This is a genomic window from Corynebacterium sp. NPDC104732 (assembly GCF_055583565.1).
The window spans coordinates 1-46,185 of the sequence record NZ_JBVJNS010000019.1; the positions used below are offsets into that span (position 1 = coordinate 1).

The following is a 46,185-nucleotide window of genomic DNA, read 5'->3' on the forward strand; positions in this document are numbered from 1 at the left end:
TTCGATATCGGGGCGTCCAACGGGCCGGTCGAGGCCATCAACGGCAGGCTCGAGCACCTACGGGGGATCGCCCTGGGATTCCGAAACCTCAACCATTACATCTTGCGGTGCCTGATCCACTCCGGACAACTACAGGACAAGATCAACGCACTCTAAAACCGGAAGAGCCAGTTAACACTCCGCGGTGTGATCATTGGTGGCATCATCACGTTGGTGTTCACCGCCGCGAATGTTTACCTCGGGCTTAAAGTCGGCCTTACCTTCGCAACTTCCATCCCAGCTGCCGTGATTTCCATGGCTGTCCTGCGTAAGTTCGCTGGACACACCATCCAGGAAAACAACATCGTGCAGACGATCGCGTCGGCAGCCGGTACGTTGTCCGCAATCATTTTCGTGCTTCCGGGCCTAGTGATGGTCGGCTGGTGGCAAGGCTTCGACTACTTCACCACCGCCTCAGTGTGCGCCATCGGCGGCATCTTGGGCGTCACCTATTCCATCCCGCTGCGTCGCGCACTGGTGACGGGCTCGGACTTGCCCTACCCGGAGGGTGTTGCCGCGGCCGAGGTGCTGCGAGTAGGAGATGACAACGGTTCCGCCGAGGAAAATAAGCGTGGGTTGCGAGTGATCACCCTCGGCGCCCTGGCGTCGGCGGGCTACTCACTGCTCACCGCACTGAAAGCCACTGCAGGTGGCTTATCGACGGCCTTCCGCGTCGGATCCGGTGGCACCATGGTGGGCACCTCGTTGTCCCTCGCACTGATCGGCGTTGGTCACCTCGTGGGCGTCGGCGTCGGTATCGCAATGATCGTCGGCCTGTTGATTTCCTATGGCGTCCTGCTACCGGTATTCACGTCCGGCCAAGTCCCAGCCATGGGAGACATTTCTGATGTGGTCGCCAGTACGTTCTCTTCCGAGGTCCGTTTCGTTGGCGCTGGCACCATGGCTGTCGCCGCGGTGTGGACGCTACTGAAGATCATCGGCCCTATCTTCTCTGGCATTAAGAGCTCCTTGGCTTCCGCTCGGAACCGTCGCGCTGGCGAAACCGTGGACATCACTGAGCGTGATATTCCGTTTCCGATCGTGGCTGGCGTGACGCTGGCGTCGATGATTCCGGTGGGGTTGCTGCTGTGGTTGTTCACCAAGGACACCGCTATCGCACACCACACCGCTGGTCTGGTGACGCTGTCCATCGTGTATGTCCTGGCAGTTGGTCTGCTGGTGGCTGCGATCTGTGGTTACATGGCCGGCTTGATCGGCGCATCCAACAGCCCGATTTCCGGTGTTGGCATCATCGTGGTGATCTCCGCAGCATTGCTGATTAAGACGATCGCCGGTGGTGAGGATCCAACGTCCCTCGTTGCTTACACACTCTTCACGGCCGCGGTAGTCTTTGGTATCGCGACTATTTCCAATGACAACCTGCAGGATCTGAAGACTGGTCAGCTGGTGGGAGCTACCCCATGGAAGCAGCAGTTTGCTCTGATTCTGGGTGTCTTGTTCGGCTCTGCGGTCATCCCACCAGTCCTGCAGCTCATGCTCACGGGCTTTGGTTTCCAGGGTGCTCCTGGTGCCGGCGATAATGCGCTCGCTGCACCACAGGCCGCGCTGCTGTCCTCCGTGGCACAGGGTATTTTTGGTGACTCTCTCGACTGGTCCCTGATCGGCCTGGGCGCTGCGATCGGTGTGGGCATCATCATCGTCGATGAGGTTCTTGGTCGCACTACCAAGAACTTGCACCTGCCACCGCTGGCTGTTGGTATGGGCATGTACCTTCCGATCAGCCTGACTCTCATCATTCCGATCGGCGCGTTCATCGGCCGGGCGTTCAATAAGTGGGCGGAGCACAATGGTGGCGAACCAGTCAAGCGCCTTGGCGTACTGCTGGCCACAGGTTTGATCGTTGGTGAATCCCTGTTCGGTGTGCTCTTGGCCGGAATCATTGGCGCTACTGGCTCCGACGAACCGCTGGCCATCATGGGTGAATCCTTCGAATCTCCAGCGAAGTACCTCGGTTTGGTGATTTTCGTTGCACTGGTCGGTGGCATGTACTCCTGGCTGAAGAAGAACAAGGTGTCGCAGTAGTACCGTGGAGAGCATGTTCTCTCCACACAAACTAGTCATTGTCGGCCTGGGCCACGTGGGTTCCTACGTCCTGGCCGACGCCATGAAAACCCAGCTTTTCGGCAGCATCGTCACGATTGATGCTGATGCGGGGGTGGCACATGGTGAGGCTCTGGATCAGCACCAGGCAACGGCGTTGCACTCTATGGCGTCGGTAAGCGTGCGTGCCGGTGACTACGCCGACTGCGCCGACGCTGACATCATCATTGTGGCGGCCGGGCCGTCCATGATTGCCGAGCCGGGGAATTCGAAGCCGGACCGGGCGGCGCTCGCCCCGCACAATGCCGGCGTGATTCGCGAGGTGATGGCCGGTATCACTGCCCACACCCGCGACGCTATCATCATCATGATCACCAATCCGCTGGACACCATGGTGTACATCGCGGAAAACGAGTTCGATTATCCGAAGGGGCGGATTTTCGGCACAGGAACAATGCTCGATTCTGCGCGGTTGCGTCGTATCGTCGCTGACCGGCTGGAGGTATCCCCACTGTCCGTGTCTGGCTACATGATGGGCGAGCACGGCCTCTCCGCCTTCCCTGTCCTTTCTCACCTGTCGGTGGCCGGTATTCCCGCGGCGGAGTTGGAACATCACTTCGGGGTCTCGCTCGACCCGGACGAACTCGCGCTCGCGGTGGTGGACGCCGCTTACGACGTGTTTAATGCAAAAGGCTGGACCAACGCGGGCGTCGCGCAGTCGGCGATAGCTATGGCCAGGGCTGTCCTCCTCGACGAGCGCGCCATCTTCCCCGCTTGCACCACCCTGCGTGGCGAATACGGCCTCAGCAACATCGCGCTTTCCGTACCGACGCTCATCGGCGCCGCGGGCGCGCTCCGTCGCTTCGAAATCCCACTGTCCGAGTGGGAAGTGCAGGCATTACGACGCTCCGCTGCCGACATTCGGGCCGCAATGGACAGCGCCAATTGCTCTTGATCAGCGTTGCTGATTTGTTGCAATTCCCCAATCTAAACGCAACCTATTGCCATTTTGTGCTCGATAGCATGAGTCTCAAGTCCACCCCGAAAGGAGACCTCATGTTCTCGGCTAAAGTTCAACGCCGCGTTCTCACCGCTGTTGGCGCTGCCACATTCGCTGTCGCCTCCAGCGCATCCGCTTCTGCTGTTGACCCCATGGCTTCCCTCCCACCGCTGTCTTCCCTTCCCCCAGCAGTGGATCCTGGCCCAATCGAAGCGGACCGTGATGTTTACCGCGACACCTGGGACGGCACCGGATTCGAGTTCTTCACCCCCGGTGGCAACTATTGCTACATCTCCCCAGAACACACCACCGTGCCGGGAGACGATCGGCAATTCATCATGTGTTCCTTCGAAGATGGCGAATTCAACGCCGTGGGAGTAAAAGCTGGTGAACCAGCTGGTCCTCGTGTTGCCAACGGCGTGATCCTCGCTCCCCGCACCGAAGGCTACCACCTGGATCCCGGCTACAAGCTCACCCTTGGCGATGCGAGCTGTCGCGTAGAAGTCGACGAATCGACAATCTGCGGTATCGGAGACAACTCCTTCACGCTTTAGGCTTACTTCCCTGGGTAATCCGCCCCACGTTAGCAAACTCGATACCGCAAACTCCCAGGTCGCTGGGATCTAGGTTTTCCTAACGTGGGGCAAATTTTGGGTTAAGGGGCAAAATGTGTGTCTGAATTCCACGGTGAAGCCAGGTCAGGGTTTGTAAACAGGTGCTGCTTATTGTTTCTGCTAGCAGGCGCGGCTGCCTTACTCCGGTGACCAAAACCCAACCCGATACCCCGTCTGCCTGGGACAAAAGCAAAAACAACGACACCACCAAAACCAGAGCTGAACACACGCGACGACCTTTTCGGGCCTTCCATGCTTGTGCTGTCAGCTCAACCGCAATGACCGATGCTGCAGGCTCGTGAGGTATCTCCCGATGGAGTCTGAACCGCAGGTTCGCACCCTTGTGTTACGTAACCCCGCAAAACCCGGGAAGCGTTCCCCGGGCTTCGGTGATTTTTTAGGCTTCACACCTGCTATTTCACTGTTTTGGGCCCAAGATCCGGGAAATGCTTCCCGGGTTTTAGTAAGAAACTTCAGGGGGCCGTGATCAAAGCCCCAGGGGTAAAGTAACAACACGCCGGCCAGGCACGCATTTTGTCCCTTAACCCGCAGACACCAAGAAAGGGCCCGGATGCGGGCCCTTTCTTGCGTATGAAAACTTACGCGAACTTCTTCTCTACGCGAGACGTTGCTTCCTTGGCAACCATTTCCTGGATGCCCATGTCGAGCTCAGAGGTGAAGCCGACGCAGGAGCAGTTGATTTCGCCGAGCACGTAGGTGTCTTCGCCGTTCTCGCCGTCGGCAAGCATGAAGTCTGCGGTCCAGATCAGCGGGATGTTGTCGCCACCGAGCTTTTCTGCGATCACAGGGCGGGCTTCAGCGAACATGTCGATGAGCTCTTGCCATGCTTCTGGCTTGTCGTAGGTGTACTTTGCGCCGGAGAACAGGGTTGCGGAGAAGTTGTCGCCACCTGCAGCTGGCTTCTTGTGGACCACGAAGACTGGGTGTGGGCCAACGAGCAGAATACGGATTTCACCTTCGACGATGCGTGGCATGAAGCGCATGTCCACGAGCATGCCGTTGTCGCCGATGATGTATTGGTCGCAGAAGTCCATGAACTCGCCGAGTTCGCGGATTTCGGTGTGGTTGTCCACTGCCTCGGTGCAGCGCAGCTTGGTGTCCAGTGGCAGTGCGGTGCCTGGGGTGACCTCGAGGGACTTGTCCTCGAGTTGGACGCGCCAGATACCTTCGCCGGTAGAACCGCGGTTCTGCTTGAGGACGCGCTCGCCGTAGGAGATGGAGGTTGGGAAGGTGTTGTGGAAGGTCTCCACATCGTAGTAGGCAGCGGTGTCTGCTGGAACGAGGGAAGTGTCGTTTAGCTTGACCAGGGCGTCCTTAGCTCCGTATGCCATCATTTCGTATGGGGTGGACATGCCGACGAGGCCGGCCTCGGAAAGCCTGGTGAGCAGGTCGAAGTAGCCCTTTTCGCCACCTGGAATGTTGCCTGGGTTAACGCGGGAGATGTAAGCGTCGAAGTTCTCGGAGACGTAATCGAAGAGCTTCTCGGACCACTCTGGGCGGTAGTACACAACCTCTGACTTCCAGCCGAGTCCCTGGATAGCCTCAACGATTGGCATGGTGTCCTTGCGGTGGCCGTTAATCTGCTTGTCAGATCCGCCCTCTACTTCGAATACGACGATTGCTTTCTTCATACGATTCTCCTCAAAGAATGTGTGGTGGTATCCGCAGGCTGGTTAGTGTCCCAACCTGATTAAGAAAAATCTTATCTTTATGCTTGGCCCTACGCAGTCGCAATCGCCATTTGGTGCGCAAGACCACAACACCAATGGTGTCACTAGCGACACATTAACGCCGATCTTGTGATTACCGCGGGAAATGCGCGCTAAGGTGGGGTCTTAAGAATTCGCGCTAACAATGTGAAAGGGTGCCTCCATGGCTGTGCCTCTAGACCCGAACCCCAAGTTTTCCGATTACGCCCATCCTGAGCGGTTAGTCTCGCCCCAGTGGTTATCCGCTCAGCTTGGCTCCAAAGGTCTCAAGGTGGTGGAGTCTGACGAAGATGCTCTGCTATACAACATTGGCCACATTCCGGGCGCGGTTCGGATTGACTGGCATAAGGACCTCAATGATCCCCTCACCCGCGATTTCATTTCGCCAGAAGCTTTCGCGGCATTAATGGACGAAAAGGGCATTGCCCACGATGACACAGTCGTGATTTACGGCGACAAACACAATTGGTGGGCCGCGTACACTTTCTGGATCTTTGAGATGTACGGGCACCCAGATGTTCGCTTACTTGACGGCGGCCGTGACGCGTGGATGTCGGAAGAACGCGACACGTCCTATGACGTGCCGAACTACCCCGCCAGCCGCTACCCTGTCCCCACCGCTTCCGAAAGCGCCCTGCGTGCATTTGTGGGCGACGTGCAGGCGGCCGTCGATAAGGGCGCGCTTATCGACGCCCGTACCCCCGCAGAGTACCGCGGTGAGGAATCGTGGCTGTCCCACGCCGCTATTCGGCTCGGCCATATTCCTTCAGCGCTGAACATCCCGTGCGACGGCAACGTGATGGCGAATAACTTTTTCCGTTCCCGAAAGGAATTGGACGCCATGTACTCGGACTTAGATCCGAGCGCTCAGACGATCGTGTACTGCCATGAGGGGGAGCGTTCCTCCCACAGCTGGTTCACGCTGAAGTACTTGCTCGGTTTTGAGAACGTGTTGAACTACGACGGTGCATGGGTGGAATGGGGCAATATGGTTAGAATGCCGATCGCGAAGGACAGCTAACACCGAAATTGAACGCTGTATAGGGCTTTTTTACTCCCGCTTGGGGGTGCAATCCCACATTGGTTTACTCGAATCCGTTCGATTTTGTGACATGTTGTGTAACAATAAGTGTCACGCGCAGCACCCCCAACCCACTGTGGGGTGAGGCACAAACTAATGTCATGCGTGAATAGTTCAATGCAAAAAATTTTCTCCAGGAGGGGTTAGACGTGACCGTCGAGACCAAGAAGATCACCAAGGTTCTGATCGCGAACCGTGGTGAGATTGCCATCCGCGTTATCCGTGCAGCACGCGATGCAGGTATCAAGAGCGTCGCTGTTTACGCAGAGCCAGATGCGGATGCACCTTTCGTATCGATGGCCGATGAGGCTTTCGCACTGGGCGGCCAGAACTCCGCCGAGTCCTACCTCGTCTTCGACAAGATTCTCGACGCTGCCAAGAAGTCCGGCGCAGATGCCATCCACCCTGGCTACGGCTTCCTCTCTGAAAACGGCGACTTCGCAGAAGCAGTCATCAACGCCGGCCTGACCTGGATCGGCCCATCCCCACAGTCCATCCGCGACCTGGGCGACAAGGTCACCGCTCGCCACATCGCCCTGAAGGCTAACGCACCAATGGCACCTGGCACCAAGGAGCCAGTCAAGGACGCTGCCGAGGTTGTTGCCTTCGCTGAGGAACACGGCCTGCCAATCGCTATTAAGGCAGCTTTCGGTGGCGGTGGCCGCGGCATGAAGGTTGCTTACAAGATGGAAGAGGTCGCTGACCTCTACGAGTCCGCTACCCGTGAGGCAGTTGCTGCCTTCGGCCGTGGCGAATGCTTCGTGGAGCGCTACCTGGACAAGGCACGTCACGTGGAGTGCCAGGTTATCGCTGACCAGCACGGCAACGTTGTTGTCGCTGGTACCCGTGACTGCTCCCTGCAGCGCCGCTTCCAGAAGCTCGTTGAAGAAGCACCAGCTCCATTCCTCACCGACGAGCAGCGCACCCGCCTGCACGAGTCCGCCAAGGCTATCTGTAAGGAAGCTGGCTACTACGGCGCAGGTACCGTCGAGTACCTGGTAGGTTCCGACGGACTGATCTCCTTCCTCGAGGTCAACACCCGTCTGCAGGTGGAGCACCCAGTCACCGAGGTCACCACCGGCCTCGACCTGGTCCGCGAGCAGTTCCGCATCGCCGAGGGCAAGGAACTCCACATCAAGGAAGACCCAACCCCACGCGGCCACGCTTTCGAGTTCCGTATCAACGGCGAAGACGCTGGCAACAACTTCATGCCTGCCCCAGGCAAGATCACCAAGTATGTTGAGCCTTCCGGACCAGGTGTCCGCATGGACTCCGGCATCGTCGAGGGCTCCGTCATCGGTGGCCAGTTCGACTCCATGCTCGCTAAGCTGATCGTCTTCGGTGAGACCCGTGACGAGGCTCTGCAGCGCGCTGCTCGCGCACTGGACGAGTACGTCGTCGAAGGCATGCCAACCGTTCTCCCATTCCACCGCCACATCGTCGAAAACCCTGCTTTCGTGGGCGACGGCGAGAAGTTCGACGTCTACACCAAGTGGATCGAAGAAGCATGGGACAACCCAATCCCTGCCTACGTTGACCCAGCCGACGCCGAGGAAGCTGAAGAAGCAACCCCAGCTCAGAAGGTCATCGTTGAGATCGACGGTCGTCGCGTAGAGATCGCCCTCCCAGGTGACCTCGCAATCGGCGGTGGCGCAGCAGGCGGTGCAAAGAAGAAGGCCAAGAAGCGTCGCGCAGGTGGCGCCAAGGCTGCCATCTCCGGCGACGCCGTTGCCGCTCCAATGCAGGGCACCGTCATCAAGGTCAACGTGGAAGAAGGCCAGGAAGTTGCCGAAGGCGACACCGTGATCGTCCTCGAAGCCATGAAGATGGAAAACCCAGTGAAGGCCCACAAGTCCGGCGTTGTCACCGGCCTGGCAGCAGTCGCAGGCGAGGGCGTCACCAAGGGTGCCGTCCTGATGGAGATCAAGTAACAACCCTTGCCGGATTTGGTAAAGCAAAACGACTAAACAGCTAGTAAAAAGTCACTCTGCATTACCAAATCCGGCCCCATCATCTACAGACCCGCATCCCTGTACTCTCGGGGGTGCGGGTTTTTAGATACCCCCTGGTCGGATTTGGTAATGCAAACGATACGAAAACACACAAAACCGTCACTTTGCATTACCAAATCCGACACGGCACCTCTCTAGATCGGACAAAGAATGGAACCTATGGATGTCAATGGCGGCCGTTTTTACGCCCGCCCGCTGAGAAATGACGACGAGATCGCGCTGCCGCAAGCGGAAGGCAGCTCTGTGGCGTCGATAAGCGCTGCGCGCGAAGAGTGGCTGAATGACACGGCCTATTCCTGGGCAATTTGCGAGCAGACCAACGTCAACGCCGTCGCTATCGCGCGCTATGACATGAAGGAACTGGAAGTTGTGCCGGTGGGCGATCCGGAGCGTGATCTGCCGAATGATCCGATGTTGGAGCCGAAGAAGGCGAGGGACGGCGTCGCTGAGGGGCGGGCTGCAATTCAACGCTGGATCGACGGTTACCTGCGCCCGTAAACTAGCCACATGGCACCACGTCTCCCCCACAAGCGCACGATCGTCGCCGCGATTGACCAAGGCACGACGTCGACACGCTGCATGCTTTTCGACGACCACGGCCACGCCCTCGCTACCTCCCAGCTGGAGCACAAGCAGATTTTTCCACGCCCCGGCTGGGTGGAGCACGATCCGATGGAGATTTGGGCAAACACTCGTCGCGTGATGGCGGACGTGCTGGCGCGCAGCGAGTACACCAACGACGACATCGCTGCGGTGGGGATCACTAATCAGCGGGAAACCACGGTGGTGTGGGATAAACACACGGGTAAGCCGGTGTACAACGCGATCGTGTGGCAAGATACCCGGACTGCGGAGATCTGTGGCGAACTAGAACCGGAGCAGTTTGAACGAACTGGGCTCCCGGTATCCACGTATTTTTCCGGCCCGAAGATCCGGTGGATCCTGGACAACGTGCCCGGGACACGCGAACGCGCAGAGGCCGGGGATTTGCTCTTCGGCACCATTGAATCTTGGCTGATCTGGAACCTGACCAAAGGAACCCACGTCAGCGACGTGACCAACGCGTCCCGCACCATGCTCATGGACCTAGCCACCGGGCAATGGGACCATGAGCTTTGCGAGGTCCTTGGTATCCCGACTGCCATACTGCCGAAGATTGTGTCTAATTCGGAAGTGAATGGGAAGATTCGCAAAGTCGGCAACCTCGATGGTGTCCCCATCGCCGGTGTGTTGGGTGATCAGCAGGCGGCTACCTTTGGCCAGGCTTGCCTTGAACCAGGTGAAGTGAAGAACACCTACGGAACCGGCAACTTCCTGCTCATGAACACCGGCACCACCATCCGCAGCTCAGAGCACGGGCTCATCTCCACCGTCTGTTACAAACTGGGCAAGGAACCCACGGTCTTCGCTCTCGAAGGCTCCATAGCCGTCACCGGATCACTCATTCAGTGGCTGCGCGATAACTTGGGCCTGATTGCTAAGGCAGCGGACGTCGAAAAGCTAGCAGCGTCGGTGCCCGACAACGGCGGCTGCTACATCGTACCCGCCTTCTCCGGGCTCCTCGCCCCGCACTGGCGGCCCAACGCCCGCGGCATCATCACGGGGCTCACGCGGTTTCACACCAAAGCCCACTTCGCGCGAGCCGCCCTGGAAGCGGTGGCCTATCAAACGCGCGAGGTTGTCGAAGCGATGAACCAAGACACCGGTCTACCAGTAGCAGCGCTCAAAGCCGACGGCGGAATGGTAGGCAACCAGCTGCTCATGCAGTTCCAGGCCGACCAGCTCGGGGTACCCGTCACGGTCCCTGCAGTGACCGAAACGACGGCGCTCGGCGCCGCGTATGCTGCCGGACTCGCGGTGGCGTCTACAAGTCGCTCTCCGACATCCGCACGCTGTGGCAAGAAGACGTCACCTACCAGCCACGCCCCGCTGACCCCGCGCTTTTCGACGGCTGGCAGCGCGCCGTCCGCAAAAGCTTCGAAAACTAGGTTGGTTGATGGGGGTTGGGCTGTTTTGAGCGTTGGGCCCGACATTACCCTCCCGAAGTTCGGGCTCATGAGAGCAGTTTTGGGGCAACCTCGGGGGCGTAATGTCGGGGGCGTGCGCCAGCCCCAGGCTGCAGGGCCCCAAACAGCTCCGCCCTAAAAACCTTAAACTGCTTGCGCAGGAACTTTGCGCTGCTCTTCGCCGTCATAGGCGCTGAGCGGGCGGATCAGCGAGTTGGACTCGTTTTGCTCAATGATGTGAGCGGTCCAGCCGGTGATGCGGGCCATGACAAAGATCGGGGTGAAGAACTCCACCTCAAAGCCGAGGATGTGGTACGCAGGGCCGGATGGGAAGTCAAGGTTTGGTTTGATTCCGGTGCGTTCATCCATGGCTGCTGCCATTTCGTCGTACATCTTCACCCACTTCTCGCCGTTGTGGGCGGCTGCGAGTTCCCGGAATGCTGCTTCCATGGTGGGCACGCGAGAGTCACCGTTCTTGTAGACGCGGTGCCCGAACCCCATGATCAGTTCCTTGTTGTCGAGCTTGTTGTTAACCCATTCGCGCGCCTTCTCGGGGTCGTCGATTTCGAGCATGGCGTGCATGACTGCTTCGTTGGCACCGCCGTGGAGTGGGCCTTTGAGCGCGCCAATGGCTGCGGTAACTGCCGAGTAAGTGTCAGACATCGTGGAGGTGACCACTCGTGCAGTGAAGGTGGAAGCGTTGAAGGAGTGCTCGGCGTAAAGGATGAGAGACTTATCAAACGCTTCGATGTCAGCGCGGTCGAAGGCATCTTCACCAAAGACCATGTCCAGGAAGTTGTGCGCGAAGCCCTTCTTCACGCTCGGCTCGATGAAGTCTTCCCCGCGCCGGCGACGGATGTCCAAGGCGATGATGGTCGGGATTTTCGCCATCAGTTCCAGGGAGGAGCGGCGGATGTGGTCGGAGTCCTTGGTGTAGGCCTCCGGGTCCTGCGAACCGATGTAGCTGATCGCGCTACGCAGCACGTCCATGGGGTGGCAGGACAGCGGCATGGCCTGCACCATATCAATCAGGCCACGGTCGATGCGGCGCAGCGCGCGTTCCCGAACACAGAACCGGGTGAGCTCGTCCGGGGTGGGCAGTTCCCCGTTCCACAGCAGGTAGGCGACCTCCTCAAAGCTGCAGTAGCGGGCGAGTTCCTGCACTGGGTAGCCACGGTAGGTCAAGGAGTTGGTCTCCGGGACAACCTTAGAAACTTTGGTGGTGTCGACGACAACTCCGGCGAGTCCTTTGCGAATTTCAGTCATGGTTTGGTCTCCTAAGTTAGGGCTGGTAGGTGAATAGTTTTTGGTCGAATACGTTGTATTCGGAGTAGCGAAGCAGCTCGTAGAGGCGAGAGCGGTGCTGCATGTCGTCCAAAAGATCTGTTTGGGTTCCGGCCGTCGCGATATGGCGCAGTCCGCGTTCCACGGCTCCCATCGCGATGCGCAAGGTGGTCACGGGGTAGATCACGGCGTTGTAGCCGATGTCTTGTAGCTGTTGCGCGGTGATGAGTTCGGTTTTGCCGAATTCGGTCATGTTCGCCAGCAGAGGGATATCGATGGCCGCCCGGAACTTTTCGAAGTCGGCCGGGGTGTAGAGCGCTTCCGTGAAGATCATGTCGGCGCCCGCGTCCACGTAGGCTTTGGCGCGCTCGATCGCTGCGTCAATCCCTTCGACGCCGGCGGCGTCGGTACGCGCGCAGATAACAAACTCTGGGTCGCGGCGAGCTGAGACCGCCGCTCCCAGGCGCCGGACCATCTCTTCAACCGGCACTACTTCTTTACCGTCCAGGTGTCCGCACCGTTTAGGGTTGACTTGGTCTTCCAGGTGGCACCCCGCCAGACCAGCGTCTTCTAACTCAGAGATGGTGCGGGCTGCGCTCATTGGCTCGCCGAAACCGGTATCGGCGTCGACAAGCACCGGCCGGTTGGTGGCGCGGGTGATCTGGCGAGCACGGGTGGCGACTTCCGTGAGCGTCGTCAGGCCAATGTCCGGCAGAGCCAGGTCGGCGGCGACCACCGCGCCGGAGACATAGACCCCTTCGAAGCCGATCTCCTCGATGAGGCGAGCGACCTGCGGGGAGAACGCGCCAGGTAGGCGTTGGATGGTGCCGGAGCTAAGGCCGGCACGGAAGGCTTGACGACGCTCCGTTGCTGTCAATGCGGAGGAAAAGAGATCTCGGCTCATAGCAGCCCCGCCCGGGTCTCGGCAGCCTGTGCGAGGACGTCGTCGGAAAGCTGGATGTTCAGTTCGCTGAGGTCCTGGAGAGAGGCCAGGTTCTGTACTGCGTTAAGGAAGCGGTCCTGTTCCTCCGGCGACACGATCCCCTCTGCCAGCGTGCGGAACTTTTCCACGTACTGCTCGCGGCCGAATGGGCGGGCCCCCAGGGGGTGGGCGTCGGCAATCGCGAGCTCATCCACAATCACGGTACCGTCCTTCATGGTGATTTCCGCGCGAGCACCAAAGGCCTTTTCCGCGGGATCGGTGGAGTGGTAGCGACGGGTCCATTCCGGGTCCTCCACCGTGGAAATCTTGTGCCACAGTTCGATGGTTTCTGGCCGGTGAGCGCGTTCCGGGGCATAGGAACGCTGGTGGTGCCACTCCCCGTCTTCCAGGGCTACCGCGAAGATGTACATGATGGAGTGGTCGAGGGTTTCGCGGGATGCGTCAGGGTCGAATTTCTGAGGGTCCTGCGATCCGGTACCGATGACGTAGTGGGTGTGGTGGCTCGTGTGCAGCACGATCTTTTCCACGTCCGCAAAGTTGCTGATCTTCTCGCGCATCTTGATGGCCAAATCAATCGGGGCCTGGGACTGGTACTCAGCGGAGTGCTGCTTGGTGAAGGTGTCCAAGATGGCACGCTTAGCTTCGCCCGGTGCGGGGAGCTGAACCTCGTAGCGGGCTTCCGGACCGGAAAGCAACCAGGCGATGACGCCGTCTTCGCCCTCCCAGATCGGTGACGGTGCACCTTCCCCACGCATGGCGCGGTCGACAGCTTCGATGGCCATCTTCCCAGCGAATGCCGGTGCAAATGCCTTCCATGAGGAAATCTCACCCTTGCGGGACTGACGGGTGGCCGTGGTGGTGTGCAGCGCCTGACCAATGGCCTGGTAGATGGTGTCCTCGTCCAACTCGAGCAACGTGCCAAGGCCAGCTGCGACGGATGGGCCGAGGTGAGCGACGTGGTCGATCTTGTGCTCGTGCAGGCAGATGCCCCGTACCAGCTCCACCTGGATCTCATACGCGGTGGCAAGTGCCCGGATGAGCTGCGCACCGGTGCAGCCACGGTGCTGGGCTACGGCTACGATCGGCGGGATGTTGTCGCCGGGGTGGGAGTAGTCAGCGGCCAGGAAGGTGTCATGGAAGTCCAGTTCTCGGACTGCTACCCCGTTGGCCAGAGCTGCCCACTCTGCACTGTAGGTGCCGTCGATGCCGAAAACTTTGGCGCCAGCTTCACTCACGGGATGTGCCTGCGCCTGCTGGCGCGCCACAGTCACTGGCTTACGCAGCACGGCTGCCGCAGACACCGCCGCATTGTCGATAATGCGGTTGATGATCATCTCTGCAACGTCATCGGTGACTGGAACCGGATCCACGGCTACTCGAGCGATCCGGGAGGCAAGATGCTCCTCGCGGGGAAAATCCTCCGCGGAAGCATGCGTGCGCACAATGTGTTTTTCCATTTTTCGATGTTCTCCTTACAACAGCAGTGCGGTCAGTGCTAGAGTCCACTCGAATGCCTCTCACAGCTTCTATGTGGTACAACTCACAAACTAACCGGGGTCATGCACGTTGATCCCCTTGTTGCAGGTGTGAATAACTACGCCGTTTTCGCACCCAAACCGCAAAGTTGGCGTACCTGGCAGCTCATGGCCACAAAATGAAAGGAAGAGGAGAATGGAGAAGATCTACGCGGGGGCAAAGATTCGCTCGCTGCGTCGCAAGTTGGGAATCACCCAAGCCACGTTGGCGAAGGAGGTGAAGCTCTCTCACAGTTACATCAATCAACTGGAAAACGATCAGCGTCCTCTCACCACGAGCGCGCTGCTCGCATTGAGTACCTGTTTGGGGGTATCCCCTGACTATTTTCTCCCTGACACCAATGCCCGGTTGATGTCCTCTGTCCGGGACGCGATGAGTCAAGCTGGTTTCCCCTGCGACCAGGAGGAAATCCAGGAATTTACGGACCGGTTTCCCCGCATCGCGGAAGCCCTCACATTGCTGTCCGCAGCGACGGCCCAGGGAAACAATCCTGTGCTAGCCGAGGTCAACCCGACCCGCCATGTGTTCGATCATGTTCGCGACTTCTTTTACTGGCATCGCAATCACATCCCAGAGCTGGACACTCTCGCGGAGCAACTGGCCGATCGGTTGGGTGGCCCACAGTTTCGAACGATGCGCCTGGCGGAATTGCTGGACACCACTGCACATGTGCGGGTGATCTTCCGTAATCAGGAGCAGCAGTCCCGCCGCGTGTTCGATCCAGAATCGCGCACTGTGTCCTTGGGTGCTGACCTCACCGATGCGCAACAGTGTTTTGAACTAGCTATGCAATGGGCGTTCATCTGCCTCCCTGAGCAGCTTGATGAGCTCACCGAGTCGGAGCGACTGCCGTCGCCGGAAGCGAAGTCACTGGGTCGAATTGGGTTGGCGCAGTATTTCGCGGCGGCTGTGGTGATGCCCTACGGGCAGATTCTGCAGGCTGCGGAGGAATGCCGTTATGACCTGGATGTGCTGTCCCAGCGCTTTGGCACTGGTTTTGAGATGACGTGCCACCGGCTGTCCACCTTGCAGCGACCGGGGGCGGAAGGCGTGCCACTGTTTTTCGTTCGTACGGACCGTGCCGGCAATATCTCCAAGCGACAGTCGGCGTCGTCATTCCACTTTTCCCGCAGCGGCGGAAGCTGCCCGTTGTGGATTGTGAATAGGGCGTTTGAAACGCCGAATCGGATCATCCGTCAGGTGTCTCAAATGCCTGATGGCCGGACTTACTTGTGGATCGCGCGCACGGTGGAGCGCCCCCACGGCGGTTTCCATGACCCCAACATCACTTTCGCGATCGGCCTGGGGTGCGACATTTCGCAAGCCCACCGCCTGGTGTACTCCGATGGGCTGAATCTGTCTGACGACTCGGCAACGCGGATCGGCGCTGGCTGTCGCGTATGCGAGCGCAGCGATTGCAAACAGCGGGCCTTCCCCGCGACGGGCTTTGCTCTTGATATCAACGAAAACAGGTCACAAGAGGTGCCCTACGCCACGAAGTAGGCCCGCCGGATGGCGGCGAATGAGTTACTGGATGACCAGCAGCAAGTCGCCACCTTCCACCTTAGTTGGCTGCTGCAGCACGAGGCGCTCGACGACGCCGTCGATAGGCGCGGTGATGGTCGCTTCCATCTTCATTGCCTCGATCACCGCAACTGGGTCGCCGGCGGAGACCTTGTCACCAACCTTAGCGGTGACGGTGACGGCGCCAGCAAACGGTGCAGCAACATGCCCTGCCACGGTTGGGTCTGCCTTCTCTGCTGCTGCTACCACGGACTCGACATTGCGGTCGCGCACTTCCATTGGGCGCACCTGGCCGTTGACGGTGAGCATGACCTTGCGCATGCCCTTCTCGTCTGGCTCGGAGATTGCGTCCAGGCGAACGAGCAGCACCTTCTTGTTGGCAAGGTGAATGGTGGTTTCCTGACCTGGCACCAGGCCGTAAATGAACTCCTGGTCTTCCAGAATGGAGGTATCCCCGAACAAGCGGCGGTGTTCTGCGAACTCAGCCGCTGGCTTGGGGAAGAGCAGCCGGTCGAGCGCGCCGCGGCGTTCCTTGCCAGGGGAATCCAGCAGCTTAGCTTCTTCGGCAGGGATTTCTACCGCACCTGCTGCTGGGGCGCGTCCTTCCAGAGCGCGTTCCCGCAGCAGCGGCCAGCCGCCTGGAGGGGTCCCCAGGTCACCGCGGAGGAATCCGATGACGGAGTCAGGGATGTCGAATCGCTGTGGGTCGCGCGCGAATTCCTCTGGGGATACCCCCATGCCCACCAGGTGCAGGGCGAGGTCGCCAACCACCTTTGACGACGGCGTCACCTTGGTCGGGCGGCCCAGGATCTCGTTCACACCCGCGTAGGCATCCTCGATGAGTTCAAAGCGGTCCGCCAGACCCAGCGCCACTGCCTGTGCACGGAGGTTGGACAGCTGTCCGCCGGGGATTTCGTGGCGGTAGACGCGGCCAGTCGGGCCAGGGGTTCCGGATTCGAACGGTGCGTAAATCTGACGCACTGCTTCCCAGTATGGTTCCAGGTCGCAGACAGCCTTGAGGGACAGCCCGGTGTCGCGTTCAGTGTGGGCGAACGCTGCAACAAGCGCGGACATGGATGGCTGCGAGGTGGTGCCGGACAGTGGTGCAGACGCCACATCCACGATGTCTGCCCCGGCTTCAGCGGCTGCCAGGTAGGTGGCTAGCTGGCCACCGGCGGTGTCGTGCGTGTGGACGTGGACTGGCAGATCGAAGCGTTCGCGGAGCGCGCGCACCAGCTTCGCAGCTGCGGCCGGGCGCAGCAGGCCGGCCATATCCTTGATGGCCAGGACGTGGGCCCCGGTCGCAACGATCTCTTCGGCTAGGCGCAGGTAGTAGTCCAGCGTGTAGATCTTCTCGTGCGGATCCAGCAGGTTTCCGGAGTATGCCATCGCCACTTCCGCCACGGCAGTATCGGTGGCCAGTACGGCGTCGATTGCTGGGCGCATCTGGGAGACGTCGTTGAGGGCGTCGAAGATGCGGAAGATGTCCACGCCCGAGGCGGTGGCTTCGTCAACGAAGGCGGTAGCTACTGCATCTGGGTAGGCCGTGTATCCGACGGTGTTGCGGCCACGCAGCAGCATCTGGATTGGCACGTTCGGCATTGCTCGACGCAGCAGGTCAAGGCGCTCCCAAGGGTCTTCGTGCAGGAAACGCATGGCAACGTCGTAGGTGGCGCCGCCCCAGGCTTCAACGGAGAAGAGGTTAGGGGTCAGTCGTGCGACGGCACCTGCGGCGTCGACAAGCGCCTTGGTGCGGACACGAGTAGCCAGCAGCGATTGGTGCGCGTCACGGAAAGTGGTGTCAGTAACGGCCAGGCCTTCCTTGGCGCGGATCTGCTCGGCGAAGGCGCGGGGCCCAAGTTTAAGCAGCTCATCGCGGGTGCCGGTTGGCATCGAGGCAGGCAGTGCAGGCAGCTTATCGACGGCCCGTACCGTCACACGTGGTTCACCGTTCGGACGGTTCACCGTCACATCGGCCAGGTAGTCCAAGATTCGGCCGGCCTCGTCGTCAGCAGGGGGTGCTGACAGCAGCCATGGGTGGTCTTGGATGAAGGAGGTGGCAACGCGCTTTTCCGTGAAGTCCGGTTCGCGCAGCAGGGCGCGGAGGAATCCGATGTTGGTGGCGACGCCCGAGATGTGGAACTCGTTGAGGGCGCGCTGCGCGCGAGCCACGGCGGTGGCAAAAGTCGCGCCACGGCAGGTCATCTTCACCAGCATGGAGTCAAAGTGTGCGGTGATCTCGCCACCGAGCATCGCAGCGCCGTCCAGACGCACGCCAGCGCCGCCTGGGCTACGGTATGCGGTGATCGTTCCGGTATCTGGGCGGAATCCGTTACCTGGGTCTTCAGTGGTAATACGGCACTGCAGTGCAGCCCCGTGGGTTTCGATCGCGTCCTGGGTAAGGCCGAGATCCGGCAGCGAAGCGCCAGCAGCAATCTGCATTTGAGACTTCACCAGGTCTACCTGCGTGACTTCCTCAGTCACGGTGTGCTCAACCTGGATACGCGGGTTCATTTCGATGAACACGTGGTTTCCCTGTTCGTCCACCAGGAACTCCACGGTGCCCGCACCTCGGTAGCCGATGTGCTTACAGAACTTCACCGCGTCTTCACAAATGCGATCCCGCAGCTCAGGGTCCAGATGCTGCGCAGGAGCGATCTCGACAACCTTCTGGTGGCGACGCTGCAGGGAACAGTCACGCTCAAACAGGTGGATGACATTGCCGTACTTATCGGCCAGGATCTGCACCTCAATGTGCTGCGGGTTAATGACAGCACGCTCAATGTACACGCGCGGATCACCGAAGGCAGACTCGGCCTCGCGGGAGGCCTCAGCAGCGAGCTCTGGCAGCTTCTCAGCCGATGGAATGAAGCGCATACCGCGGCCACCGCCACCTGCAACAGCCTTCACAAAGAGCGGGTACGTTTGGCCCTCAGCCTGACGAACCAACTCATCAACGTCGGCAGAAGGAGTGGACTCATCGAGCGTCGGCAAGCCAGCTTCGCGCGCAGCGGTGACAGCCGCGGATTTATCGCCGGTTAGGTCAAGCACCTCTGGGGTCGGGCCGATGAAGGTAATGCCGTTTTCTGCACACTCGCGAGCAAGCTGGGCGTTCTCAGACAGGAACCCATAGCCGGGGTAGACGGCATCGGCACCCGATTCTTTGGCAGCCCGCAGGATCTCATCGATATTGAGATATGCCTTGACCGGAGAGCCTTCCGTGCCGACCCGGATCGCTTCGGAAGCGAAGGCGCGGTGGAAAGAGTTTCGGTCTTCAACGGGAAAGATGGCGACGGTTTCCGCGCCAATCTCATAGGCGGCACGGAACGCGCGCACGGCAATTTCGCCGCGGTTAGCCACCAAAACTTTATTGAAGCTGGCGCTTGAACGCTGGGGTGTCATGCATTAACCTTTCAGGATTTTTGGCGTGACAGTGATCACTGTGTGACCATCGTAACCCAGACCACTTGCATGCTTACAATCTCGTTTACAAGATTCGCAGACTAGGGTGTGAAAGGTGACAAAATGTAACCGGGCAATCGTCGTGATCGCAGCCCTCACCCTGAGCGCATGTAGCTCGGGTCAGCCACACGACGCTCTCGCACGCCTCAAACCGGAACCAGGCCCCACCATCACACTTCCTGCCAGTGAGCTCGTCGCCGAGGACGCACAACAGTTGCTCATCGCCTGCCCCAACGTTCCGGCCATCACGGTGACTCAAGCTGCAGGTGGCACAGTAGACCTGCCCGACGAAGGCTACGACGAGGTTCTCAATGCCTTCATCGTGATCACTTCAGACAGCGGCGTCATCACGCAGCGCTATTCCCGTGAAGAGATCGATCTGTGCACCGATGATTTCCCAGACCCCTTAACAAAGCGCGATGCGTCCACTCCCCTGACATTCGCCAAGGAAGGGACGCAATGGCGCCTAGTCGGCTAGCTAGTCCAGGTCGTCGTGTGTCACCAGCTGACGGGCAGCTTCGGTGATCGACCCGGACAAGGATGGGTAGACCGCAAAGGTACCAGCCAGATCAGCTACCGTCAGACGGTTGTTCACGGCGACGGCGATCGGCAGAATCAACTCAGATGCAGTGGGAGCCACCACGACACCGCCGATAACCTGGCCAGACGCGGTACGACAAAACAGCTTGACAAAGCCGTGGCGGATGCCGCGCATCTTTGAGCGCGCGTTGGTGGCCAGTGGCAGCAAAATGCTGCGGGCACGGACAGCACCAGACTCTACTTCCTGCTGCGTCACGCCAACCGCGGCAATCTCAGGGCGGGTAAACACTGCAGTAGCAACGGTCTTGAGGCGGATGGGGGACACACCTTCGCCCAGCGCGTGGTACATGGCGATGCGGCCCTGCATAGCTGCAACAGATGCCAGTGGGAACAGGTCGGTGCAGTCGCCAGCTGCGTAAATACCAGCGACGGAGGTGCGGGAGACACGGTCAACCTTGATGTGACCGGATGGAGCCAGCTCCACACCGACGGTCTCCAGGCCGAGGTCAGCGGTGTTAGGGACAGAGCCAACGGTCATCAACACGTGAGACCCTTCGATCTCACGGCCATCGGAAGTGCGCACCACTACCGTGTCGTCGGAAACATACTCCACTTTCTCCACACGGGCATGCTTTTCCAGGTTGACGCCCTTTTCCGCCAGCACCGTCTCGAGGACGTCGGCAGCATCGGCGTCGTCATGCGGGAGGATGCGGTCACGGGAAGCAACCATGGTGACCTTCACACCCAACTGCGCGTAGGCGGAGACGAATTCCGCACCGGTCACACCGGAACCGACCACGATGAGGTGCTCGGGAAGCTCCTTGAGGTCATAGACCTGGCGCCAGTTGAGAATACGGTTACCGTCTGGTTCTGCGCCCTTGAGCACGCGTGGCGACGCACCGGTCGCGATCAAAACGAGGTCAGTTTCCAGCAGCTCAGTGCCACCATCGTTAAGGTCGACGTGGATGTAGTGGGTGACCTGCTTGTCAGAATGGTCGTCGAAACGCGCGCGACCATTGATCACCCGGACCCCGGCGCGACTCATCTGAGCCAGGATGTCCGCGGACTGTGCCTGCGCCAAGTCCTTCACGCGCTGGTTAATCTCATCGATGTGCATCAGTTCGCGAGCGCCATCGATTTCGGTGAAGATGCCGGTAGCTGCGATGAAGGACTTCGATGGGACACAGTCAACAATGACCGCTGAACCGCCCAGCCCCTGGTCTTCCACCAAGGTGACAGAGGCCCCGTATTTTGCTCCCGCAAGAGCTGCCTCATAGCCGGCAGGGCCACCACCAATAATGACGATTCGATTGGTCACTGAATCTTCCTCCAACACTCATGTTTTAAGTTCAGGGCTTAGCTTAGCCCACCATCCGGATTATTCGCTTCATATGCAAATTTCTGCGCAATAGCTCCGAACAAGCGCACACCTACCTCGATGCACCTGGGGTCCACCACCAGGTCACCGCGATGCAGGTCATGTTTTTCTCCTACGCCGTTCCAGCAGCCCAGACGTGCCATCGCGCCAGGAATATGTTCCAGATACCATGAGAAGTCTTCTCCGCCGGAGGACTGCGGAGCCTCAACTACGCTCATCGGGTCGATAGTCCGGGCTGCCTCCACCAGCATCGCGGTGGACACATCGTCATTGACTACAGGAGGAACGCCTCGAATGTATCGGATCTCGAAGTCACACCCAGTTGGTGCCAGGATCTGCGCGATCAATTCTCGGATGAGGGGTTCAATTTTCCGCCACACCCCAATGTCAGCGGTACGGATCGTCCCCGACACCGCCCCTGTCTCGGGGATGGCGTTGGCGGCATAACCGGCGTTAATAGTGCCGAACACCATTACGGTCCCCGTGCGAGGATCCACCCGACGCGACAGCAACCCCGGCAGCTGCGTCACCAGCAGCGACAGCGCATACACCACGTCGGACGTCATGTGTGGCCGAGAAGAGTGCCCGCCGGACCCAGTCACCCGGACCTCCACAATGTCTCCTGCTGAGGTGATAGCCCCGGTGCGCGCCCCGATCAGACCGACACGCAACTTTGGTTCCGCGTGCAGGGCGAAGATCTGGTCCACCCCTTCAATGCCGCCCCAGGCGATCACTTCCTGGGCGCCCCCATCCATGACTTCTTCGGCGGGCTGGAAAATCACCCGCACGCCTGTTGTTAAGGGGTATGTCGATAGGGCAATGGCCGTCGATAAGGCAATGGCGGTGTGAACGTCGTGCCCGCAGGCGTGCATGACCCCCGGGTGGGCCGACGCGTAGGCCAATCCAGTGTGCTCCTCGATGGGCAGCGCGTCAATATCTCCCCGAAACGCAATTCGCGGACCGTCCGTGGGCCCCAAATCCACCATCAGTCCCGTCCCAGGAAACAGCTGAGGCTCGAGCCCGTGCTCTCGCAACACCTCCGCAATGTACGCTGTGGTGTCATATTCCATGTGCGAAAGCTCCGGATTACGGTGAAAATGCTCTCGCCAGGCATGCATTTGCCCCGAGTTCTCTGCCAACCACGAGTCGATGTGGGTGCGAATGGTCATGAATGTGCTTCCTCCTTCCCCGAAGTCTAGTCAAAGCGACTAAGTTGGTGATATGTCCCAGCCTCGTGAGCTTTCCTTCGGCACCGCTGGTATGCGCGCCCCTATCGGCCCGGCGCCCGACCAGATGAACGTCACCCAGATCATGCGGATCACCGCAGGACTGGCAGCGTGGCTTCAACAATCCATCGGCCAAGAGCGCAAAGCACACCCTCATGCACCGCACCTGGGACTTTTCAACCAAGAGGGCCCCTTGCAGGTAGTCGTGGGATACGACGCGCGCTACGGTTCCCCAAACTTTGCCTCCGCAGCCGCAGAAGTGTTTGCTGGGGCGGGATTCGACGTTACCCTCCTTCCCACCCCCGCCCCCACGCAATTGGTGCCCTACCTCATTCGGGCGCGCTGCCTCGACGCCGGTGTGCAGATCACGGCGTCACACAACCCGGCGGGCTACAACGGCTACAAGGTGTATCTCTCCGACGGCCGCCAGATCGATGAAACTGCAGAGCGCGCCATCGAGGACGCCATCCGGGCCGTTGGCAACCCGCTGGATATTCCCCGTGTGATGGTTCGCCCCACCACCGACCAACTGCGCCGTTACATCGACGACGTGGTGGACCTCATCGCGCCCCCGCAGGCTGATCTGCTGCGGGTCAATAACGAACGCGCCGCGCTGAAAGTCGCTTACACAGCGATGCACGGAGTGGGCGGTCGCGCCCTCACCCAAGCGCTACAAGCTGCAGGATTTGCCCGAATCTTCCCCGTCTCGGCCCAGCACTATCCCGACCCTATCTTCCCCACCGTCAATTTCCCCAACCCCGAGGAGCCCGGCGCCACCGACCTGTTGTTGGAAACAGCAGCAGCGGTGGATGCCGACCTCCTCATCGCACTTGATCCCGATGCGGACCGGTGCGCCATCGGATACCGGAAATCCGATGGCACGCACGCCATGTTGCGGGGCGACGACCTCGGTCCGCTCCTCGCCATCCGGCTCGCTCCCCACATTGACGCAACTGAGCACCCCGTGGTCGCAGCTTCCGAAGTCAGCTCCCGGCTCCTATCCCATATCGCCGCCGACCGTGGCTGGGATTACCAGGACACCTGCACCGGATTCAAACATCTGATCCGAGGCGCCGACCACTGCCCTGGCACACTCGCGTTTGCCTACGAAGAAGCCATCGGCACCGCCCCAGCGCCGCACCTCGTGGGAGACAAAGATGGCATCTCCACTGCCCTCTTCGCCTGCGACTGGGCAGCAGAGCTCAAAGCCCAAGGCCTCACGCTTGCCGACGAACTGAACTCACTCCACAAGCGCTACGGTAAATTCCTCGGCGCCCAGATCGCCGTCCGTTCCTCTGACCCGCACGGCCTGTTGCTTTCACTCCGCAGCCATACGCCAAGCACCCTGGCGGGGATCCCCGTCGAGGCACAACCGCTGGTCTGCTCAGAGGGGGTACTGTTCTCCGGCGCGGGTGTACGCGCGCTCGCCCGCACGTCGGGCACCGAAAACAAGACGAAGTTCTATTTGGAAGTCCACCGGCCGTGGGAGGCGTCCGATGCCGAGGAGCTGCTGGAGCGGTTGACGGCTGACATTGAAGAACTCGTTGCTCGGTTGTAGCCGGCCCAGATCTGAGGTTGCCGGGTTGGCAGCCTCAGATGAGGCAGCACCGGGCTGCTCAACCGACTTGCACTGACTACAGGTGGATATTTCGTGGCCCGTAGAGGCGGTCACCGGCATCGCCGAGACCGGGCACAATGTAGGCCTGCTCGTTCAGGGATGGGTCAATGGTGGCGGTGACGAGCCGGACGGGTAGCCCGGAGTTCGCGAGTGCGTCGACACCGTCTTGGGCGGAGACCATGCACACTGCGGTGATGTCGGTGGCCCCTCGTTCAGCGAGCAACCTGATGGCGTAGATGAGGGATCCGCCCGTAGCGAGCATTGGATCGACGACGAACACGGTGCGCCCAGAGAGGTCTTCTGGAAGTGCTTCGAGGTATGGCACTGGTTCGTGGGTCTCTTCGTCGCGTGCGAGGCCAATGAATCCCACCTGGGCGTCGGGGATCATGGACAGTGCGGGGTCAATCATGCCGAGCCCGGCGCGAATCACGGGGACAATGATCGGTGGGTCTAGGAGGCGGGTGCCTTGGGCAACGGCGACGGGGGTGGTGCAGTCGAAGTGTTCGACTTCCAGGTCGCGGGATGCTTCGTAAATGAGCATGGCGCCGAGATCTGCCAGCGCAGCGCGGAAAACTGCGTTGTCGCTTCGGGCGTCACGCATGATCGTGAGTCGGGATGCAGCGAGCGGATGATTGACGATGTGGATGTCCATAGAAAAAATTCTATGCCACGATGCAACCTTTTCGGGGGTTCGATCAGTCTAACTAAGTGTGAGCCTTTTATTTTTTGATCCAGTTGTTGCCCGTGAACTGTCCGATTCTGTCCGTCGATCCATTGATTTTGTTCAACCTTGCGTTGTTCGCACCACCTCGGAAGGCGCGTTTCCTAGCGCGTTGCAGAGGGCGGTGCAGCGTCTGAATACCCGCGCTGAGTACTACCAGCGGTTTCTCGACCGGGTGTCGGCTAACTCTGATCATGTTATTGATCAGGTGCGCGATGCCGATGTCACCCTCGGCTATGCCATGGAGGAACTCGGATGATTGATCTTGTAGCTCCGCTGCGTGCACTTGAGGATGTGCTTCCTGGAGAGGTCGAGCTGCACCTTGGGGGTCTTCCTGATCTCGCGGGGGCACTGCAGCTTGCCGACGCCCTGGGCGCCAATCCCGGCCCCCTTACCGAGATCCACTCTCTTCTTACTCACGACCGCGGTGTGCTTGAAAGCATTGTCTCGGCTGTTGCGCCTTCACTGTCCAGCGCTGTGCAGGATGTCGTTGGAATTGGCAGGGAGTTCCTCCAGGAAGCTGCTCAGTTGATTCCGCAGTTTCTATCGCCTGTTCCGGGGAGTCAGGAGGCGGCGTTGACGCAGCTGTCACTGCTGGCTGGCGCTGCTTTTGGTCGCGCGCGAGATCGTATTGCGCAGTTGGAGTCAGAGCTTTTACCGGCGGTCCTGCGGTTGGATGAGGTGGGTACTGCTCCACTACCTGAGTTGCCGCCGGAGATGGTTCCGGCTGCTGTTTCTAGAGCACCTGGGGGCAATGCGCAGGGCAACGCTCAGGGCGAGGCTGCGGTGCAGGCTGCATTGTCGCAGCTGGGCACACCGTATGCGTGGGGCGGGACCACTCCTGGCGTTGGTTTCGATTGCAGTGGCTTTACGCAGTGGGCGTGGCGCCAGGCTGGGGTGGAGTTGCCGCGGCTGGCTCAGGAGCAGACGATCGGGCGTCAGGTGGCGCACCATGAGCTGCAGGCTGGTGATCTAGCGGTGTGGGATGGTCACGTAGCGATGTACGACGGCCGGGGCAGCCTGATCGAGGCTGGTGACCCAGTATCGGTGAATCCATTGCGGGAAACGAACATGGGGATGGCATTTAAGGGTTATTTCAGGCCAACGGGCTGATTAACGCTAATATGTGTGCTTATGGCACAAAACCAAGGCATCCTCCCAGTTAAGATTTCCCTCACTGATGGTGATTTTTACACCTTGTGGGCTCCGAGCTGGAAAGAGCATGGCGCCGAGTGGCAAGCGTTCCTCGGTGCTGGCGAGCACGTCTTCTTCTTCGAGTCTCCGGCGCAGCTGCTGGCGTTTTTAAGGTCTGGCACGAAGCATGATTTGATGAGCCACCCGCAGTGGCGGTCGTTTGACGAGCGTGGCGTGCTGCGTGTGGTGCCTGGTAAGCGCGATTTTTATGATGTGGTGGGCGCTCCTGAGTTCTTGGCTGGTCGCCCGTCGTACGAAAATGTGTCGAAGACGGCTCGTGCTTTTGCCATCGCCCGGAGCCTAGGCTCGGTGTGCGATGTCGCTGATGTTCAGGAGTTCTTCGGCAGCTACTCCATTCTTGGCGGTGTTGAGCGAGGTTCTGATCACTTCAGCCAGGAGGCCGGAATGAGCGAGTGGTCTGCGATCGGCCGGACTGTGCTGAAGGGGTGGAACGGAGTGGTCGATGGTTTGGATGCTCTCGTGTACACCCCTGAGGTTGCGGAATCTGATGTTGCGGATGCCGCCACCGCTATTGAGGCTGCGGAGAAGGCCGCTGCCGAGGCTAAGGCACAGGCAGAGCGGGAAGCTGCTGAGGCGGAGGCTGCCCAAGATCCTTACGATGTTTCGCTGTGGGGCGTGGCCGGGATTGACCCGATCAAGATCGCGATCGATGGTCGTGTGGTCTACACCTTGCGTACTTACGTGAATCAGGCGCCGGTATTCCTGGGCCGGTTTGGTGAGATTTTCACGTTCTCTAACCCGAAGGCACTATTGCGGTGGCTGGTCGAACACGGTGATCATGACCTGGCCCGTGTGTCTACCTGGCAGGACGTGATGGACGAGGTCAATGGTGGCACCGCAGAGATCACTGTCCACCCGGTGAATGTGTACTCCTTCAATGGCCTGGTGCAGGACATCACGAAGGGCCCGAAGGACGTGGATGTGGAGCAGATGCGGCAGGCCTATGAGCTGCTTGCCGACGCCGCCGACTGGGCCGGCGATGACTCCCTGAATTCGTTGCTGCTGGCTAACCCCGGCCTGCAGGATTACATCTCTTACATGCTGGGCGCACGTTCCAGCTACATCCCATCGGCCCCGTACACTGACGAGGCGAGGGGATGGTCGGAGCTGGAGTCATCGCTGACCAAGCGTTTCAGCAAGTTCTAGGCGTTATTCCAGCCCGGTGATTCGAAGCCCGGAGTCTGCTGCTTCGTCTTCTTCGTCGTCTTCTTCGTCGTCAAGGAAATCGGTGGCTACTCCGGGCTCTGTCATGTCTGCGAACTGCTGGTATGCCGGCGCAATGACGTCGTTGAGCAGGCTACGGCGCAGCTCAATGGGGGCAAAGGCGCCTTCGATGGCGTTGACGGTGAGCTCGAACAGCTCCTCGAGCCCGTAGTCGAAACCTTCGACGAGCAGCATCATCTCGTCGGTGATGTTGTGCCCCTGCGGGTTGAGGGTGCAGGTGAACCCGAGTTGTTGTAGCAGTGGCAGTGGGTGGTCACCGATGTCGTCGATAAGCCCCGCGTCCAGGTCGGCACTCAGCGACATCTCCAGCGGCACCTCGCGATCTCGAAGATAAGCAGAGGCGGGGCCGGCGGATATTCCCTCGAGGTTGACGCTGAAGTCTTCGTAGAGGGTCAAAGCGCCACTGATGCGGTCGGTGCCGTGGGCGATGGCGAGCGGGAAATCAGCCGGGTCATCGCAGCGGAAGGATACCGGCAGGTAGGCAGCGTGGGCTTCGGCGACCTGCGCGGCAGCACGCTTATCGACGCCCACTCCCACCACTTCTTCGCCCGCAGTAGTACCAACGATTCGTGCTTCGATGCCGTGCTGGGTCCGCGCCTCTTGGATAGCGTTCGCGATCTCCTGTCGCTGCTGCTCGGTTGCGACCTCACAGCGCAGCTCCACATACACCACGTTCTCTGCGGCTAACGCAGCAAGCTGCGCGCTTACTTCCCGAGCGTCGGCGGCAATATCGTGCCGAAGGATCACCTTCGGCAGCTGCGCGACCAGCTGCCTATCCAACGCTTTGTATTCCGGTTTGATATCCAGTTCCTGTTTCATGCGCTCTAGTTTAAATGAGCGAACTTACTCACCACTCGTGCATTAGCTGCCCGGTCATGTGGTCCACGCTGATCCGGGCTGTTGGAAATTTTCGCCGTCAAAACGCTACCGATGAAGAGGATGACAATCCATCCGACGAACGGGAGGATATTGATGAAACGCCACAGGTTACGGCGCAGTGCTTGTTTCCAGGTCAGGCGCCGTAATGTGTCTGCATCCACCACTGCTAGGTCCATGATCTGCTTTCCGATTGAGCCGCCCCAGAGCACCTCGGTGGCCACCGCGTATCCTAACATCAATACAAAATACAACGGGAGGCTACCCAAGCCCATCCATTTCAAAAAGCTTCCCAAAGCCCACGAGTTTAATCCGCTAATCAGCAACACGACGTGCAATACTTGCCAGCCGACAAAGTCAATGATGCAGGCGAAGAAACGTTTCGTTGTCGAAGGTGCGTTGTTGTCCTGTGGCACTGCCACTGGTGCCGGTGGTGGTGAGGGAGACGGGGGCGTCGACTGAGTCGGCGGAGCGGCCACTGGTACGGCAGCGAACGGGTTGTCACCACGCTTGGAAATCAAGGGAGTTGATGGCCGTTTTTCGAAGGGGTTGGTCCCCTCACGTGGCAGCGCATCTGTGTTGGCTAGTTCTTCTACCTCCTGCCATGTTAAAGCGCGCTGTTGTACGAGTGCCTCGTCATACTTCGCCCGCCTAGCGGGGGTTCCTAACACTCTGCGTGCCGTTTCGGCATGCAGGTGTTCCGGTGAGCCCGCCGGCAAGGATGCTTGCTTCTGCCGGAGCTCAATGGCAAGCACCAAAGAAGGGTCTGCCGGGTTGAGGCCAAACTGCTGGTAGAGATTCATGTGTCCTTGTTCCAGAGTTTGGCGGCAAGGGCGGTACCGGCCAGCCCCACGGCTGCGCCGAGCCCAGCCCATGCGGCACGAGGCGCCCCGGTGTGAACTTCATTGCGCACCCGGATCACGGCTGGTTCCGGAGCTTCGACGATGGCCTGCGCCAGCGATTCCTCCGTAGTCGCCGCCCACGCAGAGCAGTACAGCAGGATGCGCCAAATGAAGTACAGCAGCACCATGATGCCGATGATCGGACCGAAGGTAGCGCCCGCTGGGTTGGACAGCCCCTTGGAGAAGAACATGTTCGCAAGCTGCTTGAACACCTCGAAGGCGACGGCGCCGATCATCGCTGCATGTACCGCTGATTTCATCGGCACCTTAGCGCGTGGCATGAACTTAATCAGCCAGAGAAAGACCAGGAAGTTAGCAAGCAAGCCAACGAGGATGGCAACCGTTGGGGCGATCAGGGAGATTCCTGGGACGCTTTCCAGTCCGAAGCGCTCGATCAGCTGCTTGGTCAGGCCACTGGCCCCCACGGCCGTGACTCCGAACGCAATGGCAAAGGCCAGCAACAGTCCGAACAGCCCCACCAGATCCTTGAGCTTCGCCATGAAGAAGTTTTCCTTGGTGGGGTCGACCTTCCACATTTTGGAGACGCCATAACGCAGATTGTTCATCCACCCCAGACCAGACCACAGGGCAGTCAAGGTACCGATACTTGCGATCGCGCCTCGCTGATTAATGGCGGTATCCAAAATGTCATTGAGGGTATCGCCCATCTCCCCCGACGCCATCTCACCGATCTTGTTCTGCACTTGAGTGAGCAGGTCCTGATTGTTGGCCAACACGAAGCCTAACCCGGCAAACACCAGCATCAGGATCGGGAACATCGACAACACGGAAAAATAGGTAATGCCCGCGGCGTACTGGTTGCCGCCCATCGTTCCGAAGCGCTCGTTCATCCGCATAATGTGGTCGAACCAGGGCCATTTGAGTCGCAATGATTCAACTGCGCCTGGGTTATCTTTGTGCGCCCGCTCAATACCGTATTCGTCGGTACGCTGCTCTTTCGCCCTGGTGCTCGCCATGACTTGTTATGCTCCTTGGTTCGTTAATTAAATAGCCGCTCCTACTCACAGTAGAGAGGAACGGCCAGGTTTTCAGCGAATGTGCAGCCATCCGCCAGGATTTTTAGCTGGATTGTTACCGAAAGCAGTGGGCGTCGTTAAGCCCGGCGTGGGGCCAGGAAGCCCACATTGCGGTACACGTCCGCCAGGGTGCGGGCCGCAATCTCCGAGGCCTTTTCCGCCCCAACCGCCAGGACGCGCTCCAACTCGCCCTTGTCGGACATGTACTCGTCATACTTGGCCTTCAGCGGCGTGGTGAAGGCCTCCAGCGCATCGGCCGTATCGGTCTTGAGCGCTCCGTAGCCTTGGCCCGCATATCCTGCGACGAGGTCATCGATGGATTTCCCAGTCAGCGCCGACTGGATCACCAGCAGGTTAGACACGCCCGGCTTGGTTTCCTTGTCGTAGCGAATCTCGCCGTCATTGTCTGTGACAGCAGATTTAATGCGCTTGGCGGACACCTTAGGATCATCTAGCAGGTTAATGCAGCCCTTCGGGTTGACCGCAGACTTGCTCATCTTCGACGTTGGGTCCTGCAGATCGTAGATCTTTGCTGCGCCTTCCGGAATCATGCCTTCCGGAACCACGAAGGTCTTCTTAAAGCGAGAGTTAAAGCGCTCCGCCAGCGTGCGGGTGAGCTCCAGGTGCTGTCGCTGATCCTCCCCCACCGGAACTAGCTGCGGGCGGTACAGCAAAATGTCGGCGGCCATCAACATGGGGTAGGTAAACAGCCCAGCGCTGGTTCGGTCCGCCCCACGCTTCGCGGACTTGTCTTTGAACTGGGTCATGCGGGAGGCCTCACCAAAACCGGTGAGGCAGGTGAGCACCCAGCCGAGCTCGGCGTGCTCGTGCACGTGAGATTGCACGAACAGGGTGGACTTTTCTGGGTCAATGCCCAAGGCCAGCAGCTGCGCCGCGCCCGCTACAGTGCGAGCGCGCAGCTCCTTCGGATCCTGATCTACCGTGATCGCATGGAGATCGGGGATGAAGTAGAACGCGTCATAGCCGTCCTGCAGATCAATCCACTGCTTTAAAGCTCCGAGATAATTACCTAGATGGTAGGAATCAGCGGTGGGCTGGATACCGGATAGGACTCGTTGTTTCTTCTCAGGCTGTGGTGCAGTGTCAGTCATGGTTATTTAGTGTAGCGCTGCCAGGGGTCACGCGATCGACAGCAGCTGCCCTTGGACATAAAACAGGGGGCGCACGGTGTCATTGGCAGCAAAATCGGTGACTCGGAAGGTGAGGATCGTGTGGTCGCCGTCGGTTATCGCCGAGCTGATGCTTCCGGTGAGCCACGCCGCCGCGTCGTCGAGTAGTACCGCTCCTCCGCGTTGGTGGTGGCTAACGGACTCGAAACGATCCTCGATCTTGCTGGCAAACCGGCGAGCATAGTCGGCTTGGTGTTCGGACAGGATGGAGATCCCGACCTCGGTGGCGTGGAGCAGCTTGGCTAAGGAGGCGCTGCGCGAATCGATGCACGCCAGCACCATGGGTGGCTCCAGGGACAGGGAGGCGAAGGAGCTCACAGTCAGCCCCACTTTTTCACCATCTACCTCGGCAGCTACTACTGTCACTCCCGAGGGGAATCGTGAGACAGCCTGCTTGAATTCAGTAATACTCACGCTGCGCTCCGTTCTTTCAGCTGCGCCAGTTCCCACCTCAGCTGCGCCTCTGACGGGGACTGCACGGGGATGAACGTAGCTTCACGGAAGCGGCGCGATGTCGCCGAACCACGGGCATATCCTGCGCCCCCAGCGACACGAACTTCCAGTGCTGCCGCATCCACAGCTGCCTCCGCTGCAGCAAGTCGCAGCTCCAGCAAGTCGACGGCCGTGCCTCCTGCGGCAATGAGTTCGTCGTGTCGCGCCACCAGCTTTCCGACGCGCTGAGCCGTCGCAGCCACGTCCGATGCCAGGGACTGGTTCACCCCAAACAGTCGGCCTTGCGCAGCGGTGATCGCTGCCTCAGCCACACCTAAGCATTCGGCTACTTGCAGCAGCACAAATGTCGGCCGAACCGCGCTCATGAACTCCTCGAAATCTGCGCTGAGCACTTGGGAGTGCGGAACAAAAGCGTTGTCGAATTTCACCGAGGCTGAGGCGGTGGCGTTGAGGCCGAGTAGTCCGAATGGCTTGCCGAGTTCCACACCTGGCGCGTCGGCATCAAGTGCCACGATGTAGTTTTTGCCATTTTCGTCTTTTACTGCAGTAACGAGGAGGGCATCCGGGTACAGGTTGGATGCCCAGGCGAGCGTACCGTTGATGCGGAACCCGCCTGCTGTTTCCTGGGCAACAAGCTCAATGTTTCCTGCTCCGGCAAACTCTTTGAATGCGGATGCCATCGCAGTAATGCCAGGCCGTTGCCCGGAGCGCAGTGCCTGGGCAACACGCTCGGCGTACTCGGTGCCGGATTGCTCCAGGTACGTGAGCGCCATGAGGTCCGCCCACACCGTGAACCCGACGGAGAGATCGTAGCGGGCTAGTTCCCGGATCACTGCTGCTCGATGGGCCAGTTCCGGGCGAGCTAGGTGACCTGCGGTGGCGAGGGGTTCCAGGATGTAGCGGGCTGGCGTGACACCACGATCGACTTCGCTGGCGTGGGCCTGCACATCGGTGGCGAAGGCAGCGTCGAGTACGAGTGGCGCGAGGGTCTGTTCAGGCATGAGTGGACCTTTCGGTGATCGGCTAGACCAGTTCGGAGGTGAGCTTTGCTGGTCGGGTGTAGGTGTTGACTACCGGGGACCAGGTGATGGCGTCGCGGTGGATCTTGTCAAGTGTCTCGCGGTCAGCGTCGCCTTCGAGTTCTACCTTGACGCGCACATCAGAGACTCCTGGGCGCTTGTCATCGCTGAGGTCACCAACTCCCCAGGTTGGAGAGATATCAATGTCAGATTCGATGTCGATGGCGATCTTGGTCAGGGTGACTCCGCGGTGGGTGGCGATAGCTTGGATCCCCACGGAGATGCATGCGGCCAGCGCGGCTTGTGCCACTTCGGTGGGATTTGGGGCGGAGTCGTCGCCAAGCAGCTGCGGCGGTTCGGAAACCAGCACTGGGGCTAGATCGCGGATTTGGGTGTAGTTACGGAATTGTCCGTCTGCTTCGGTGTGGGTGCGGATCACCTTGCGGCCACCTGGTGGGTTCTCCACGTTTTTGCGGGCCAGTTCAGTGAGTTTCTCAGCATCGATAGCCTGGAGTGGAGTGCCTGGAGCGTGGTGTGGGGTGAGGTCGGACATGTGTTTCCTTTCGTTCGTGGGTGACTCGTTTCCACAAACCATACATAACAGTTCGCAGTTTGTGAACCACTTAGTCTGTTAATGTCGCTTAAATTCACCCCCATACAAAACCCATTTACCCACGTCGCAACAAAAATATATCCCCCACGAAAATTTTTATAGACTGCTCAGTACATCAACGTGGCTACACTGTGTTTCCATGCCACTCATCACTCGCCGTACAGCACTGCAGTTGTCCGCCGCCGTAGGAGTCGGTGCCCTGTTTTCGGTAGCCACCACCACCAAACTCACGGCAACGCAGCCACTGACCATCGGATACGTCCCGATCGCTTGCGCCATGCCGCTCATTCTCGCCGACGCACTCGGGCTCTTTGCGTCGCATGGCGCGGCCGTGAAACTGAAAAAGTTCGCCGGTTGGGCCGATCTGTGGAGCGCCTACGCCACCGGCCAGCTTCATGTCGCGCACATGTTGGCGCCGATGCCCGTAGCAATCGATTCCGGAATGACCGATGCTCGGCGCCCCACTGAGCTAGCATTCACACAGAACACGAACGGCCAGGCGATCACGTTGGCCGCACGGCACCACGGTGCGGTAACTACTGCCCGGGATTTCCGTGGCATGGTGCTTGGCATCCCGTTCGAGTACTCCGTTCATGCACTGTTGCTCCGCCAATTTTTAGAGACCGGCGGCGTGCGCCCTGGCGAGGACGTTGAGCTTCGCCTGCTCCGCCCTGCTGACATGGTGGCGCAGCTGGAAGTGGGCACCATCGATGGGTTCGTCGGCCCCGAGCCCTTCAATCAGCGCGCTATCGCGTCCGGCGCTGGGCGGATTTTCCGCCTCACTCGCCAGCTGTGGGATGGCCACCCGTGCTGCAGCATCGCGATGGCCAAGGACTGGAAGGAGCGTCACCCGGAAACCGCACGCGCGCTGGTGGCTGCCCTGTCCGAAGCTGCCTTGCTTGCCGACGACGATTCCTTCACTCCTCAGCTGATTTCCATTGCCTCCTCCCCCACTTACCTGAACCAACCCGCCACGCTGTTCGAGCCGGTATTTTCCGGCCGTTACCGCGACTGGGACAGTGACAAGGAGGTCCTGGATCCACTTCGGGTCGAGTATGGTGGCCCCACTGATCCTGGGGCACTGATCTGGATGACGACGCAGTTAACCCGCTGGGGTCTGGCCGGCAACGCGGTCCCGCACACCGACGAGGCGATTATCGCTGCCTCCCGCGCTGTCCTTACTGATGGCACTCTCCCCGCTGAGCTGCCTGACCTCACAATCAGCGGCTACTCGTTTTCCCCGCTCGCCCCAACCCAAGGACGGTAACGTACATGACGCTCAAAGCAAGTGCTCTTTCTGCAGCTATCGCTGCTGTTGTCCTCGGCGTCTGGCAGCTCGCCGGAACCACTGGGATGCTCAGCGATCTCGCCCCCACTCCCCTCGGCACCTGGAACAGCATGGCGAAGATCCTGTCCGACCCCGTGACCATTGCACAGCATGTGTTGGCGAGTTTGCGTCGCGTGGCCATCGGATTCGCGATCGCCTCAGCCATCGCAATCCCGTTGGGGTTCTTCCTCGGTCGCAGCGAGCTTTTCCGGCGTGGCATGGATCCATTCATCCAGATCCTCCGGCCGGTCTCTCCACTGGCCTGGCTGCCGTTGGGGCTGGCCTTACTTCGCGATTCTGAGCTCACGGCGCTGTTTGTGATCGTCTTGACGGCAATGTGGCCCACTTTGCTCGCCACCATCGCAGCAGTGCAACAAGTTAACCCGACGTATCTGAAACTCGCAGACACCCTGGGAACCCCGCCACTGTTGCGCCTCACTCATGTGTGGTTTCCGGCGATTTTGCCGGGGGTGATCACTGGGCTCCGGGTGTCTTTGTCCACCTCGTGGCTGGTCATTATCGCTGCCGAGATGCTCGTGGGTGGCAGCGGAATCGGGTTTTTCGTGTGGAACATGTGGAACCGCCTGGATATCAATGCCATCGTCAGCGCCATCCTCATTATCGGCCTCGTCGGCTTGATCTTGGATCATGCTGTAGCCGCTCTCCAGAAAGCAGTGAAATATGACTAGTCAGCTCACTCTCGATCGGATCACCCAACGGTACGGAACTACCGAGATCATTTCTGAGACCTCCGCCAGCATCGACAGTGGCCAGTTCGTCTCGCTCATCGGCCCCTCAGGCTGTGGGAAATCGACCATTTTAGGAATGATCGCGGGGCTTACTTCCCCCAGTACTGGAGAGGTATCGGCGTTCGGGGATCGGGTGACGGGCCCCAGCCCGGAACGGGGCATGGTGTTTCAGGACCACGCGCTCCTGCCGTGGCTCAGTGCCCACGCGAACGTTGAATTCGGGTTGCGCTCAGCCCGACCCGAACTGACACTGGACCAGCGCCACGAGCTCGCTTCTGGGGCCTTGGCTAGCGTGGGCCTGAGCCATGCCGCACAGCGCAAACCGGCGCAGTTGTCTGGTGGCATGCAACAGCGTGTCGGCATCGCACGAGCATTCGCGATCAACCCGAAAGTGCTGCTGCTCGATGAGCCCTTCGGCGCGCTCGACGCCCTGACCCGGCACGATCTGCAGCAGCAGCTGCGCGAACTATGGCAACAGTCCCGGCGCACCGTGGTGATGGTGACGCACGATGTGGACGAGGCAATCTACCTGTCTGACCGCATTCTGGTGATGAGTCCGGCGCCGTCGACGATCATCGCGGACCTGAGTGTTCGTGACTACCGCGGCGACCTACGCGAGCACTTGCTCAAGTTGCTGGGGCATGGGCACTAAACTCACTGGGTATGACTGCATTCCAACCCGGCCAAGCCACTGTGTTCACAACCATCGATGAGATTCAGCGTGTGACGAGCGCGCTGCGGAAGACGGCCCGGCCCGTCGTCCTCGTCCCGACCATGGGCGCGTTGCACGCGGGACATATCTCCTTGGTGAAGGCAGCGCAGCGTATTCCTGGCGCGGTTGTAGTGGTGAGCATTTTCGTCAATCCTCTTCAGTTTGCGGAGGGCGAGGATCTGGATGCGTACCCGAGGACGTTGGAGGCGGACGTCGAAAAGCTGCGTGCGGCGGGTGCCGACGCCGTGTTCGCACCCACCCCGCGCGAGATGTACCCCAATGGCCCTCGCACGGTCATCCACCCTGGTGAGGTCGGCACTATTTTGGAGGGCGCCTCCCGTCCGACGCACTTCGCTGGGGTACTCACTGTGGTCAATAAGCTGTTCCACATCACGCACTGCTCACACGCCATTTTCGGAGAGAAGGACTACCAGCAGCTGATCGTGATTCAGCAAATGGTGACAGATCTGAACCTGAATGTGCAGGTGATCGGCGCCCCTATCGTGCGCGAGGCCGATGGGTTGGCGATGTCCTCGCGGAACACCTACCTCAGCGCCGATGAACGCGAGCTGGCCCTCACGCTGTCGGCGGCCCTCACCTCGGGCGCCTACGTGGCGGGCAAGGGACCGGACGCTGTGGTTGCCGCGGCCCGCGCCGTTATCGACGCCGTCCCCAGCATCGAGTTAGACTACCTAGAACTTCGCGGCCCGAACCTGGGCGAGGTAGACCCCGAGGGGGCAAACCGGCTGCTGGTCGCAGCGCGGGTCGGCACGACCCGCTTGATCGACAACATCGGTATCGACTTCGGATCCGAGGAAGTCACGGGCCAGCCGCGCGATTAGAAGTCTTTGTCGGCCGTCGGGAAGGCGCCCTTTTCGACGGCTTCCTTGTACGCCGCCGCGCCACGGGTCAGCTCAGCACCCACGGCACCAAACACCCCCACGAAGCTCGGCCGACGGCCACCTTCCGGCACGGCGAGCATGTCATGCCACACCAGGACTTGTGCGTCGCACCCTGCGCCGGCACCAATGCCCACGGTGGGGATCGGGCAGTTCGCGGTGATGTCCGCTGCAAGCTGCGCCGGCACCATCTCGAACACCACCATGTCGGCGCCTGCTTCCACGACGGCAGCGACGTCGTCGCGGACCGCCTGCGCGGCATCTCCCCGCCCCTGCACTTTGAAGCCCCCCAGACCGTTCACCGACTGCGGGGTAAAACCGACATGCGCGCACACCGCAAGCCCAGCGCGTTTTAGCGCCGCAATCCGGTCTGCCATGCGGACGCCGCCTTCCAGCTTGATCACATGACCACCGGTGCGTCGCAGCAGCTCAGTAGCACTGCGCACTGCTTGTTCGTCGGATGCCTCGTAGGTGCCAAACGGCAGATCCACCACTACGAGGGCGTTGCCCGCGCCCCGCACGACGGCGGCACCCAGCATCGCCATCTCATCGAGGGTGACGGCGGTGGTGGAATCGTAACCAAGCATGACGTTGGCCGCGGAATCCCCCACCAGAATGCATTCAATTCCGGCCGCAGCGAAGGCCCGGGCGGTGGAATAGTCGTAGCAGGTCAGCATCGCCCACGGCTTGTCCCCCTTACGAGCCTGCAGGTCAGACACACGAACCTGTTTCGTGGGAACCAAATATCCGGACATTGCACCTACCATTGTTGTCATGTTCTTTTATGATGCCGATTGTGGCTTTTGTGTGTGGAGCCTGGGTTATCTCACGCGTTTCACCCGGGACTTGCCCACGTCACCTGGCACTGGACTATACATTCAGCGCAACGCTTATTACATCGACCCCACCGAGCGGGTGTACCTGGGGCACCGGGCCATTGCGCAGGCGTTACAACGCCACGGCCGCTCACCCCTCGTCCGTATAGCGGGCGGGGTGATTGATACGCCACTTTTCGCGGCGGTGTACCGGATCGTGGCGTGGAATCGGCATCGGCTGGGTCGTTTCGTCGGGGCGCAAGTCTGCCGGATTTAGGAGTAATCCACCACGAGCGGAGCATGGTCCGACCAGCGCAGATCGTAGGCGGCGGCTTTGTCTACCCACGCCCGCTGCGCGCGCTCCAGCATGCCTGCCGTTGCCGCTTGGTAGTCGATACGCCACCCGGCGCCGGTATCGAAGGCCTGGCCACGATAGGTCCACCAGGTGTGCGGCGCATCTTCCGGCTGGAGGCGACGGGCCACGTCAAACCACAGTGGTTCAGCCGCCGGCTGGCGTAATGGCTGGTCGGAGGTGTATTCAACCGCGCCCAGATAGGTGCCATGGGCTTCGATTTGGGAGCGTTCATCGGGGAACACGCCGAACACGGAATCCATGAATGCCCGTTCGTCCGCGAGGAAACCGGACTTCTTCTGGTTGGTTTTCCAGTTCTTCAGGTCCTCCCGGCGGTGGCAGATGTTCCAGTCGCCGCCGATCACCATGAGCGGGTTGTTCACCGCCAACTCGACCAGCTGCTCCCCAAAGACATCCAAGAAACGGTACTTTTCGTCCTGCTTCGCTGTCCCTGCCGACCCCGATGGCAGGTACAGGGACGCCACGGTGATATCGTCGATCGTACCGTGCAGGTAGCGGCCGGAATCCTCAAATCCCGGGATTCCCACGGTGACGTCGCTCAGCGGGGAACGAGAGAGGATTCCCACTCCGGCGCGCCCCTTCGCGGCGGCTTCGGCACCTACGTAGTGCCAGCCGTCGTCAAGCGCGGGGGCCAGAGCCTCAAGAGTTTGTTTCTCTGTCGCACGCACCTCCTGCAGCAATACGACATCCGCGCCCGATTGCGCTAGCCAGGGCAGAAAACCGCGGTTGGTTTCGCTGCGTTCTTTCACAGCCGCGCGAATACCGTTGACGTTGATAGAGGCGATACGAAAGGTCATGGGCTAGGAGTGTAGTCGCTGCCAGCTTGCCGACGGTTACGCCCTGCCACGATCGCCCACACCGCCAGGCTTACCGACGCCGCCATCCCTATCGCGTCCGCGACGAAAGCCATATGTGTCAATATCGCCGGTTGCTGCGAGAACGGCGCCAAAATGAGCCAGGAGAATGCGAAGCTAAAAAGGAATAGCCCAAAGATCCGTGGGCAGTCAAAGGTCTTCCACGTTGCTGCCCCTAACGCCATGATCGAGAGCGGATAAACGATTTGCGACGGCCGTATCGGCATAGCACTGGTGGCGTAGTTGCGCACCACATGTCCCAGCTGGGTCACTTCGATGATAAAAAGTGCCGAACCGAGCAGAGTCAACCCCAAGTACAGGGCTGACCAACGCGGAGAGGTGACGCGGAAAAAGAGGTAGTACCCCCCAGCGCAGAGCACATAAAGCACAAGCGTGACGTAGCGAATCCAGTTTCCCGCCAAGGGAGATTGCAACAGGAACATCTCCACCAGTCGCACCACGGCGTAGACAAGCCACAAGCTTCCTGAGGCGATACCCCACTTTCCTGAGGCACGGATGTCAGCAAGCACAATGCATCACCAGGTTCTTGGTCGATAAGATAACTAGAGGAATCTTAGCAACCATTGATTCTGCACATCACCGGGCAGGGCGCATCCCCGCCAGCGCTCCTCCCCCAGGGCTGCGAGACGCGATTGTCGAGAGGGGTAGTGATGGTGACTTTTGGTCGTCGTAAAGCAGCACCCCTCCACCCCAAAAAACCAAAAAGTGTGACCCCTATTACTAACCCAAGTAAGGGGTACCAGAACGCTCCCCTCCAGAGGGTAAACAGGTATTCTTGATATCTGTACTGCAATCTTCTTTAGGGAGTTACATTGGCAAAGATCATTTACACCCGCACCGACGAGGCTCCGCTTCTCGCAACCTACTCACTCAAGCCAGTAGTTGAAGCTTTCGCTTCCACCGCAGGTATCGACGTTGAGACCCGCGACATTTCCCTCGCCGGCCGCATCCTGTCCCAGTTCCCAGACTTCCTGAATGAGGACCAGAAGGTCGACGACGCCCTCGCTGAGCTGGGCGAACTGGCCAAGACCCCAGAAGCAAACATCATCAAGCTTCCAAACATCTCTGCTTCCGTCCCCCAGCTCAAGGCCGCGATCAAGGAACTGCAGGAGCAGGGCTACGCACTCCCTGAGTACCCAGATGCTCCTGAGACCGATGAGGAAAAGGACGTCCGCGCACGTTACGACGCTGTCAAGGGCTCCGCTGTGAACCCCGTGCTGCGTGAGGGCAACTCCGACCGCCGCGCCCCAATCGCTGTAAAGAACTTCGCTAAGAAGAACCCACACCGCATGGGCGCATGGACCGCGGACTCCAAGACCAACGTCGCCACCATGGACGCTAACGACTTCCGACACAACGAGCAGTCCGTGATCATGCCTACGGCTGATACCCTGACCATCAAGCTGGTCAAGGCTGACGGTTCCGAAGAGGTCCTGAAGGACGGCCTGAAGGTCCTCGAAGGCGAAGTTGTTGACTCCACCGTCATGCGCGTAGCTGCCCTGGATGAGTTCCTGGCTGAGCAGGTCAAGCGTGCGAAGGAGGAGGGCGTGCTGTTCTCCACCCACCTCAAGGCCACCATGATGAAGGTCTCCGACCCAATCATCTTCGGTCACGTCGTCCGCGCGTTCTTCAAGGACGTCTTCGCACAGTACGGTGAGCAGCTGCTCGCAGCCGGCCTCGATGGGGAAAACGGCCTCGGCGCTATCCTCGCTGGCCTGTCCGAGCTGGAGAACGGCGAAGAGATCAAGGCTGCCTTCGACAAGGCTCTGGCCGAGGGGCCTGCAGTGGCCATGGTGAACTCCGACAAGGGCATCACCAACCTGCACGTGCCTTCCGACGTCATCGTCGACGCCTCCATGCCAGCCATGATCCGTACCTCCGGCCACATGTGGAACGCTGCTGGCGAAGAGCAGGACACCCTGGCAGTGCTGCCGGATTCCTCCTACGCTGGCGTCTACCAGACCGTCATTGAGGACTGCAAGAAGAATGGCGCCTTCGATCCAGCAACCATGGGCACCGTCCCTAACGTTGGTCTGATGGCTCAGAAGGCTGAGGAGTACGGCTCCCACGACAAGACCTTCAAGATTGCCGCTGACGGCAAGGTCGTCGTCGTTAATGCTGCCGGCGACGTTCTGATGGAGCACGAGGTATCCACCGGCGACATCTGGCGTGCATGCCAGACCAAGGACGCCCCAATCCAGGACTGGGTCAAGCTCGCTGTCACCCGTTCCCGCCTCTCCGGCATGCCAGCAGTCTTCTGGCTCGATCCAGAGCGCGCACACGACCGCAACCTGATCACCCTGGTGGAGAAGTACCTGAAGGATCACGACACCGAGGGCCTCGACATTCGTGTCCTTTCCCCAGTGGAGGCAACCCAGTTCTCCATCGATCGCATGCGTCGCGGCGAGGACACCATCTCCGTCACCGGCAACGTGCTGCGTGACTACAACACCGACCTCTTCCCAATCCTCGAGCTCGGCACTTCCGCAAAGATGCTGTCCATCGTTCCGCTGATGGCGGGCGGTGGCCTGTTCGAGACCGGCGCTGGCGGCTCCGCACCGAAGCACGTTCAGCAGGTTCAGGAAGAAAACCACCTGCGTTGGGACTCCCTCGGTGAGTTCCTGGCACTGGCTGAGTCCCTGCGTCACTTCGCTAACACCGCTGGCATCGACAAGGCTGCCGTGCTTGCCGACGCCCTGGACAAGGCAACCGAAAAGCTGCTCGACGAGAACCTCTCCCCATCCCGCAAGGTCGGCGAAATCGATAACCGCGGCTCCCACTTCTTCCTGACCAAGTTCTGGGCTGAAGAGCTGGCTGCACAGTCCGCTGACGCAGAGCTCGCTGGCATCTTCCAGCCGGTTGCTGCTTCCCTGGCTGCTGCATCCGCTGAGATCGAAAAGGACCTCCTGGACAACCAGGGCTCCCCAGCAGACCTCGGTGGCTACTACGCACCAGCGGAAGACAAGGTCACCGCTGTGATGCGCCCATCCGCGAAGTTCAACGAGATCATCGACGCTCTGAAGAAGTAAGTCGCCTCTATATCGAGTCGATAGCCGCCTTTCGCCACTTCATTGGTGGGGGGCGGCTTTTTCTTGCTTCGTTTCTTGCTTCGTTTCTTGCTTCGTTCGCCGAAAAACTGCCCAAAAGCGTCACTTTGGATGCCAGAAATTAGAGTTGAACTGCACCAACGTTTTCTTGCTCCTTTCTTGCTTCTGATATATCGCGGTCATTACATAGCGATCGCGATATTGTATAGACCGCAACGAGGCGACCACAATGACACCACTCACCGACACGTCACCAGAGCAACTTGCTGCTCGAGTTCATCGGTTCCTCGCGCTCCCCGCAGAGCTACCCTGGATTAAGTTCAAGACCAAGTCAGCAGCCACAGGCGCCGAAATCGCCCGCTACGTTAGCGCGCTCAGCAACTCAGCCACCCTCAACGATGAAAACTCTGCCTATCTCATCTGGGGCATCAGCGATGACCACCATGTCGTCGGCACAACTTTCTCCTGGCAGACGACAAAGGGCAAAGGAAACGAGGACCTTCTCCCCTGGCTAACCAGGGCAATTATCCCGACCCCTCAATTGAAATTTCTAGATGTTTAGCTTGAAGGCAAGCGCGTCACGATGTTGCGGATCGAGGCACCGCATAAGGTCCCCCTATGCGTTCGAAGGTCAACGGTACTTTCGCCAAAGCAGCTACACCAAGCGCTTGCTCGACCACCCTGAGGTCGAGCGCGAACTGTGGCAAAAACTCAGTCAATTCGAGGCAGAGACTGCACTAGTTGCTGAGGGGCTGGACGCAACCGAGGTGACTGATTACCTTTCTCCGGAAGCTTTCTTTTCCAACCGACCCGAGGTTCCTCGCGTCAGTGGCACGGCACTAGCTAATGTATTCAAGAATCATGGCGCTGTAAGCCATTCGCATGAGCTTGGATGGTGCATCCCGGCATGGTCAGCACTGATGTATACGCATCGTTTGTCTGACTTCATCCCACTGCGAAACCTTGGTGGTCAAGTCCGTGGAAGTGGTGTATCTGCCTTTCGATTGAATAAGCAGTGTGTTGGTGTTAGGGACCGTCGCGGGATTGGTGTTGGTGTGGGTTCATGCGGCCTCCTTGGTGGGGTCGCCGGCGTTAATGACGGTAGCGGTCATCGTCGTTTTGGTCTGCTCCAGGCTGGTCAGTGACATGTAGCGTTTTTGCTGGATCCAATCATCGTGATGCTCGGCGAGCACAGCCCCGACAAGACGTACGACCGCGTCGCGGTTGGGGAATCTTCCAACGACATCGGTTCTTCGCCTGATTTCCTGTTGAGCCGCTCGGTGGGGTTGTGGGACCACACCTTCGTCCACACCGCTTTCAGTGCAGTGGTAAACGCCAGCACATCCTCGAGGGACTCTTCCAGAAAGTCGGCGACATACGGGAATTTCTGCTGACAAAAGCTCACTACCTCCCGTGCCTGATTCCACATGGCCGTAGAGTCGGGTTGCTGAAAGATCGTATGTGACATCGCTGACAGGGTCGGCCACTGGGTTTTCGGCACCATGGAGGAAAGGTTCTTCGCGAAGTGGGTGCGGCACCGCTGCCAACTAGCCTGTGGTAGACAGTCGCTGACTGCGGCTTGAATACCAAGGTGGGCGTCACTGGTGACGAGGAATACCCCGGATAAGCCGCGGGCGATGAGGTCGCGGAAGAACCCGGTCCACGACGCGGTGGATTCTGCGATAGCGACCTGCATGCCGAATGACTCCCGGTATCCGTCGGCGTTAACCCCGGGGGCTAACAGCACGCTGGTTTTAACCACGCGTCCGCCTTCACGGACTTTCATCGTCAGTGCGTCGCAGGAAACCTAGTAATAGGGGCCGGTGTCTAGCGGGCGGGTGCGGAAGTCTTCGACCATGGTGTCGAGTTCTTTGGCCATGTCGGAGACCTGTGACCTTGATAGGTTGGTGATCCCAAGTCTGGCGACAAGGTCATCCATCCTGCGGGTGGAGACCCCTTTGAGGTAACAGGTGGCAATCACGGTGGTCAGAGCGCGCTCAGCCCTGCTGCGGCGCTCGAGCAGCCAGTCGGGGAAGAAGGCCCCGGTGCGCAGTTTGGGGATGGCCACATCGATGGTGCCGACTCGGGTGTCGAGTTGGCGATGTCGGTAGCCATTGCGCGTGTTGGTTCACTCTGGTGACACGGTGGCGTAGTCGGCACCACAAACACTGTCAGCTTGGGCCGACAGGATGTGGTTAATGAAGTCAGCAAGCATCTGCTGCATCAAGTCTGGGGAGGCTTGGGGGAGTAGTTCTCCGAGATACGAGATTGGGTCGATATGATGAGGATCAGCGGCCATCGCAGGGTACGTCCTTTCGAGGATAGGTAAGAGTTGATTCGAAAGGTACCCGCGATGGTCGCCTCATTGTGCACCGGCACGAGGCTCACCGCGGGCTACAGATACACCACGCTAGCGGACGCAACCTTGAAGACAATCCGAAGCCCCGTCCGATCATACGACGGCCACGCCACCAGGACCGGGTGGAATCAAATTTACAGAGCAGATTTTCATACAAAACTATTGACAGTAGACATAGCCACCCCTAGCATGTGACGTACGTCGCAATTAGCGACATACGTCACACCTTGCAGCTTTCGAAAGGAGCTACCATGCCTGCCGTTATGGACATTAATTTTATTGAACGCATGAAGGGAGACATGTCACTCGTTTCCCAGTTCTACGACGACCCCGCCGCCACACTGGAAGAAGCCGGTGTCTCTGAAGAATTCTCAAACGCCGTACTTCGGCGTGATGGAAAGGCACTTCTAGCAATGGGATGGAAGTCCGAGGAGATGGAAGTGGCGTTCTCTGGTCGACACACGAGCAATCAATTCTATTGCAGCAAGTAGATGCCATGCCAGACCTGAACTCCCTAGACTATTTCAACCAGTCGAACCCTATCAGGAATGAGGACATACCCCTTCCTATGCGGAAACACTGGGAGAAAATTTCAGATTACGGCTTGTCAGGCGCGGAACTAGATTCTATATTTTGGGCTGAATTTTATGAATTCATAGCACTTGCATACAGAAACAAGTTCCGCCCACCCGTCTCTAAATGGGCAATGACTTTCAATACATTTGGTTTTCGCAATCCAGGATCCCTGGCCACCACGTTTCACAATTGTTACTCCGTACTAAAAGCAAGCCAAAAGCTGGAAAAGTCATGAGGTTTAGGACGCAAGACGATGCAAACACTGAAAATTTCCGATAAGAATAGTGATGCCTGGGAACAACACTATTTCGCCCCAGAAGCAGACCCTGTCTGTGGGTACAAAATACATGTGAACCTAACAGAGCACCAATTTCAAGCCGGAAAGACCCTTCTAGTGGAGGAATACTCAAAAAGAAGGGTTGATTTCAAAGTCTGCAATACTCAAAGTTTTTGTGAACGACTGAATAACGGCAACTATGGTGTCACTCAAATCGGGAAGGCGGCAACAGTTTACGTCGCCACACCCGAGAGACTCAGTAGTGAAGCACAATTTCTTCAAGCTATGCTTGCCGAATTCAGCGGCCCTTGTCCCCCAACAGATCTCCGTATCCCCAACAGCGGCATTCTTAGCTATAGATGGGAGGCGAGGAATGAACCCCAAGCCCGCGAAATCTGCAGTGGTGTACCGCTTCCCGTCTCTGATCCGATTGGAGGCTTATCCGCCGTCGGAAATCCTTTCCTCGAACTCAAAAAGTCAGGGATAGACCTAATTATCACTCACTGCCTTCGCCAGAGCTCCAAAGGTGCTGTTTATGAAGGGATCGCCAAGGGGACTCGGGTGAAGTCCCCAGCAACATATCGACCAGTAATTCTAAAGGAATTTAGAAAATACGCATCCAAGTCACACTTAGGACACGATGCTTGGGACATAGGGCGAAGCGAAATAAAGTCATATAAGCAACTAAGACCGCTTCACGTAACACCGCAGCTCTTCTGGGAAGGAACGTCTAACGAGTCAATATATCTCCTATTAGAATCACCTGCCGGGTTTGTGGGCTCTTCCGGTTTTAGAGTGCGTTGATCTTGGTGTGCAGCTGTCCGGAGTGGATCAAGGATCGCAAGATGTAGTGCCCGAGGTTCTTGAACCCC

39 protein-coding genes and 3 pseudogenes are annotated in these 46,185 nt (G+C 59.3%); 23 read left to right on the forward strand and 19 right to left on the reverse strand.

Going from position 1 to position 46,185, the window contains the following annotated elements:
* The 4 genes and pseudogenes from ACZ6ZO_RS11075 to ACZ6ZO_RS11090 form a co-directional block, all read left to right on the forward strand.
* A partial coding sequence (locus ACZ6ZO_RS11075) for a transposase (protein ID WP_465292702.1) occupies positions 1 to 156 on the forward strand: 156 nt, incomplete at its 5' end.
* A gap of 12 nt (positions 157 to 168) precedes the next feature.
* A pseudogene (locus ACZ6ZO_RS11080) lies at positions 169 to 2,082 on the forward strand (OPT family oligopeptide transporter); the annotation flags it as partial.
* Between the two features lie 13 nt (positions 2,083 to 2,095).
* On the forward strand, positions 2,096 to 3,055 hold the full coding sequence (locus ACZ6ZO_RS11085) for a lactate/malate family dehydrogenase (RefSeq protein ID WP_465292650.1): 960 nt from the start codon (positions 2,096 to 2,098) through the stop codon (positions 3,053 to 3,055).
* 68 nt (positions 3,056 to 3,123) lie between these two features.
* Positions 3,124 to 3,654 carry a hypothetical protein gene (locus ACZ6ZO_RS11090; RefSeq protein ID WP_465292652.1) on the forward strand — a complete coding sequence of 177 codons (531 nt, stop codon included), beginning with the start codon at positions 3,124 to 3,126 and terminating at the stop codon, positions 3,652 to 3,654.
* 659 nt (positions 3,655 to 4,313) lie between these two features.
* Here the strand turns inward: ACZ6ZO_RS11090 and ACZ6ZO_RS11095 are convergent.
* On the reverse strand, positions 4,314 to 5,366 hold the full coding sequence (locus ACZ6ZO_RS11095) for a Cj0069 family protein (protein ID WP_465292654.1): 1,053 nt from the start codon (positions 5,364 to 5,366) through the stop codon (positions 4,314 to 4,316).
* A 241-nt stretch (positions 5,367 to 5,607) separates the two neighbouring features.
* On the opposite strand from ACZ6ZO_RS11095, the gene ACZ6ZO_RS11100 reads away from it, so the two are divergent.
* From ACZ6ZO_RS11100 to glpK, 4 genes and pseudogenes are all read left to right on the forward strand, one after another.
* Positions 5,608 to 6,465, forward strand: a complete 858-nt coding sequence (locus tag ACZ6ZO_RS11100; RefSeq protein WP_465292656.1) for a sulfurtransferase — start codon at positions 5,608 to 5,610, stop codon at positions 6,463 to 6,465.
* A gap of 209 nt (positions 6,466 to 6,674) precedes the next feature.
* A complete protein-coding gene (locus ACZ6ZO_RS11105) occupies positions 6,675 to 8,456 on the forward strand; it encodes an acetyl/propionyl/methylcrotonyl-CoA carboxylase subunit alpha (RefSeq protein WP_465292658.1) in 1,782 nt (593 codons plus the stop codon).
* 231 nt (positions 8,457 to 8,687) lie between these two features.
* Positions 8,688 to 9,035: a hypothetical protein gene (locus ACZ6ZO_RS11110; RefSeq protein WP_465292660.1), complete on the forward strand. Its 348-nt coding sequence runs from the start codon at positions 8,688 to 8,690 to the stop codon at positions 9,033 to 9,035.
* A gap of 9 nt (positions 9,036 to 9,044) precedes the next feature.
* Positions 9,045 to 10,525 (forward strand): annotated as a pseudogene (gene glpK, locus ACZ6ZO_RS11115) (glycerol kinase GlpK).
* 162 nt (positions 10,526 to 10,687) lie between these two features.
* Here glpK and ACZ6ZO_RS11120 read toward each other — a convergent pair.
* From ACZ6ZO_RS11120 to prpD, 3 genes are read right to left on the reverse strand one after another with little or no spacing between them, the layout of a single operon-like run.
* Positions 10,688 to 11,809, reverse strand: coding sequence for a bifunctional 2-methylcitrate synthase/citrate synthase (locus ACZ6ZO_RS11120; protein WP_182386812.1), 1,122 nt, complete (start codon positions 11,807 to 11,809; stop codon positions 10,688 to 10,690).
* 16 nt (positions 11,810 to 11,825) lie between these two features.
* Positions 11,826 to 12,731: a methylisocitrate lyase gene (prpB, locus tag ACZ6ZO_RS11125; RefSeq protein WP_182386813.1), complete on the reverse strand. Its 906-nt coding sequence runs from the start codon at positions 12,729 to 12,731 to the stop codon at positions 11,826 to 11,828.
* Positions 12,728 to 14,227, reverse strand: a complete 1,500-nt coding sequence (gene prpD, locus ACZ6ZO_RS11130; RefSeq protein WP_182386814.1) for a 2-methylcitrate dehydratase PrpD — start codon at positions 14,225 to 14,227, stop codon at positions 12,728 to 12,730. The genes prpB and prpD overlap by 4 nt, the downstream gene beginning before the upstream one ends.
* A gap of 214 nt (positions 14,228 to 14,441) precedes the next feature.
* Between prpD and ACZ6ZO_RS11135 the strand changes: the two genes are divergently transcribed.
* Positions 14,442 to 15,809, forward strand: coding sequence for a short-chain fatty acyl-CoA regulator family protein (locus tag ACZ6ZO_RS11135; RefSeq protein ID WP_182386815.1), 1,368 nt, complete (start codon positions 14,442 to 14,444; stop codon positions 15,807 to 15,809).
* Positions 15,810 to 15,833: 24 nt separating this feature from the next.
* On the opposite strand, the gene ACZ6ZO_RS11140 is transcribed toward ACZ6ZO_RS11135, so the two are convergent.
* Positions 15,834 to 19,232 carry a pyruvate carboxylase gene (locus ACZ6ZO_RS11140; RefSeq protein ID WP_182386816.1) on the reverse strand — a complete coding sequence of 1,133 codons (3,399 nt, stop codon included), beginning with the start codon at positions 19,230 to 19,232 and terminating at the stop codon, positions 15,834 to 15,836.
* 115 nt (positions 19,233 to 19,347) lie between these two features.
* On the opposite strand from ACZ6ZO_RS11140, the gene ACZ6ZO_RS11145 reads away from it, so the two are divergent.
* Positions 19,348 to 19,770 carry a hypothetical protein gene (locus ACZ6ZO_RS11145; protein WP_465292664.1) on the forward strand — a complete coding sequence of 141 codons (423 nt, stop codon included), beginning with the start codon at positions 19,348 to 19,350 and terminating at the stop codon, positions 19,768 to 19,770.
* Here ACZ6ZO_RS11145 and ACZ6ZO_RS11150 read toward each other — a convergent pair whose 3' ends face one another.
* Complete coding sequence (locus ACZ6ZO_RS11150; protein WP_182386818.1) at positions 19,771 to 21,150, reverse strand: NAD(P)H-quinone dehydrogenase; 1,380 nt, start codon at positions 21,148 to 21,150, stop codon at positions 19,771 to 19,773. It lies immediately after the preceding gene.
* Between the two features lie 38 nt (positions 21,151 to 21,188).
* A complete protein-coding gene (locus ACZ6ZO_RS11155; RefSeq protein WP_182386819.1) occupies positions 21,189 to 22,379 on the reverse strand; it encodes an amidohydrolase in 1,191 nt (396 codons plus the stop codon).
* 52 nt (positions 22,380 to 22,431) lie between these two features.
* Here ACZ6ZO_RS11155 and ACZ6ZO_RS11160 point away from each other — a divergent pair, with 52 nt between their 5' ends.
* The gene (locus ACZ6ZO_RS11160; protein ID WP_465292667.1) at positions 22,432 to 23,994 is read left to right on the forward strand and encodes a phospho-sugar mutase; all 1,563 of its coding nucleotides are present in this window, start codon (positions 22,432 to 22,434) and stop codon (positions 23,992 to 23,994) included.
* Between the two features lie 76 nt (positions 23,995 to 24,070).
* Here the strand turns inward: ACZ6ZO_RS11160 and upp are convergent, their stop codons facing one another.
* Positions 24,071 to 24,706 carry a uracil phosphoribosyltransferase gene (gene upp, locus ACZ6ZO_RS11165; RefSeq protein ID WP_182386821.1) on the reverse strand — a complete coding sequence of 212 codons (636 nt, stop codon included), beginning with the start codon at positions 24,704 to 24,706 and terminating at the stop codon, positions 24,071 to 24,073.
* A gap of 58 nt (positions 24,707 to 24,764) precedes the next feature.
* On the opposite strand from upp, the gene ACZ6ZO_RS11170 reads away from it, so the two are divergent.
* Genes ACZ6ZO_RS11170 through ACZ6ZO_RS11180 form a run of 3 tightly spaced genes read left to right on the forward strand, consistent with a single transcriptional unit; the run spans position 24,765 to position 27,136 of the window.
* Positions 24,765 to 25,034, forward strand: coding sequence for a hypothetical protein (locus ACZ6ZO_RS11170; protein WP_182386822.1), 270 nt, complete (start codon positions 24,765 to 24,767; stop codon positions 25,032 to 25,034).
* Positions 25,031 to 25,888 carry a C40 family peptidase gene (locus tag ACZ6ZO_RS11175; protein WP_182386823.1) on the forward strand — a complete coding sequence of 286 codons (858 nt, stop codon included), beginning with the start codon at positions 25,031 to 25,033 and terminating at the stop codon, positions 25,886 to 25,888. The genes ACZ6ZO_RS11170 and ACZ6ZO_RS11175 overlap by 4 nt, the downstream gene beginning before the upstream one ends.
* A gap of 21 nt (positions 25,889 to 25,909) precedes the next feature.
* Positions 25,910 to 27,136: a hypothetical protein gene (locus tag ACZ6ZO_RS11180; protein ID WP_465292670.1), complete on the forward strand. Its 1,227-nt coding sequence runs from the start codon at positions 25,910 to 25,912 to the stop codon at positions 27,134 to 27,136.
* A gap of 3 nt (positions 27,137 to 27,139) precedes the next feature.
* Here the strand turns inward: ACZ6ZO_RS11180 and ACZ6ZO_RS11185 are convergent, their stop codons facing one another.
* The 7 genes from ACZ6ZO_RS11185 to ACZ6ZO_RS11215 form a co-directional block, all read right to left on the reverse strand.
* Positions 27,140 to 28,033: a hypothetical protein gene (locus ACZ6ZO_RS11185; RefSeq protein WP_465292672.1), complete on the reverse strand. Its 894-nt coding sequence runs from the start codon at positions 28,031 to 28,033 to the stop codon at positions 27,140 to 27,142.
* A gap of 5 nt (positions 28,034 to 28,038) precedes the next feature.
* On the reverse strand, positions 28,039 to 28,893 hold the full coding sequence (locus tag ACZ6ZO_RS11190) for an RDD family protein (protein ID WP_465292674.1): 855 nt from the start codon (positions 28,891 to 28,893) through the stop codon (positions 28,039 to 28,041).
* A complete protein-coding gene (locus tag ACZ6ZO_RS11195; RefSeq protein ID WP_465292676.1) occupies positions 28,890 to 29,969 on the reverse strand; it encodes a YhjD/YihY/BrkB family envelope integrity protein in 1,080 nt (359 codons plus the stop codon). Before ACZ6ZO_RS11195 ends, ACZ6ZO_RS11190 begins: the two co-directional genes overlap by 4 nt.
* Positions 29,970 to 30,106: 137 nt before the next feature.
* Entirely contained in the window at positions 30,107 to 31,141 is a 1,035-nt protein-coding gene (gene trpS / locus ACZ6ZO_RS11200) for a tryptophan--tRNA ligase (protein WP_465292678.1), read from the reverse strand.
* A gap of 27 nt (positions 31,142 to 31,168) precedes the next feature.
* Positions 31,169 to 31,633 carry a flavin reductase family protein gene (locus tag ACZ6ZO_RS11205; RefSeq protein WP_465292680.1) on the reverse strand — a complete coding sequence of 155 codons (465 nt, stop codon included), beginning with the start codon at positions 31,631 to 31,633 and terminating at the stop codon, positions 31,169 to 31,171.
* A complete protein-coding gene (locus tag ACZ6ZO_RS11210) occupies positions 31,630 to 32,673 on the reverse strand; it encodes an acyl-CoA dehydrogenase family protein (protein WP_465292682.1) in 1,044 nt (347 codons plus the stop codon). Before ACZ6ZO_RS11210 ends, ACZ6ZO_RS11205 begins: the two co-directional genes overlap by 4 nt.
* A 22-nt stretch (positions 32,674 to 32,695) precedes the next feature.
* Entirely contained in the window at positions 32,696 to 33,244 is a 549-nt protein-coding gene (locus ACZ6ZO_RS11215) for an OsmC family protein (RefSeq protein ID WP_465292684.1), read from the reverse strand.
* A gap of 199 nt (positions 33,245 to 33,443) precedes the next feature.
* On the opposite strand from ACZ6ZO_RS11215, the gene ACZ6ZO_RS11220 reads away from it, so the two are divergent.
* The 4 genes from ACZ6ZO_RS11220 to panC are packed head-to-tail and all read left to right on the forward strand — an operon-like array spanning position 33,444 to position 36,934.
* Positions 33,444 to 34,571 carry an ABC transporter substrate-binding protein gene (locus ACZ6ZO_RS11220; RefSeq protein ID WP_465292686.1) on the forward strand — a complete coding sequence of 376 codons (1,128 nt, stop codon included), beginning with the start codon at positions 33,444 to 33,446 and terminating at the stop codon, positions 34,569 to 34,571.
* 5 nt (positions 34,572 to 34,576) lie between these two features.
* On the forward strand, positions 34,577 to 35,320 hold the full coding sequence (locus ACZ6ZO_RS11225; RefSeq protein WP_343159292.1) for an ABC transporter permease: 744 nt from the start codon (positions 34,577 to 34,579) through the stop codon (positions 35,318 to 35,320).
* Positions 35,313 to 36,032 (forward strand): ABC transporter ATP-binding protein, encoded by a 720-nt coding sequence (locus tag ACZ6ZO_RS11230; protein ID WP_208768760.1) that lies wholly within the window; start codon positions 35,313 to 35,315, stop codon positions 36,030 to 36,032. The genes ACZ6ZO_RS11225 and ACZ6ZO_RS11230 overlap by 8 nt, the downstream gene beginning before the upstream one ends.
* 11 nt (positions 36,033 to 36,043) lie before the next feature.
* Positions 36,044 to 36,934 carry a pantoate--beta-alanine ligase gene (panC, locus tag ACZ6ZO_RS11235; protein WP_465292689.1) on the forward strand — a complete coding sequence of 297 codons (891 nt, stop codon included), beginning with the start codon at positions 36,044 to 36,046 and terminating at the stop codon, positions 36,932 to 36,934.
* Here the strand turns inward: panC and panB are convergent.
* On the reverse strand, positions 36,931 to 37,767 hold the full coding sequence (gene panB / locus ACZ6ZO_RS11240) for a 3-methyl-2-oxobutanoate hydroxymethyltransferase (protein WP_465292691.1): 837 nt from the start codon (positions 37,765 to 37,767) through the stop codon (positions 36,931 to 36,933). The two genes, panC and panB, sit on opposite strands and share 4 nt — an antisense overlap.
* Between panB and ACZ6ZO_RS11245 the strand changes: the two genes are divergently transcribed.
* On the forward strand, positions 37,766 to 38,083 hold the full coding sequence (locus ACZ6ZO_RS11245) for a thiol-disulfide oxidoreductase DCC family protein (protein WP_182386836.1): 318 nt from the start codon (positions 37,766 to 37,768) through the stop codon (positions 38,081 to 38,083). The genes panB and ACZ6ZO_RS11245 overlap by 2 nt on opposite strands.
* Here the strand turns inward: ACZ6ZO_RS11245 and ACZ6ZO_RS11250 are convergent.
* The gene (locus ACZ6ZO_RS11250) at positions 38,080 to 38,976 is read right to left on the reverse strand and encodes an exodeoxyribonuclease III (protein ID WP_182386837.1); all 897 of its coding nucleotides are present in this window, start codon (positions 38,974 to 38,976) and stop codon (positions 38,080 to 38,082) included. The two genes, ACZ6ZO_RS11245 and ACZ6ZO_RS11250, sit on opposite strands and share 4 nt — an antisense overlap.
* Entirely contained in the window at positions 38,973 to 39,563 is a 591-nt protein-coding gene (locus ACZ6ZO_RS11255; RefSeq protein WP_465292694.1) for a hypothetical protein, read from the reverse strand. The genes ACZ6ZO_RS11250 and ACZ6ZO_RS11255 overlap by 4 nt, the downstream gene beginning before the upstream one ends.
* Before the next feature lie 303 nt (positions 39,564 to 39,866).
* Here ACZ6ZO_RS11255 and ACZ6ZO_RS11260 point away from each other — a divergent pair, with 303 nt between their 5' ends.
* Both ACZ6ZO_RS11260 and ACZ6ZO_RS11265 read left to right on the forward strand, forming a co-directional pair.
* On the forward strand, positions 39,867 to 42,083 hold the full coding sequence (locus tag ACZ6ZO_RS11260; RefSeq protein WP_465292696.1) for an NADP-dependent isocitrate dehydrogenase: 2,217 nt from the start codon (positions 39,867 to 39,869) through the stop codon (positions 42,081 to 42,083).
* Positions 42,084 to 42,330: 247 nt separating this feature from the next.
* Entirely contained in the window at positions 42,331 to 42,663 is a 333-nt protein-coding gene (locus ACZ6ZO_RS11265; RefSeq protein ID WP_182386842.1) for an AlbA family DNA-binding domain-containing protein, read from the forward strand.
* 499 nt (positions 42,664 to 43,162) lie between these two features.
* Here ACZ6ZO_RS11265 and ACZ6ZO_RS11270 read toward each other — a convergent pair.
* Positions 43,163 to 44,400: pseudogene (locus ACZ6ZO_RS11270) on the reverse strand (IS256 family transposase).
* Positions 44,401 to 44,723: 323 nt separating this feature from the next.
* Here ACZ6ZO_RS11270 and ACZ6ZO_RS11275 point away from each other — a divergent pair.
* Entirely contained in the window at positions 44,724 to 44,951 is a 228-nt protein-coding gene (locus ACZ6ZO_RS11275) for a hypothetical protein (protein ID WP_465292698.1), read from the forward strand.
* Positions 44,952 to 45,289: 338 nt separating this feature from the next.
* Positions 45,290 to 46,117 carry a class III lanthionine synthetase LanKC N-terminal domain-containing protein gene (locus tag ACZ6ZO_RS11280; protein WP_465292700.1) on the forward strand — a complete coding sequence of 276 codons (828 nt, stop codon included), beginning with the start codon at positions 45,290 to 45,292 and terminating at the stop codon, positions 46,115 to 46,117.
* Positions 46,118 to 46,185: the final 68 nt, after the last annotated feature.

Bases quoted from the DNA above. Each gene is read 5' to 3' on its own strand.
- ACZ6ZO_RS11085 (WP_465292650.1), top strand. From the start codon at position 2,096: ATGTTCTCTCCACACAAACTAGTCATTGTCGGCCTGGGCCACGTGGGT.
- ACZ6ZO_RS11090 (WP_465292652.1), top strand. From the start codon at position 3,124: ATGAGTCTCAAGTCCACCCCGAAAGGAGACCTCATGTTCTCGGCTAAA.
- ACZ6ZO_RS11095 (WP_465292654.1), bottom strand. From the start codon at position 5,366: ATGAAGAAAGCAATCGTCGTATTCGAAGTAGAGGGCGGATCTGACAAG.
- ACZ6ZO_RS11100 (WP_465292656.1), top strand. From the start codon at position 5,608: ATGGCTGTGCCTCTAGACCCGAACCCCAAGTTTTCCGATTACGCCCAT.
- ACZ6ZO_RS11110 (WP_465292660.1), top strand. From the start codon at position 8,688: ATGGAACCTATGGATGTCAATGGCGGCCGTTTTTACGCCCGCCCGCTG.
- ACZ6ZO_RS11120 (WP_182386812.1), bottom strand. From the start codon at position 11,809: ATGACTGAAATTCGCAAAGGACTCGCCGGAGTTGTCGTCGACACCACC.
- prpB (WP_182386813.1), bottom strand. From the start codon at position 12,731: ATGAGCCGAGATCTCTTTTCCTCCGCATTGACAGCAACGGAGCGTCGT.
- prpD (WP_182386814.1), bottom strand. From the start codon at position 14,227: ATGGAAAAACACATTGTGCGCACGCATGCTTCCGCGGAGGATTTTCCC.
- ACZ6ZO_RS11135 (WP_182386815.1), top strand. From the start codon at position 14,442: ATGGAGAAGATCTACGCGGGGGCAAAGATTCGCTCGCTGCGTCGCAAG.
- ACZ6ZO_RS11140 (WP_182386816.1), bottom strand. From the start codon at position 19,232: ATGACACCCCAGCGTTCAAGCGCCAGCTTCAATAAAGTTTTGGTGGCT.
- ACZ6ZO_RS11155 (WP_182386819.1), bottom strand. From the start codon at position 22,379: ATGACCATTCGCACCCACATCGACTCGTGGTTGGCAGAGAACTCGGGG.
- ACZ6ZO_RS11160 (WP_465292667.1), top strand. From the start codon at position 22,432: ATGTCCCAGCCTCGTGAGCTTTCCTTCGGCACCGCTGGTATGCGCGCC.
- upp (WP_182386821.1), bottom strand. From the start codon at position 24,706: ATGGACATCCACATCGTCAATCATCCGCTCGCTGCATCCCGACTCACG.
- ACZ6ZO_RS11175 (WP_182386823.1), top strand. From the start codon at position 25,031: ATGATTGATCTTGTAGCTCCGCTGCGTGCACTTGAGGATGTGCTTCCT.
- ACZ6ZO_RS11180 (WP_465292670.1), top strand. From the start codon at position 25,910: ATGGCACAAAACCAAGGCATCCTCCCAGTTAAGATTTCCCTCACTGAT.
- ACZ6ZO_RS11185 (WP_465292672.1), bottom strand. From the start codon at position 28,033: ATGAAACAGGAACTGGATATCAAACCGGAATACAAAGCGTTGGATAGG.
- ACZ6ZO_RS11190 (WP_465292674.1), bottom strand. From the start codon at position 28,893: ATGAATCTCTACCAGCAGTTTGGCCTCAACCCGGCAGACCCTTCTTTG.
- ACZ6ZO_RS11195 (WP_465292676.1), bottom strand. From the start codon at position 29,969: ATGGCGAGCACCAGGGCGAAAGAGCAGCGTACCGACGAATACGGTATT.
- trpS (WP_465292678.1), bottom strand. From the start codon at position 31,141: ATGACTGACACTGCACCACAGCCTGAGAAGAAACAACGAGTCCTATCC.
- ACZ6ZO_RS11210 (WP_465292682.1), bottom strand. From the start codon at position 32,673: ATGCCTGAACAGACCCTCGCGCCACTCGTACTCGACGCTGCCTTCGCC.
- ACZ6ZO_RS11215 (WP_465292684.1), bottom strand. From the start codon at position 33,244: ATGTCCGACCTCACCCCACACCACGCTCCAGGCACTCCACTCCAGGCT.
- ACZ6ZO_RS11220 (WP_465292686.1), top strand. From the start codon at position 33,444: ATGCCACTCATCACTCGCCGTACAGCACTGCAGTTGTCCGCCGCCGTA.
- ACZ6ZO_RS11225 (WP_343159292.1), top strand. From the start codon at position 34,577: ATGACGCTCAAAGCAAGTGCTCTTTCTGCAGCTATCGCTGCTGTTGTC.
- ACZ6ZO_RS11230 (WP_208768760.1), top strand. From the start codon at position 35,313: ATGACTAGTCAGCTCACTCTCGATCGGATCACCCAACGGTACGGAACT.
- panC (WP_465292689.1), top strand. From the start codon at position 36,044: ATGACTGCATTCCAACCCGGCCAAGCCACTGTGTTCACAACCATCGAT.
- ACZ6ZO_RS11245 (WP_182386836.1), top strand. From the start codon at position 37,766: ATGTTCTTTTATGATGCCGATTGTGGCTTTTGTGTGTGGAGCCTGGGT.
- panB (WP_465292691.1), bottom strand. From the start codon at position 37,767: ATGACAACAATGGTAGGTGCAATGTCCGGATATTTGGTTCCCACGAAA.
- ACZ6ZO_RS11250 (WP_182386837.1), bottom strand. From the start codon at position 38,976: ATGACCTTTCGTATCGCCTCTATCAACGTCAACGGTATTCGCGCGGCT.
- ACZ6ZO_RS11265 (WP_182386842.1), top strand. From the start codon at position 42,331: ATGACACCACTCACCGACACGTCACCAGAGCAACTTGCTGCTCGAGTT.
- ACZ6ZO_RS11275 (WP_465292698.1), top strand. From the start codon at position 44,724: ATGGACATTAATTTTATTGAACGCATGAAGGGAGACATGTCACTCGTT.
- ACZ6ZO_RS11280 (WP_465292700.1), top strand. From the start codon at position 45,290: ATGCAAACACTGAAAATTTCCGATAAGAATAGTGATGCCTGGGAACAA.